Source organism: Amycolatopsis sp. NPDC031561 (genome assembly GCF_055580625.1).
In genome coordinates this window covers 165,313-222,247 of the sequence record NZ_JBVILA010000005.1, presented here as the reverse complement: position 1 = coordinate 222,247, position 56,935 = coordinate 165,313, and the positions used below count along the sequence as shown (strand labels likewise).

Sequence of the window (56,935 nt, the reverse complement as noted above, 5' to 3'; positions counted from 1 at the left end):
CGGCGAAGGTGGCGAACCCGGCCGCCATGTCCTCGGCCGTGGTGACCGTGCCACCACCGCCGAGGGCGATGTTGATGTCGGGGCTCAGCTTCGCCTTGCCGCCGTCGGCCTCCACCATCACGCCGGCTTCCTTCGCGGCCTTCGCCACCGGGTCGATCTTCGTCGCGTTGCGGACCATGTCGTAGAACACGGTGTTCGCGGACACCTTCATCGCCTCGGCGACCGTGCACTGCGTGCCGCAGTTGGAGCTCTCGCCCGCGTTCCGGATCGTGCGGCCGTCGAACTTCCGGTTGTTGGAACCGTCGAACGTCTCGCCGAGCCCCTTGCCCATCTTGAGGAACGCTGTCAGGTCGAAGGCCTTGAACGCCGATCCGGGGTTGTGCGGCACGTTCGCCCAGTCGATGGCCTGGACGTCCTGACCCTGCGCGTTCTTCGTCCAGTCGGGGCCACCCCAGTAGGCGACCACACCGCCGGTCTTGGGATCGATCGCGACCAGCGCGTTCAGGATGTTCTCGTCGGTCTGGCCCTTCATCCCCTCGGCGACGGACTCCTCGGCCATCTTCTGCGCCTTGGGGTCGATCGTCGTGGTGATCTTGAAACCGCCCTGGTGCAGCCGGTCCTGGTCGTAGCCGCGGGCCTCGAGCTCGTCGATCACGCGGTTGCGGATGTGCAGGCTCAGCGTCCCGGCGTCGTCGGCCTTCGCCTGAGCCTTCGGGATCGGCTTCGGATACTCGGCGGTGGCGCGCTGACCCGGGTCGAGCCACTTGTTCGCCACCATCTGGTCCATCACGAAGTTCCAGCGCCTCTGCGCGTACGCGTCGTTCTCGGACTTGCTCGGGCCCTGGATCAGGCCGGCGAGCAAGGCGGCCTCGGACGCGCCGAGCTCCTTGGCGGGCTTCTTGAAGTAGGCCTGCGCGGCCGCTTCGATGCCGTTCGCGCCGCGACCGAAGTAGATGGTGTTGAGGTACGCGGTGATGATCTCCTCTTTGGACATCTGGTTGTTCATCTTGAAGGATTTGGCCAGCTCGGTCCATTTACGGGTGAGCGTCGGAGCCTCGTTGGCCGTGGCCTTCTTGATGTACTGCTGGGAGATCGTCGAACCGCCGCCCTGGCCGCCGGTGACGTTGTTGTAGACCGCGCGCAGGATGCCGCCGACGTCGAACCCGGAGTTGGTTTCGAACGACGAGTCCTCGGCCGCGTAAACGGCCTTCTTGACCGCCTCCGGGACGTCGCCCGGCTGAAGCAGGTACCGGCTGCCGCCGCTGGCGGGCGCGATCTTGCCCATCGGGCTGCCGTCGGCGTACGTCAGCGTGATCGGCTGGCTCTGCAGGCTCGCGATGCTTTCCTGCGACGGGACGTCCACCAGGAAGTAGGTGATGACGAACGCGATCGCCGGTACCACGACGAACAGGCCGAACATCGCGTAGAGGACCCGGCGGATGATCCGCCAGCGGCGCTTCTTGCGCTGCTTCGGCGTCAGGACCTTCTTCTTGTCGCCGTCTTCGTCCTCGGCGGGCTCGTCTTCGTACTGATCGTCACCCTCGGCACCGAGGGCCGAGCTTTCGTGACGATCGTCATAGCGATCGTCGTACGGGTCGTAGCCGTACGGGTCTTCGGTGCCGTTGTGCGCGTGGTGCGTGATGAGGTCCGGCTCGCGCTCGTACGGGTCCGGCTCGACCGGGCGGACCATCGCGGTCGCCTGGTCGGCGGGAGCGGGCGGGCGGCGGTTGCCGGGCGGGGGCGGCGGCGGCCGGTGACCGACGGCGCCCTGCTGGGAACGCTGGGGGCGGCCACCGGGCGGCGGGGGTCCCTGCCTGCGCGGGGGCATGCCGTTGGGGCGGCGCGGGGCCGCGGGACGGCGTGGTTCGTCGTCGGACGGCCACTCGGGGCTGCCGCTGCCACCACTGCCACCACTGCCACCACTGTCCCCGCCGGGCCATTGGGGATCGACCGGGCGCGGGGCCGCGGAGCGTGGCGGGGCCGAGCGGGGGGTGCCGTTCGGGGGTGTCCGGCGCTGGGGGCGGCGCGGGGGTTCCTCGCCCGGCCAGCCGGGCTCGTCCTCTTCGCCCGGCCAGTGGGCACGGCGAGGTGCATCAGGCTCCTGGCCTGGCCAGGAGCGGTTGCGGTCGTCGTTCACGAATGGGCCTCCCAGACCGGCGCTTCGGGGGACGCCGCTCTGTGCTCAACTGCGATTTCGGTACCTGTCACTGACCCGCTGTCCTCTGCGACCGGGTCCGTGGCCGGGTGCTTCCCGGGTCTCCTGTTCCGAGGACGTAGGAGCGCACCAGGTGGTTCCAGTGACAGCTCCGGCATACCTCGACCTCGTAGACGGTGAACTCCGCGAAGAGCCCGTCCATCCGCACCAGTTCTTCCGGTGTCTTGGCTGATCCGGCGACGTGCTTGAGCTCCTCGCCGTACACCCAGGACACCAGGGTCAGTTCCTCCCGGTGACAGACCGGGCAGTCCTGCTCACCAGGTCGTCCGTGGAATTTCGCGGCCCGCAGGAGGTACGGGCCCGCGTCGCAGACGTCGTATGTGCCGACCCGTCCGGAGTGGACGCCCTTGAGCAGCGAGCGCCGCTGTAAGGCGTAGTCCACGACCTGCCGCTGGTTTCGCACGCCAACAGAGTACGGGCTCTTGCTGTGTGGTCCACGCCCCGTTCTCGGGGAGACGGACCGTGCACGACCGGACACGCCGACGATTCGATAACTCTCCGGTGAATTTCGTCTGGTTCCGCAGGCACTCGATCGGGGTTAGCTACACCACTCCGATGTATCGGCGCGATATAGTGGGCCGGTAGGTTGACCGAACCGGTCTCGGTGGCCAACGCGACCGGTCGCGGTTTGTTCCCGGAAGGGGGTGCGGTGTGCTGGAGCTCGCGATCTTGGGGCTGTTGCACGAGACCCCCATGCACGGTTACGTGCTGCGCAAACGTTTGCATGAGACGCTCGGGATGTTCCGGACGTTCTCGTACGGCTCGCTGTACCCGACCCTGCGTCGGCTGCTGCGCTCCGGTTACCTCGTCGAGGAGCTCGAAGAGGTGGAAGACCGGGCGTGGGCACGCCGGGGCAAGCGCGTGTACAAGCTCACCGCCGAGGGCAAGGAACGGTTCGCCGAACTGCTCGGTGACGCGGGCCCGCAGACGTGGGACGACGAAGGCTTCGGCGTCCACCTGGCGTTCTTCTCGAGGACACCGGCCGACGTCAGGATGCGAATCCTGGAAGGCCGTCGTCGTCGGGTCGAGGAACGCCGAGAAGGACTTCGGACGGCAATGGCGCGGGCCGAGGAGAAGATCGACCGCTACACCCGTGAGCTGCACCGGCTCGGGCTGGAGTCCAGTGAGCGGGAGGTGCGCTGGCTCAATGAGCTGATCGCGCACGAACAGGCCGAGCAGCGCGGACCGGAGACCTGAGGCGCTCTCCGTGCCCGCTGAGCACTACCTACAACTGTTGGACGAATGAAGGAGAAACCGGCATGGGCGAGAACCGCCGCGTTCGGGTGGCCATCGTGGGCGTCGGCAACTGTGCGGCCTCGCTGGTCCAGGGCGTTCAGTACTACCGCGACGCAGATCCCAGCACCCGCGTGCCCGGTTTGATGCACGTCGTGTTCGGCGAGTACCACGTCCGCGACATCGAGTTCGTGGCCGCGTTCGACGTGGACGCCAAGAAGGTCAGCCGCGATCTGTCCGAGGCGATCTTCGCCAGCGAGAACAACACCATCAAGATCGCCGACGTGCCGCCGCTGGGCGTCACCGTGCAGCGCGGTCACACCTACGACGGGCTCGGCCGGTTCTACCGCGAGACCATCGAGGAGTCCGACGAGACCCCGGTCGACGTCGTCGCCGCGCTGCGCGAGGCCGAGGTCGACGTGCTCGTCTCCTACTTGCCGGTGGGCTCCGAAGAGGCCGACAAGTTCTACGCGCAGGCGTGCATCGACGCCGGTGTGGCGTTCGTCAACGCGCTGCCGGTGTTCATCGCCTCCGACCCCGAGTGGGCGGAGAAGTTCCGCGCGGCCGGTGTCCCGATCGTCGGTGACGACATCAAGTCCCAGGTCGGCGCCACCATCACGCACCGCGTGCTGGCGAAGCTGTTCGAGGACCGCGGCGTCCAGCTCGACCGGACGATGCAGCTCAACGTGGGCGGGAACATGGACTTCCTGAACATGAAGGAGCTCGAGCGGCTCGAGTCGAAGAAGATCTCGAAGACCCAGTCGGTCACCTCGCAGGTCGACCGCGAGCTCGGCAAGGGCAACGTCCACATCGGACCGTCGGACTACGTGCAGTGGCTCGACGACCGCAAGTGGGCCTACGTCCGGCTCGAGGGCCGCGCCTTCGGTGACGTGCCGCTGAACCTGGAGTACAAGCTCGAGGTCTGGGACTCGCCGAACTCGGCGGGCATCATCATCGACGCCGTGCGTGCCGCGAAGATCGCGCTGGACCGCGGCGTCGGCGGCCCGATCCTCTCGGCTTCCTCGTACTTCATGAAGTCGCCGCCGGAGCAGTACGACGACTCCACCGCGCGCGACGAGGTCGAGAAGTTCATCGCCGGCGAGGCGTGACCCTCCCGTAGCGTGTCATGAAAGGGTCTTTCAGGACGAAAAACGTCCTGAAAGACCCTTTCATGACACTTAGGGGAAACCCAGCTCAAAGCCCCGCTTCAGTCCTTCGGCTCCCGAAGCGCTGAGGGCAGGTCCGTGATCGCCGAGATCACCGTCGTCTGCGCCAGCACCGAAGGATCCGGCGGGAAGTGCGGGTTCGGCACCGCGTACACCGTCATCCCCGCCGCCAGCGCCGCGCGCAGCCCGTTCGTCGTGTCCTCCACGGCCGCGCAGTTCTTCGGCTCCACGCCCAGCAGCTCCGCCGCCTTCAGATACACATCAGGCGCCGGCTTTCCCGCGCCGACCTGCTCCGAGGACACCGCCGTCGGCACCGGCAGCCGCGTGATGTCCAGGAACGCCTTGATCAGCAGCGGCGGCGACGAACTCGCGATCGCCACCGGCCAGTGCTTCGCGACCTCGCGCACGACGTCCGGTCCACCCGGGATGATCGGCGGTTTCTCCGCGTACCGCCGCGCCATCCGCTCGATCACCACCTGCGCGACGTCCGCGGGCCGGAGCCGGACGCCGAGGTCGTGCGCCAGGTAGGCGGCCCATTCCGGGGTACTCATCCCCTGCATCGCCCTGGTCGATTCGTCCCGCCAGGTGCCGTGGAACTCGTGGGCGACCGCCCGCCGGACCTCGTCCCACATCTTTTCCGAATCCACCAGGACACCGTCGAGATCGAAGATCACCGCTTCCACACCCCCAAGCCTAGGCGGTGAAGATTTGTGCGGCAGATTACTTAGCCATGCTCAGTAATTTTAGTTAGCATGGCTAAGTGACCACGAAAGCCGCCGATCTCGCTCACCGGCTGCGCCCGCTGGTCTTCCGGCTGTATTACCTCGTCCGCCGGGAGACCCCGCAGGTGCGGCTCACCCTCACCCAGGGTTCGGTGCTGTCGGAGCTGCTGAACGGCGGCCCGCGCCGGATGAGCGCGCTCGCCGAGCTGGAGCGGGTCCGGATGCCGACGATGACCGACGTCGTCCGCCGCCTGGAGCGGCTCGGCCTGGTCAGCCGCCGTCCCGATCCCGCCGACGGCCGCGCCGTGCTCGTCGAGGTCACCGAGGTGGGGCAGCGTTTCCATCGCCAATTGATCGTCGCCAGGGAGGAATTCCTCCGCGAGCGGCTCATCGGACTGGACGAGCCCGACCGCGCCGCGATCGAAGCAGCGCTCCCCGCTTTCACCAGGTTGCTGCACGAAGACAAGAAGGAGGAACTGATCCGCGATGAGCGCTGAGTCCCACTCGAGCCTGTTGGACGCTCTCAAAGGACAGCCCAAACAGGTATGGATCACCGCGTTCGCCGCGGTCATCGCGTTCATGGGCATCGGGCTGGTCGACCCGATCCTGCTGTCGATCGCCGAAGGCCTGCACGCGACGCCGTCCGAAGTGACGCTGCTGTTCTCCAGCTACCTCGGCGTCCAGGCGGTCGCCATGCTGGTGACCGGCGCGATGAGTGCCCGGTTCGGGGCCAAGCGGACCGTGGTCGTCGGGCTGACGCTGGTCGTCGTCGCCACCGCGCTGTGCGCCGCGTCCGGGTCGATCGAGCAGCTCATCGGGCTGCGCGCGATCTGGGGTCTCGGCAACGCCTTCTTCATCGCGACCGCGCTTTCGGTCATCGTCGGCGCCGCGACCGGCGGCCAGGCCGGCGCGATCCTGCTCTACGAAGCCGCGCTCGGCGTCGGCCTCGCGGTCGGACCGCTGCTGGGCGCGCTGCTCGGCAGCATCTCGTGGCGTGGCCCGTTCATCGGCACTTCGCTGCTGATGCTGTGCGGTCTCGTGCTGTGCTCGATCTTCCTGACCAGCGATGCCAAGGTGAAGCGGCCGAAGATCCGCCTGCTCGACCCGTTCCGCGCGCTGAAGCACAGCGGCCTCCTGCGCACCTCGATCGGTTCCGCGCTCTACACCGCCGCGTTCTTCGTGGTACTGGCCTGGTCGCCGTTCGTGCTGGAGTGGAGCGCCGTCGCGGTCGGCCTGATCTTCTGCGGCTGGGGCCTTTCGGTCGCCGTCGCGGGAGTGGTGCTGGCGCCGAAACTCGCCGCGAAGCTCGGTGAGCGGCACGCGACCGTGGTCGCCGTCTTCGGCTACGCCGTCCTGCTGCTGATCATGGCGATCCCGAGCAAGCCCGTGCTGGTCGTCGGCATCATCCTGTCGGGGCTGGTGTCCGGTCTGCTGAACACGCTCTTCACCGGGACGGCCATGTCGATCAGCGACGCCCCGCGTCCGGTCGCGAGTGCCGGGTACAACTTCTGCCGCTGGCTCGGTGGCGCGGTCGCCGCGACCGTCGTCGGTCACCTGGCCGAGTGGTTCGGCGCCAAGCAGGCGCCGTTCGTGATCGCCGCGATCCTGTGCGTCCTCGCCGGCGCCCTGCTGACGATCCGCGAGAAGACCGCGGACCCGCACACGATTCCGGCCGAAGCGGTCCTCGTCGGCGAAGAGATGTAGTTCGAACAAAAGGTGAACACCGGACCAACGAGGGGTTTCCCCCGTTGGTCCGGTGCCTTAGCGTCGACCTCCCGAACTGCAGATGCGGAGGTCCGCGTGAAGTTCCTTCCGTTACTGGCCGGCCACTCACCAAGCCGGGCGTCAGTGACCTGTACCTATCGCTGTGGGGACGCGTGCTTCCACGACGCGCCCAACACCTCGGACAACCCCACCTTCGCCGAAGTGCTCGGGGCGGTGAGCCGCCGCGGCGCACTGAAGGCGACCGCTGTCGTCGCACTGGCCGCCGGCACGCCGCTCGCGCTCGCCGGTCCCGCCTCCGCCGAGCCGTCGGGACACGGCCACGGCAGGCCGAAACCACCACCCGGCACCGACTACGAACGAGTGCAGCCGAACACGCTCGACGCCGTCGTGGTGCCCGAGGGCTATCGGCAGGGCATCGTGATCCGCTGGGGTGACGCGGTCCTGCCGGGCGCGCCGGAATTCGACTTCGACCACCAGACAGCCGCCGCGCAGGCGAAGCAGTTCGGCTACAACTGCGACTTCGCCGCGCTGCTGCCCCTCGATCGCTGGGGACTCTCCTCGCTCCTGGTCACGAACCACGAGTACACCTCGGAAGAGTTCATGTTCCGCGGCTACGACCGGAACAACCCGACCGAAGAACAGGTCAAGATCGCCTGGGCCGCGCACGGGCTGACGGTCGTCCAGGTGTCCCGCGGACGGGACACCGGGCACCTGCGGCCGAAGATGTCGCGCTACAACCGCCGCATCACCCTGCACACGCCGTTCAAGGTCACCGGCCCGGCGGCGGGCAGCGACCTGCTCAAGACCGCCGTCGACCCCACCGGCACGGTGGTGCTCGGCACGATGAACAACTGCGCCGGCGGCGTCACGCCGTGGGGCACGATCCTGTCCGGCGAAGAGAACATCAACCAGTACTTCGGGAACGCCGACACGGTGACCGATCCCGTGAAGCGCAAGCGGCTCGCGCGGTACGGCATCAACGGCACCGCGACCACCCGGAAATGGGAGCGGTTCGACGCGCGCTGGGACATCGCCAGGGAACCGAACGAGGCCAACCGTTTCGGCTGGGTGATCGAGCTGGACCCGAACGATCCGGACAGCACCCCGGTCAAGCACACGCATCTCGGCCGGTTCAAGCACGAGACGGCGAACATCCGCGTCGCGAAGGACGGCCGCGTGGTCGCCTACTCCGGTGACGACGAGCGCTTCGAGTACATCTACAAGTTCATCTCGAAGGGCCGCATGAAGCCGGGCGACAGCGCCCATGCCAAGCGGCACAACATGACCCTGCTCGACGACGGCACGCTGTACGTCGGCCGGTTCACCGGCGACAGCCCCGCCGCCGAGATCGACGGCACCGGAAAACTGCCGAGTGACGGCGAATTCGACGGCAGCGGCGAATGGATCCCGCTCGCCTCCGGCAAGAAGTCCTTTGTGGACGGAATGACCGCCGAAGAGGTGTACGTCTTCACCCGCGAGGCGGCCGACCGGGTGGGCGCCACCAAGATGGACCGCCCGGAGGACATCCAGGCGCATCCGCGCACCGGCCGGATCTACTGCGCGCTGAGCAACAACGTCGATCGTGGCAAGCCGGGCAAGGAGGGCGCCACCGAGCCCAACCCGCGGCTGAACAACAAACACGGTCAGGTGCTGGAGTTCGAGGAACGCCGTAGCGACGCGCTCGCGCTGACATTCAGCTGGCGGCTGTTCCTGGTGTGCGGTGACCCGGCTTCGCCCGACACCTACTTCGCCGGGTTCCCCAAGGATCAGGTTTCGCCGATCTCCAGCCCGGACAACGTGGCCTTCGACAAGCACGGCAACCTGTGGATCTCCACCGACTCGGCCGGCGCGCTGGGCATCAACGACGGCCTGTACTCCGTTCCCCTGGAAGGCCGCAACCGCGGGGAGCTGAAGCTGTTCCTCACCGTGCCCCGCGGCGCGGAAACCTGCGGACCGATCGTCGAAGAGAAGATCGTCACGGTCTGTGTCCAGCATCCGGGTGAAGTGGACGGTGCGAACGCCGACAAACCGGCCTCCCATTGGCCGGACGGCGGCGAAACCCAGCCCCGGCCGTCGGTGGTGGCGGTCTGGAAACCCGGGAGGCACGGCCTGTCCGACATCGGCTCATAGTCGGCAAGCAACGTTCTAGCAGTACTTTTCGTCGATGGCGCGCGGCCCCTCAGGCAGCGCGCCATCGCTCGTTCGCGCGCTGTTCACCTGCCGTCCAGGACTGGATCGTTTTGGTCGCTTACCGTCACGACGTTCCCCCGACTGGACTACGTGAACCCACCGCGAACATGGAGGCCTTGTGTCCTTCGAGCCTCAGCGGCTCCTGCCGTTGATCACCTCCCATCCCGGCGGCCGCTCCGCGGTCACCTGTGAGTACCGCTGCGGCAACGCGTGTGCCCACCCCGAGCCGAACACCTCCGACAACGAGTACTTCGGCGACGTCGTCAAGAGCATGCTGTCCCGTCGTGGCGCACTGAAGGCGAGTGCCGTGATGGCCGCAGCGGCCGGGGGTTTCGCCGCGCTGTCCGGCACCGCCGCCGCCGAAACCCCGGCCGACGTCGCGGCCGCGGGCCACGGCAAGCCGGGCCGCCCCGGCCGTCCGGTGCCCGGCACCGACTTCGAGGCCGTGCCGCCGAACAAGGTCGACGCGGTCACCATTCCCGAGGGCTACGACCAGCGCGTCGTCATCCGCTGGGGCGACGCCGTCGAATTCGGCGCCCCGAAGTTCGACTTCCGCAAGCAGACCGCGGCGGCGCAGGCGAAGCAGTTCGGCTACAACAACGACTTCGTCGGCCTGATCCCGCAGGATCCGCTGGGCATCCGCAACCTGCTGGTGGTGAACCACGAGTACACCACCGAGGTCCACATGTTCCCGGCCGACCAGTACGACCCGGCCAACCCGACCGAGGAACAGGTCAAGATCGCCTGGGCCGCGCACGGCCTCTCGGTCGTGCAGACCTTCCGCGACCCGATCGGCGGGGCGCTCCGCGCGGTGCCGAGCCCGTTCAACCGCCGCATCACGCTGAACACCGCCTTCGAGGTGCGCGGCCCGGCGGCCGGGTCGAAGTACCTCAAGACCTCCGCGGACCCGACCGGCCGCAAGGTCTTCGGCACGCAGAACAACTGCGCCGGCGGCGTGACCCCTTGGGGCACCGTGCTTTCCGGTGAGGAGAACGTCAACCAGTACTTCGCCAACGCCGCGTCGGTCACCGACCCGGTCGCGGCCGCGCGCCTCAAGCGCTACGGCTTCTCCGGCGCCGCGACCACCCGCAAGTGGGAGCGGTTCGACAAGCGCTGGGACCTCGCGCAGGAGCCGAACGAGGCCAACCGCTTCGGCTGGGTCGTCGAAATCGACCCGAACGACCCGAACTCGGCGCCGATCAAGCACACCGCGCTCGGCCGCTTCAAGCACGAGGCCGCGAACATCAAGATCACCAAGGACGGCCGCGTCGCCGTGTACTCCGGTGACGACGAGCGCTTCGAGTACATCTACAAGTTCGTCTCCAAGGGCAAGTACAAGCCGGGCAAGAGCGCGCACGCGCGGCGGCACAACTCCGCGCTGCTCGACGACGGCACCCTGTACGTCGCCCGGTTCACCGGCGACAGCCCCGGCGAGATCGACGGCACCGGAAAGCTCCCCGCGGACGGCGAATTCGACGGCGTCGGCGAGTGGATCCCGCTGGTCTCGGGCAACAAGTCCTTTGTGGACGGTTTCACTGCCGAGGAGGTCTACGTCTTCACGCGGCAGGCCGCGGACAAGGTCCAGCCGACGAAGATGGACCGCCCCGAGGACATCGAGCCGAACCCGGTCAACGGCCGGATCTACGCGGCGCTGACGAACAACAGCGACCGCGGCGCGGCGGGCAAGGCGGGCGTCGACGAGCCGAACCCGCGCGTCAACAACCGCAACGGGCACGTCCTGGAATGGGACGAGGACCGCGGCGACTCGGCCGCCACGAAGTTCAAGTGGCGTCTGCTGCTGGTCTGTGGCGACCCGAAGACGGCCGACACCTACTTCGGCGGCTTCCCGAAGGACCAGGTCAGCCCGATCTCCTGCCCGGACAACGTCGCGTTCGACCGGCACGGGAACCTGTGGATCTCCACCGACGGCAACGCGCTCGGCTCCAACGACGGCCTGTTCTCGGTGCCGGTCGACGGTCCGGAGCGCGGGCACGTCAAGCAGTTCCTGTCGGTCCCGGTCGGCGCGGAGACCTGCGGCCCGGTGGTGACCGACCACCTGGTGCTCGTCGCCGTGCAGCACCCGGGTGAGAACGCGGCCAGTTCCGCGAACCCGACGTCGCACTGGCCGGACGGTGGCACGGCGCAGCCGCGGCCGTCGATCGTGTCGGTGTGGAAGAAGGGCCGCTGGGGCCAGGTCGGCCGCATCGGCGTCAAGTAGGGGGCGGGGTGCCGCCGCCGTGGGAAGACGGCGGCGGCACCGGCGATCACTCTCGGTTCTGCCTGATCGGGGCGATCGTCGACACGGTTCAGCGATTACGGAACCGGGACCGGGTAACTAGCTTCAGCCCTGTGAAAAGGGCACTGGTGTTGATGACGACCGGGACACTCCTGCTGAGTGCGGGCGCTTTTCCCGCGCTGGCGCAGGCTCCGGCCGTCCCGTCCGGCTGCACCGGCGGCGCCGCGCCGAACCCGAGCGTGGAGCAGGGCAGCCCGCCCGCCGGGTACACGTTCAACCCGGCCGCCCCGGTGCCGACAGGGACACCGAAGAGCAAACAGCCCCGGCTGTCGACGATGGGCGGCTACCAGCAGGACGGCGGCAAGTACGCCCTGATCTCGACGCCGGACAAGATGGTCAGCACCGCCTACGCGGCGATGAAGTTCGTGCCCGGCGCCGTCTACACGCTGACCGACTGGACCGGCACGAACGACGACAACCTCCGCCGCGCGGACGCCGTCCGGGAAACGGGACTGCGGTTCTACAACGCGTCGAACAAGGTCGTCCTGGAGAACAAACTCAAGGTCACGCACGCCGTCGAGACCGACGGCAAACTGGCGAGGCAGGACTTCCCGCCGTCGACCGCCCCGCCGTCGGCCAGCTCGGTGAAGTTCTTCGCCGCCACCGACCACAACTGGGTCATGTGGGACTGCGTGCACCTGCAGGTCGCCTCGTTCGCGGCGAAGGCGGAGGTGCGTGATCCGGCGAGTGGCGCCTGGGGCGCCACGGCCACCCTCGAAGCGGGCACCACCGCGAACTACCGGTTCACGGTGACCAACGACGGCACCACGACGCTCACCGACATCAAGGTCGACGACCCGTCCTGCGACGTGAAGCCCGCCCCGATCGCGAGCCTCGACGGCGGCAAGTCCGCGACCGTCACCTGCGACCACAAGAACGTCACCGAAGCGGACAACGGCCGCGTCAACACCGTGACCGTCTCCAGCGGCAAGCTGCCGAAGAAGACCGCGACCACGACCATCAAGGTCACCCCGCCGCCCGCGATCGACGAGATCGGCGAGTTCGTCTGGAACGACGTCGACCGGAACGGCCTGCAGGATCCCGCGGAGCCGGGTGTCCCGGGCGTGAAGGTGACGTTGAAGGACGCGTCGGGCACCGCGCTCGGCACGCTCACCACGGACGCCGCCGGCAAGTACCGCTTCACCAAGCTGAAGGACGGCATTTACCAGGTCTGCTTCGACATCAGCGCGCTTCCGCCCGAGTTCGCGGGCTACACGTACACGGCGAAGGACGCGGGCGACGACGCGAAGGATTCGGACGCCGATCCGGCGAACGGCTGCACCGCGACCACCACGGTCGGCCCCCGCAAACGCCTGGACCTGACGCTCGCCGCCGGACTCACCGCGCCGATGAGCAAACTGGGCGACTTCGTCTGGCTGGACAAGGACAAGGACGGCCTGCAGACCCGCGACGAACTCGGCGTCCCGGACGTGAAGGTGACGCTGAAGGACGCTTCCGCGAAGGAGGTCGGCTCGACCGTGACCGGGCCGGACGGGCGGTACGTCTTCGAACGCTTGCTTCCGGGCTCGTACCAGGTCTGTTTCGACGCCGGGGCCCGGCAGCTGACCCGGTCCGGCGCGGCGCAGCTCAACGGCACCGACTCGGCGGCGGATCCCGCGACCGGGTGCACCCCGGTGACCAAGCTGGGGGCGCCGGAGGACCTGACCAGGGATGCCGGGCTGATCGAGCCCTGAACTGTCGGTGGGTGCCGCTAACGTCGCCCACCGTGACCACTCACCTCGATGCCACCCGCGAGTCCTACGACACCGTCGCCGAGGACTACGCGGTGCGGGTCGGACAGCTTTTCGACCAGGAGCCGATCGGCCGCGCCATGCTCGCCGCGTTCGCCGAGCAGGTGCGCCGCCCGGTCGCCGACGTCGGCTGCGGCCCTGGCCACGTCACCGCTCACCTGACGTCACTCGGCCTCGACGTCACCGGTGTCGACTTGTCGCCGAAAATGATCGAAATCGCCCGCCGTAAGTACCCTGACCTGCGGTTCTCCGTGGGCTCGATGACCGCTCTCGACATCCCGGACGGCGAACTGGGCGGCCTCGTCGCCTGGTGGTCGATCTTCCATCTGCCGCCCGAGGTGCTCCCGGCGGTGTTCGCGGAGTTCCGCCGCACGCTCGTGACCGGTGGTCGCCTGCTGGTCGGATTCCACGTCGGCGACGAGCGGCTGAGCCCGGAAACGGCGTACGGCCACCCGGTCACCTACGACGCGTACCTGCTGGAGCCGGGCAGGGTCGCCGAGCTGCTGGGCCAGGCCGGTTTCGAGGTCACCGCGCGGCTGACCATGGAAGGGAGGAAGCTGCCACAGTCCTGCTTGTCCGCCCGGGCGGTTTGACTCGCGGCCCGCGGACCTGATCTCCTGCGCACGAAACCGAGCCGGGCGGGGCCATGACGCAGACGAGCACGACCACGGGCGAGAACACGCCCGACTGGCCTTCGCGTACCTGGTTCCGGCGCCCGTCGACCTGGACCTGGTTCGGCTTCGGCCTGGTGCTGATGGTCTACGCCGACCTCGCCTGGCGTCGCCGCTGGATGAGCGACGACGGGCTGATCGTGCTGCGGACGGTCCGTCAGATCCTCGCGGGCAACGGGCCGGTGTTCAACATCGACGAGCGGGTCGAGACCAACACCAGTCCTTTGTGGACGGCGATCCTGAGTGTGCTCGGCCTGATCCCGGGAGTTCCGCTGGAGTGGATCTCCGTGGTCACCGGGCTGGTCTTCTCGGTCGCCGGGCTGTTCTTCGGCCTGGACGGCGCCCGGCGGCTCTACCAGCCGCTGGCGTTCCACGGACTCGCGCCCGCCGGGGCGCTGGTGGTCTGCGCGCTGCCGCCGTTCCGCGACTTCGCGACGTCCGGGCTGGAAACCGGCCTGATCACCCTGTGGCTGGGCGGCACCTGGTGGCTGCTCGTCCGCCGTCTGTCCACAATGGATGAACTACGCACCTGGCCGGTCGCGCTCGTCGCCGGGCTGGGGCCCTTGGTCCGGCCGGATCTCGCGATCTTCAGCGGTGTCGCCTTGGTGGCGCTCGTCGTGCTTCTGCGGCCGGGACTTCGCCCCGCGCTGGTCCTGTTGGCCGTGGCGGGCGCGCTTCCGTTGGCGTATCAGGTGTTCCGGATGGGCTACTACGGCTTGCTGACGCCGAACACCGCGTTGGTCAAGGAGGCGTCGGAGGCGAACTGGGGTCGAGGTTGGGCGTACCTCGCCGATCTCTTCCAGCCGTACTGGCTTTTACTCCCGGTCCTCCTGCTCGCCGCCGCGTTCCTCACCATGAAGTCCACTATGGACAGAACCTTCGCGGTGCTGACGGCGGTGCCGCTCGTCGGCGCGGTGCTGCTTTCGCTGTACGTGATCAGGGTCGGCGGCGATTTCATGCACGGGCGCATGCTGCTTCCGGCGCTGTTCTGCCTGCTGCTGCCGGTGCTGGCGCTGCCGATGACCAGGGTGACCACCGCGTTTCTACTGGCCGTCGGGATCTGGGCGTTCGTGGCCGCCGGGTCGCTTCGCCCGCCGTACTCGGCCGAGCCGCGTGCCGTCGGCGTCACCGACGAGCGGTCGTACTGGTCGCGGGCGACCGGGCACGAACATCCGATCCTGGCCGAGGACTACGCCGACCACCCGTCGATGCCGTCGGTACTGAGCGCCGTCCGCGGCGTGGAAGGCCCGGCGGTACTGATCCAGGACTACGCGACCAGGCGCTGGTACGCGTATCCGACGGACCGGCCGTACGTGACGGTCGCCGCGGACAGCATCGGCGCCCTCGGTCAGCTGATCCCGCTCGACACGCGGCTGCGCGACGGCTACGGCCTCGCCAACCCGTTCGCCGCGCACTCGACGTCGCTCCCCGACGGCCGGACCGGGCACCGGAAATGGCTGCCCCCGGTGTGGGAACTGGCGAATTCGGCGCGGCTCCCGATCGCCGAGGGCGGCCCGGTCCGCGCCAAGGACGTCGCCGCCGCGCGGGTGGCGCTCAGCTGCCCGGAGCTCGTGGCGATCGACGTGTCGGTGCGGGATCCGCTGACGGCGGGCCGGTTCGCGGACAACCTCATCGGCTCGTTCACGCGCGGCTCCGTGCGGTTCCCCCGGGTGGCGTCGCCGCCGGTCGCCTGCGGGTGACTAGCGTGACGGGCATGGCTGATCTTCCCCTCGCCCTCGTCACCGGTGCCACCCGCGGAATCGGCGCCGCCGTCGCCCGCGCGCTCGCCCCCACCCACCGGCTGCTGCTCGGCGGCCGCGACGCCGACGCGCTCGGGGAACTGGCGGGCACGCTGCCCGACGCGAGGCCGTGGCCGGTCGACCTGACCGACGCCGAGGCAGTGGAGACGGCGGCCGCCGAGTTCGGCGAACTGGACGTGCTGGTGCACTCGGCGGGCGTCGCGCGCCTCGGCACGGTCGAGACGGCCACCGACGCCGACTGGCGGGCGAACTTCGAGGTCAACGTGCTCGCGGTCGTCACGCTGACCAGGCAGCTCCTGCCCGCGCTGCGTGCCTCGAAGGGGCACGTCGTCGTGATCAACTCGGGCGCCGGGCAGAACGCGCGTCCGGGCTGGGGCCCGTACGCGGCGAGCAAGTTCGCCGTCCGTGCCTTCGCCGACGCGCTGCGGGACGAAGAAACCGCGCTGCGGGTGACGTCGATCTACCCCGGCCGCACGGACACCGAGATGCAGCAGGCGATCATCGCCGACGAAGGACGCTCGTACGAGCCGGAACGCTTCCTGCGCCCCGAATCCGTCGGGGCCGCCGTCCTCGCCGCGGTCTCCGCCACCGGCGACGCCCACCCGACCGACGTGATCCTCCGGCCCCGGGGCCTGGTCTAGCCGCTGCACTGCTTTCCGCGGCCCGCTGTTCCCAATGTCGCATTTGAGTCGCTGAGCGTCCCAAATCCGGCATTGGCTCACGCACGTCCTGAAGGCCACCTTTGAGACGCTCAACGTCCCAAAGGTGGCCTTCAAGACACCCGCGACCTCCCTGAAAGCACCCTCGCGACGCCAGTTGTCCACACCGCCTCACCGTTGTGGACAACCCAGCCTCACCAGGCACTTTCCCCCGGTCCCGCCTCCAGGGTCCCGATAGACTGGCCTCGGGGCCGCCCCCTGGGACGGGTGGGGGGCTGCGTAGGTGAGTTAAGAGCGCAGGCGTGCTGAGACTTCGGCTACTTCGGCTTGCACCTTGGCGCGGTCCACCCGCAGGGATTCGCCGTCGCCGACGACCTGCTCGCCCGCCACCCACACGTCGCGCACGCGGCGCGAGCCCGCGGCCCACACCAGGTTCGAGAGCAGTTGCTCGTCCGGGACGTCGAGGCCCGCCGCGAAGGCAGGGTCGTCGAGGTCGACGTGCACCATGTCCGCCCACCGGCCGCTTTCCAGCGCGCCGATGTCGTTCCGGCCCAGCGCGTCCGCGCTGCCGCGGGTGCCGAGCAGGAAAGCGTCGGCCGCGGTCAGCACGGTCGATTCACCGGTCGCGAGCCGCGCGAACATCGCCGAGAGCTGCAGCTCCTCCCACAGGTCGATGTCGTCGTTCGACGCCGGGCCGTCCGTGCCCAGCCCGACGGCGACACCGGCCTTCCGAAGCTCCGTGACCCGCGCGATGCCCGAAGCGAGCTTCGCGTTCGAACCGGGGCAGTGCGCCATCCCGACCCCGCGCGCGGCGAACAGCGCGATGTCCTCGTCCGACAGGTGGATGGCGTGCGCGGCCAGCGTCCGGCCCCGCAGCATCCCGATCTTCTCCAGCAGCGCGGGCACCGAGCCGTGCTCTTCACGCTGCTTGACGTCCTCGAGCGCCGCCTCGGCCACGTGGATCTGCACCAGCGCACCGCGTTCCGCCGCCGATTCCGCGGTCGCGCGCAGCGCTTCTTCGTTCAGCATGTACGCCGAGTGCGGCCCGTAGCCGACCTCGATCCGCTCGCCGGGGCCGAACCGCAGGCCGTCGGTGTCGATCCAGCGTTCGATGCCCTTCAGCATCGCGCGCCAGTCCATCCCCGGCAGCTCCATGATCGGCGGGCCCAGCACCAGCCGGCCACCGGTGGTGAGCACCGCGTCGGCGAGCTGCTCGCCTTCGAAGTACATCTCCGCGCTGGTCGTGACACCGTGCCGCAGCATCTCGACCGAGCCCAGCATCATGCCGGTGCGGATGTCGGCCGGCTTCAGCTTCGCCTCGGCGGGCCAGATGATTTCGGTCAGCCACCGCAGCAGCGGCAGGTCGCCGCCCATCCCGCGCAGCAGCGTCATCGGGCTGTGCGCGTGCGCGTTGACCAGACCGGGCAGGAGGAGACCGCTCAACCGGGTCACGGGAGCGGACGTTTCGGGAGCCCCGGATACCGGGCCGACATGGGTGATCCGCCCCGCCTCGTCCACGTCGACCACGGCGTCACGCAGCAACGAGCAGGCGGGGTCGGCGGGCAGAACGACAGGTGCGTGGAAACGGCGTTGCATGACCAGAGCCTACTTTCAGTCCACTACACCGCTCCTCCACGCCCAGGCAGCGATCTCCACCCGGTTCCGCGCACCCACCTTGCCCTGCACTGACGCCAGATGCGTCTTCACCGTCGAAAGCGACAGGAACAGCTCGGCCCCGATCTCGGTGTTCGTCAGCCCCTTCGCGGCCGCCTTGACCACATCCAGCTCCCGCGCGGTCAGTGGCTCCGAAGGCGGACTGACGTCGCGTTTCACCGTCCCGCCGTCGAAATGCTTCAGCAGCCGGACGGTGATCTGCGGCGACACCAGCGCGTCCCCGCGCGCGGCCGCGCGCACCGCCTCGATCAGCAACGCGGGCCCGGCGTCCTTCAGCAAGAACCCGCTCGCGCCGTTCCGCAGCGCGGTGTGCACGTACTCGTCGAGGTCGAAGGTCGTGACCACCACCACCTTCAGCGGATCGGCGACGTCCGGCCCGGCCAGCTGCTTGGTGACCTCGAGCCCGTCGATCCCAGGCATGCGGATGTCCAGCAGGCAGACGTCCGGGCGCAGTTCACGCGCCTTCGCCACCGCCGAGACACCGTCCGCCACGTCGGCGACCACCTCGATGTCGTCGTGGCTGTCCAGGATCATCCGGAAGCCGATCCGCACCATGTCCTGGTCGTCGGCGATCAATACCCGGATCACTCTTCTCCTTCAAGTGGTAGCCACGCTTCGACGCGCCATCCGCCGCCCGGCGCCCGTCCGGCGGAGAGCCGGCCGTGCAGCAGGGCGACACGTTCGCGCATCCCGATCAGACCGTAGCCGCCCGACCCGCCCGCCGGACGGCGCTCCGGCTCGCGTCCGTCATCGGTCACCTGGAGGTGCAGTTCGTTCCCGGTCACCTCGGCGATCACCAGCGTCTCCTTCGCACCGGACGCGTGCTTGCCGACGTTCGTCAGCGACTCCTGCACCAGCCGCAACGCCGACCGCCCGACCTCGTGCGGCACGTTCGGCGGCAGTTCGAGCTTCATCGACGTCTTCACGCCGTGATTCGCCCGTTCGATCAGCGTCCGCAGGTCGGCGGCGAGATCGGTGGTGGCCTGTTCGCTGAACTCGCTGCTCCCGGCCGGGGCGTCCCCGCGCATACTCCGGACGAGACGTCGCATCGCCGCGAGCGCCTCCACCCCGGCGTCCTCGATCCGGCCCATCGCCTCGACCGCGACCTGCGGGTTCTTCTCGCCCATCATCTTCGCCGCCTGTGCCTGTACGACGATCCCGGTGACGTGGTGCGCGACGACGTCGTGCAGTTCGCGCGCCAGCGCCATCCGCTCCGACGTCTGCGCGTCGCTGATCGCCGACTGGATGACCTGCGTGCGCTCCGAGTCCCGCGAACGCAGCGCCAGGCCGATGGCCACCGAGATGCCGAGCAGCAGTAGCGCGGCGACCCCGTACCCGGCGATGTCGTCCGGGTCCGTCATCAGCCTGGAAGTCGGCCGTTTGGTGTTCAGGATCGAGGAAAACGCGACGACCGTGGTCAACACCGCGAGCCGTGGCATGGCCTTGGCCAGCCCGACCGTGCGGACCAGCGTGACGACCACTCCCATCCCCGCGACGATCTGTGTCCCCGGCACCCCGCCGGGCAGCGGGTAGTGGTAGCCGAGCCGGAGGAACGGTGTGACCAGCGTGGAAAGCAGCATGAGGGCGGCGAGCGCGACTATCGCGTCGGCCGGTCGCCGTGGCGCGGCGACCGCGATGATCGCGGCGATGATCGAGCAGACCAGGATGGGCAGGCCGTGCGCCCCGCTGGTGTAGGTGAAGTTGAATTCCAGGATCAGCGCGATGCCCAGCATGCCGATGAGCGGCCACTGGCCCATCACCAGCTTGTTGAGTTTCTGCAGCTTCTCGTGGCTTTTCGGATTGGCCATGCGGTCGCGCCCGGGAATCGCGAAGACCAGCGTGCCGCCCAGCAGGATGCCGCCGAACAGCATCGCCTGCGCCATGGTGCCGCCCGAGCCGCTGTTGTAGTTGTAGCTGTACCGGCCGGACACCGCGGTCAAGGTGGCCAGCACCAGCCCGGAGATCACGGCGAACGCCACACCGGGCCGCGTCCGGCGAGCCGCGTAGAACAGGATCTCCACGCCCGCCACCACCTCGGTGATGGACAGGTGGGTGAGCACGCTCGAGTAGGTCGGGACGTTGAAATACCGGACGAACAGCGTGCAGGCCACCAGCACGACCGAAGCCGCGACGGCGGCCACCGCGGCTCGTTTCTGCGCCCAGAGCGCGCAGAGCACCATCCCGAAGATGCCGGGGAACAGCAGCAGGTCGATGCCGCTAGGGCCCGTGTCGTCGACCGCGGCGTCGGTGATGAAGAGCAGGTCGAACGCGAACGCGGCCAGCAGCACGACGGTCGGCATGCCGAGACGACGCACGAGTGAACTCACGCGTGCGTAGAACTTGTTCTGGGAAGGACCTGCTGTCACACCGTGACGGTAGAGGATCCGCCGCCGTCCGCACCTTGGCCGACCGGCCTGACCCGGGTCGGCCGATCGGCCGATGCGGGGGTGATCAGCACTGGCCGTCTGCCCGAAGTGGACAGACGACGGATTCGCGAAGCTGATCGCGGCTGAAGTGACCAAGGTCTTTTGATCTTTTGAAGTCGCGCCCCTTTTGACCGTCAGGTCCCGTGATCGTGATGGCAGGGCGCCTTTGCATGGGAGGTAACGTGAATTCCGAAGCAGCGCCCTGGCAGCACGATCACGGCAGGCGCGATAGTGGCGCAGTGCTTTCGGGCCGTGGGCTGGTGAAGCGGTACGGCACGCAGCACGCGCTGGCCGGGATCGACATCGACATCCAGGCGGGTGACGCGGTCGCCATCGTCGGGCCCTCCGGCTCAGGCAAGACCTCCCTGCTGCACGTACTCGCCGGGATCCTCCGCGCCGACTCCGGGCAGATCTTCCTCGCCGGGCAGCGGGTTGACCAGCTCAACGAGCGCAAGCGCAGCGAGCTGCGGCGCACCGAGTTCGGCTTCGTGTTCCAGTCCGGCATGCTCGTCGCCGAATTGAGCGCCGAGGAGAACGTCGCGCTGCCGTCGCTGCTGAGCGGCAAGGGCCGCAAGGAATCCATCGAGGCGGGCCGCGAATGGCTGGCGAAGCTCGGCCTCGAGGGCAAGGAGAAGCGCCGCCCCGGCGAGCTTTCCGGCGGTGAGGCGCAGCGCGTCGCCATCGCACGGGCGCTGACGCACCGGCCGAAGGTGATCTTCGCCGACGAGCCGACCGGCGCGCTCGACACCCGCACCGGCCGCGCCACCATGGACGCGCTGCTCTCGGCGGCCGCCGACAGCGGCGCCGCGGTGATCGTCGTGACGCACGACCGCGAACTCGCCGAAGCCATGCCGCGCACCGTCTCCATCCGCGACGGCCTGATCGCGACGAGGTTGGCCGCGTAATGAACAGCTTCCAGCTGGCCATGCGGGTGCTCCGGGTCGACCGCCGGACCCGCACTTCGGCCATCCTCACCGCGGTCGGGGTCGCCGTCGCGACCAGTCTGGTGCTCCTGCTGGCCTCCCTCCCGGGTGCCACGCAGGCCCGCTCACAGCGGGCGATCTGGCAGGACATCTACAGCTACAACGCGCCTTCGAGTTCGGGCGACACGGCCAAGCCGTCGGGCCCGCTGCTGATGGCGGCGAACAAGGACTACTCGGGCGGCCGCGAGATCATCCGCGTCGACATCGCCCAGACCGGCACCGCGCCGATGCTCAGCCTTCCGCCGGGCATCCCGAAGCTGCCGGCCCCCGGCGAGTCGATCGTTTCGCCCGAACTCGGGAAACTGATCCAGTCGACGCCGCAGGCCCAGCTCGGGGACCGGTTCGGCAAGCTCGTCGACTCGCTCGGCCCGGACTCGCTGATGTATCCGGAGCAGCTGGTCGCCGTCGTCGGCCACACCCCGGAGTCGATGCCGCAGTCGGCGCTCGCCGCGGACGGCTTCCCCAACAAGCAGGCGAAGCCCGACCCGATGCTCGAACTGCTCGCCTGGGTCGGAGTCATCGTCCTGCTCGTGCCGAGCCTGGTGCTCGTCGCGTCTTCGGCCCGGCTCACCGCCGCCCGGCGAGAGGTGCGGATGGCGGCCCTGCGGCTGGCCGGGGCGACCCCGGGGCAGGTGATGAAGATCGTCGCCGCCGAGACCGCGTTGTCCGCGGTCGTCGGCGCGCTGCTGGGCATCCTCGTGGCACCTGCGCTCCAAGGTCTCTCGACGTTCGTCCCTTGGGGCGGTGGAACCTGGCTCGCGTCGGACTTCAGCCTTCCTCTCGGCTCGACCATCGCGGTCGCCGTCGTGATCCCGCTGCTGGTCGTCTTCGCAGGCGTCCTCGGCATCCGCCGGGTCCTGAAGACGCCGCTGTTCGCGGCCTCGGCACACGCTCGCAAGCCGCTGCACTGGTGGCGGCTGCTCGCGGTCCCGGTGACCGGTGCCTTCTTCCTGTTCGCGGTCACCCAGGACGACGGCAACCTGGGGATGGTGATGCTCGGGCTCTTCCTGCTGGTCGCGTCGGCGGCGATCATCGGACCGTGGGTCACCTCCGCGGTGGGCGGAACGTTCGTCCGGGTCTGGCGCAAACCGGCCTCGCTGCTGGCCGGGCGCAGGCTCCGTGACGATCCGAAGAGCGCCTACCGCGCCACGGCGGGTGTCGTGCTCGCGGTGTTCACCGGCTCGATGGCGCTCACGCTGCTGCCCTCGTTCGAGTCGATGGCGGGCGGAGGCCGGACCTTCAAGGACAACGTCCTCTACGCCGAGAGCGACGCGACCCACGCGCAGCAGATCGCCGAGGGGACCAACGCCTCCCTCGCCCGCAACGGGATCACCGACAAGGCCCTCGCGGTCGGCCAGGTCTACCTGTCCACCGGCGAGCCGGGCACCCGCGGCCAGACGCTGCAAAGGGCCTTCGTCATGACCTGCGAGGACGCCACGAAGCTGCTGCGGGTGAACATCGGCGGCGCCTGCGGTCCGGAACCCGCGATCTACAGCAGTCAAAAGCTCGACCCGGCGTCGTACAGCGTGACGGCGGACTACGACAAGGCCGGCCCGCGGCTGAATCCGCAGGCTCCGATGCGCCTCTACCCGGAAGGTGACGAGGACACGTCGAGCACGATCGTGATCGACCCGGCCCTGGTCCCCGCGGGTGTCCAGCTGGAGCGTTTCGATGTGGTCGTGCCGACGACCCCGGCGAACGGCGAGGTCGTGCGGACCGCGCTGGTCGGGGCGGCACCGGGCCAGGAGGTCGTCAGCCGTGGCCTGCACCTGATCGGCCAGCAGCAGGAGCTCGGCGACCTGCGCCGGGTCACCGTGATCGGCCTGATCGCCGCCGGGGTGCTCGCCGGCTGCAGCGCGGCCGTCGCGACCGCCGGTTCGGTGATGGACCGCCGCCGCACCTTCGGAGCGCTCATCGCGGCCGGGACACCGGTCCGGGTGCTGGCGAGGGCGCTGCGGATGGAGGCGGCCCTGCCCGCGATGGTGGCCACCATCGGCGCGGGTGCGGTCGGGATCGGAGTCGGCGTGGGGCTCTACAGCATGGTCGAGAAGGACCCTGTCGTGCTGAGCCCGTGGCTGCTGGCGCCCGTGGTGCTGGGAATCGGGGTGGCGTTGCTCGGGGCATCCGTCTCGACCCCGGCGCTCAAGCGGGTGCAGTCGGAGCCGCTCGCCGAGGAGTAAAAGGTTCGCCCGAATGGCGTCATGGCGCCGGGGCGGGCAGGTCTCGTGGGTGGAGTCGGAGGTAACCACCCACGAGCCGGGTGCCCGGTCATCCCTCTGTCGGGGGATGGATGAACGGGCACCGGGGATGCGCAGGGGGCATTCCAAGGGCACGGGGGTGTCGAGAAAGGGCCGGTCAAGGACGTGGGGACGTCCCTGACCGGCCCTTTCAGGCGTTCTAGACCCGTTCGAAGATCAGGTCGTGCGAGATCCGGCCTTCGACGTCGGCGCGGTTCTCGAACTTCGTGACCGGACGCCACTCCGGGCGCGGAGCCCAGCCACCGGGCTCGTCGGCGTGGCGGTTCCGCAGGAGCGGCTCGGCCGAGCAGACCTCCATCATCTGCTCCGCGTAGTTCTCCCAGTCGGTCGCCATGTGGAAGGTCCCGCCCGGCGCGAGCCGCGAGGCCACCAGCGAGACGAACCCGGGCTGCACGATCCGCCGTTTGTGGTGCCGCTTCTTCGGCCACGGGTCCGGGAAGAACAGCCGGACCCCGGCCAGCGAGCCCGGTTCGACGTGCGACGTCAGCAGCACGACGGCGTCACCGTGCATCAGCCGCAGGTTCTTCACCCCGAGCTTCTCCGCGCGCAGCATCAGCTGGCCCAGTCCGGGGTCGTACACCTCGACCGCGACGTAGTTGAGTTCCGGCGCGGCGGCCGCGAGCTGGGACGTGGTCTCGCCCATGCCCGAGCCGATCTCCACCATGACCGGGGCCTGCCTGCCGAACCAGTCGCCGAAATCCACCGTGCCTTCGGGCAGCTCGCCGACGGTGCGGCCGAGTGACGGCCAGAGTTCGTCCCAGGCTCGTTGCTGCCCGACGGTCATCCGGCCGCCGCGTTTGACATAGCTGACCACGCTGCGCATCCGTGGCTGGTCCTCGTTTTCCACCCGCCCATTAAACGTGGGCTCAGCGAACCGCTTCGAACTCCCCCAGCCGTGAGCGCAGGCCCGCGAATCCGGCGACCGGGATCGGCGGCGGCGTCGTGCTGGAATGGGCGGGGAGAACGTCGATCCAGCCGTCGTGACGGCTGGTGTTCAGCACCGTGGTCGGGATCGAATGACCGGATGCACCGCGTTCGGAAGGCATGAACTCCCAGTAGCCGGATTCTCCGTCCGCGGCCCACGGGACGAATTCCCAACCGGGCCGCCTGCCGAGCAGGCCCGCGATGCGGTCTTCGATGCGGAAACCGAGTTCCCGCGATTCGAGCCTGCCTTCCACGACGGCGCGAAGCCACCATGGCGCGGGGATTTCCCCGTGCATTCCACTGGACGCGCGGTACAGCGCGACAACGAGATCTTCGGGTGCGCGGTGTACCCAGGCGCGGCGAATATCGGATGGCCGGGTCGCGGACGCCACCGTGCGGGGCAGTTCGATCGCCTGTGACCATTCGAGGTCGAGCATGGGCTCGAGCCGGGGCTGCATACTTTCCGTGCGGGCTTGCGGGATCGTGCGTTCCACTCCCTGACCGGAATCCACCGTCAAGGATCACCTCCGGGGCCGAGAGCCGAAAATCGGCTCATCCCGAGCATCGCCCGGTCAGGAACAGTATGTCCGCATCCTGTGAGAGAAGCCACAGGCTCTTAACGTGGACTTAACTCCTTTGGAGGCGGTAAAAGCTCACGCGTCCCTTCGATGGGTGATCATCAGCCCGGCCGTATAGACAATCACGCAGATAGCAGCGAAATAAGCCAAATAGCCCCAGGGACCCATCGGGGGTTCGAGTTTCATCATGGAAACCGACAGATCCGATCCGGAAAACTGATTCGCCGCGAAGAACGGCATCCACTGGTAGATGTCGTTGCCCACACGCGGAATCAGCAGGACGAGGCCTTCGATCAACTGCGTCCAGACCAACGCGAACCCGAGGGCGAACGCGGGGCTGCGGAACAGCAGGCCGAGTCCGACGCCGAGCAGCCCGGTCAGCGCGAAGGTCAGCCCCTGGCCCGCCACCGCGCGCCAGTCGGAACCGGAGTTCAACCCCAGGTCGGAGGCAGGTTTGATCAGATACGCGATCGCCCACGAGCCGAAACCCACCAGCAGCCCGATCAGTCCCGAGAACACGCCGACGACGGCGCCCTTCGCCAACAGGGCGGGCACGCGGGAGGGCACCGCCTGGAAGGTGAGCTTCAGCGTGCCCCAGTTGAACTCCGTCGCCGCCGCGAGAATGGCGAGGATCAGCACCACGGTGCGGGCGAGCGCGCCGGCGATCTGGGTCGAGTCGACGCCGGTCTGTCCCTCCAACGGAACGAAACCGAAGAACAACGCGGTGTAGGCGAGCGCGACCACGATCGCGATGCCCGCGCACCACCAGGGCGCGCGCGTGCTCAGCAGCTTGATCCGCTCCGCGCGGAGTATGTTCGCCGCGGTCATCGGACGCCCTCCGGGACTCCGCCGGTGCCGTATTCGACGGCTTCGGCGGTGAGTTGCATGTACGCCTGTTCGAGCGAGCCGGCGAGCGGCTTCAGTTCGTGGAGGGTCGCGCCCGCGGCGAACGCGAGCTCGCCGATGTGGTCGCTGTCCATTTCGGACACGATGAGCGCGCCGTCCTCTTCGCGGAATTCGGCGCCCTTGCCGGTCAGCGCCTCCCTCAGCTCGGGCAGCTGCGGGCTGCGGACCCGCACCCCGAGGCCCTTCGCGCGGCCGACGAAGTCTTCCATCGTGCCCTGGTAGATCAGCTTCCCCCGGCCGATCACGACGAGGTCCTGCGCGGTCTGCGCCATCTCCGGCAGCAGGTGGCTGGACACGAACACGGTGCGGCCCTCGGCGGCGAGTGCGTGCATCAGCTGCCGGATCCACACGATGCCCTCGGGGTCGAGCCCGTTGACCGGTTCGTCGAACAGCAGGACGCGCGGGTCGCCCAGCAGCGACGTCGCGATCCCGAGCCGTTGCGACATCCCGAGCGAGAACTGCCCGGCCCGTTTGCCCGCGACCGACCCCAGTCCGACCAGGTTGAGCACCTCGTCGACGCGCTTGTCGGGCAGGCCGTTGGTCGCGGCGATCCACCGGAGGTGCTCGCGGGCCGTCCGGCCGGGGTGGCGCCAGGTGGCGTCGAGCATGCCGCCGACCGTCCGAAGTGGATCACGCAGTTCGCGGTAGGCCTTGCCGTCGATGGTGACCGAGCCCGCCGTGGGGTTGTCGAGCCCGAGCATCATCCGCATCGTGGTGGACTTGCCCGCCCCGTTGGGGCCGAGGAAGCCGGTCACCCGTCCCGCTTCGGCGGTGAAGGAAAGGTCGTTCACGGCGATCTTGTCGCCGTAGCGTTTCGTGAGTGTGGTGGCCTTGATCATCGGCCCTCCCTCCGGTGGATTCCGACATTACCCAACGTGCCGCCGCGAGGCCCGACGGGAAAGGACCGGGCTGCCCCCCGATAAGGCGGCCCGGTCCTTGTTCCCCTTTTTCTCCCCGTCCGGTCGTCCGCTCCCCCGAGCCGTGCGACCGGCTTCTCCCCTGTGGAAGTCCTTACGCGTCGCGCTTGTTCGCGACGACCAGCGAGATGACCAGCAGCACCAGCGCGAAGCCTGCGAAGTAGGCCAGCGATCCGGCCTGGCTCAACGGTGCTTCCGCCCTGGTGGGGCCCGAACCGGTGAGGAACCTGTCGGCGACACGGAACGGCATCCACTCGTAGATGTCCTTGCCGATCTTCGGGATGAGCCGGATCAGGTTCTCCACCGCGAGGGCGTAGATCAGCACGAGTGAAATGGCCCCGGCGCTGTGCCGGATCAGGATGCCGACGGCGATCGCGATCACCGAGGCGAGTGCGAACACCACGCCGACCCCGGCGACACTGGTCCACTCCGCGGCGGTGTTCAGCGCGAGATCTTCCGGCCGCATGACCGAGGCGAGGCCCCAGGCGCCGAACGCGGCGACCTCGCCGATCACGAGCGAAAGGATCGCGACGACGCCGGTCTTGGCCAGCAGGGCCGAGGTGCGGTTCGGCACGGCCTGGAAGGTGGTCCGGATGGTGCCGAAGCGGTATTCGGTGGTCACCGCGAGCGCGGCGAGCACCATGACCACGGCCATACCGAAGCTATAGCCGAACTGGGTCAGGCTCACGTCGGTGAGTTCACCGGCGGGCGCGGCCGCGGCGACGATGGCGCCGAAACCGACCACGACGGCGAGGGCGGCCAGCGCACACCACCAGGGTGAGCGTGTGGTGAACAGCTTGATGCGTTCCACGGCGAGCAGAGTCATGGCTTTTCTTTCCTCGAAAGAGTGGGTGGCAGTTTTCGGCTACTGGGCGGCGGCGACCACTTCGGCGGCTTCGGTTTCGAGACCGGTGTGGTACTCGACCGAATCGCCGGTGATCTGCATGAAGGCCTGCTCCAGGGAGCCGGTCTGCGGGCTGAGCTCGTGCAGCACGATCTGGTTGGCCGCGGCGATCTCGCCGATCTTGTCACTGTCCATACCGGACACGACGAGCGATTTGTCGGCGTCGGTGACCTGGGCGCTCGCCTGTGCCAGCGCGGCGCGCAGCGCGGGCAGTTGCGGCGACCGGACCTTGACCGTGTTCTCGGCGGCCCGCGACACGAAGTCTTCGGTGGAGGACTGCGAAATCAGCTGCCCCTTGCCGATCACGATCAGGTGGCTCGCGGTGAGCGCCATCTCCGAAAGCAGGTGCGAGGAAACGAATACCGTGCGGCCTTCGTCGGCCAGCCGGTGCATGAACTTACGGATCCAGAGGATGCCCTCGGGGTCGAGGCCGTTGACCGGCTCGTCGAAGAGGAGGACCTCCGGGTCGCCCAGCAGGGCCGCCGCGATCCCCAGTCTCTGCGACATGCCGAGGGAGAAACCGCCGGCTCGCTTTCCGGCGACGCTGGTGAGCCCGACGATTTCGAGCACCTCTTCGACCCTGGCCGCCGGGATCTTGTTGGACTTCGCCATCCACTGCAGATGCGCCCGCGCCGACCGGTTGGGGTGCACCCACTTGGCGTCCAGCAGTGCGCCGACCGTCCGCAGCGGGTCCTTCAGCTCGCGATAGAGCTTGCCCCCGATGCGCACCTCGCCCGAGGTCGGGTTGTCGAGGCCGAGGATCATCCGCATGGTCGTCGACTTGCCCGCCCCGTTCGGGCCGAGGAATCCGGTGACCTTCCCTCCCGCGACGGAGAAGGACAGGTTGTTCACCGCCAGTGTCTTGCCGTACCGCTTGGTGAGGCCCACTGCCTCGATCATGTCTGCTCCCCTCGGCGACTGCGAAAGCAATCGTCGTCCATGTGGGTGGCCGAGCGCGTCATCCTGAGGTGCCAACCTGGTACCCGACCTGAGAAGTAGCTTGCCGTCTCCAGACGGCGTACGCGATCGGTGACACCCCTGAGTGTGACCCTGAATTGCCGGGGTTAATGAACCGTGGTTCAATAATTCTATGGCGAGGCCGCGCACCATCACCGACGAACGACTGCTGAAGGCGGCGGAGACCGTGATCGGCATGGTCGGCCCGGGTTTCACGCTGGCCCAGGTGGCGGCGGAGGCCGGGGTCGCGGTCGGCACGGTCGCCCAGCGATTCGGTTCGAAAAACGGTCTTTTGCAGGCGTTGAGCCGGGCGAACACGGAGTCCGTCGTAGGGCGGATGCGGGAATGCGGCGAGCTGGCCGATCCCGTGGAAGGCCTGCGGGCCGCGGTCGTCGTGATCTACGAGGGCGTGGGTTCGGCGGAGACCGCGGCGAACCACCTCGGGCAGCTGGGAGTGGACATCGGGGATCCGGAACTCCGTGCCCTGCTGGGTGAACATTTCACCGCCGTGGAAGCGGAAATACGACGGCTGACGCGCGTCGCGGCGCGTGACCTGCCGGGTGCGCCGGGTGTCGTCCGTGCGGCGAGGGTGCTGCTCGGGGTGGCGAACGGGGCTTCGCTGGACTGGTCGATCCGGCCGAAGGGCCGGTTCGTCGACCGCGTGGGGCAAGACGTGGACGCGGTGCTGACCGCGTGGAAAGGGGTGTCCTGAATGGAACAGAAGGTAGCCGTGGTCGCGGGGGCGACGCGGGGATGCGGCCGGGCGATCGCGGTGGAGCTGGGCAGGCTCGGCTGGACGGTGTTCGTCACCGGCCGCACGACGCGGGAGCACCAGTCACCGATGAAGCGGTCGGAGACGATCGAGGACACCGCGGAACTCGTCGACGCGGCGGGAGGCCGGGGCATCCCGGTCCGGACCGACTTCACCGAGGTGTCCGATGTGGACGCTTTGAAGCGGCGGATCGAGTCCGAAGTGGACGGCCGGATCGACGTCCTGGTCGACGACGTCTGGGGTGGCGACCCGTTCGCGGACTTCGAGCGGGCGTACTGGGATTCCAGTCTCGACGACGCGCTCACGCTGGTGCACAACGCGATCGACACGCATTTGATCGCGTTGCACCGGCTTCTCCCGCTGGTCGTGAACCGGGAGGGCGGTCTCGTCATCGAGGTCACCGACGGTGATCACGACGAGTACGTCGGCGCGGGGATCCCGTACTTCCTCGCGAAGTCCGGCATCCGCGCGATCGGCAGGGCGCTGGGCGCCGAACTGAAGAAGTACGGCTGCGTCGGCATGACCGTCACGCCGGGCTTCCTGCGGTCGGAGTCGATGCTCGACCACTTCGGGATCACCGAGGAGACCTGGCGGGACGCGGTGGGCAAGGCGGCCCCGGTCGACTTCGCCATTTCGGAGACCCCGACGCTGCTCGGGCGCGGTGTCGCGAAACTGGCGACCGACCCGGAGGTCTCGCGGTTCGCGGGCAAGACGCTGGCGTCGTGGACGCTGATGAACGAGTACGGCCTGACCGACGTCGACGGCTCGCGCCCCGACTTCGGCAAGTGGATGGCCGAAGTCAGGGACACGGGCAAGGATCCGGAGACGGCCGACCACACCCTGTACCGCTGAGATCGGGCTGGCCGGGGAGCTACTTCTTCCCGGCCAGCACGTCCAGGTAGTGCTGGTTGAACATGACGCCGAGGACGTTGCCGAAGGGGTCGATGACCGCCCCGGTCACGAAGCCGGGCCCGCGCTCGATGATCGGCTCGTACTCCTTCGCGCCCTTCTCGAGCAGCGTCGCGAAGGCTTCCTCGACGTTGTCGACGGCCCAGTTCGCGATCGCCCCGCCGGGACCGGGCTGGGCCAGCGGCGGCCGGTAATCGCCGCGGACCAGGCCGAACTCGTGCTGGTAGTCGCCGATCCGGAACTCGACGTACGCCGGCTTGTCGTCGGGCCCGTTGCGGACGAAGTACGGCTCGATCCCGAAGAGGTCCGAGTACCACTCGATCGCGGCGGTCATGTCGTCGGCGTAGAACGTGGTGGTGGTGAGACCTCGCAGCATTTCCTTCTCCTCCGGTAGTGGCTCTGGAGACAAGGATCCACCGCAAAGTGCTCACCGAATGACCACTTTTCCGCGGGATTCTCAGGTGACCCCGGGACGCGCCAGACCGGTCTCGTAGGCGAGCACCACGGCCTGCACCCGGTCGCGCAGATCCAGTTTGGACAGGATCCGCCCGACGTGCGTCTTCACCGTCGCCTCGGACAGGAACAGCGTCTCGGCGATCTCCAGGTTCGAGAGGCCCTTCGCGATCAGCACGAGCACCTCCCGTTCCCGTTCGGTGAGGACGTCGAGCTCGGCCGCGTCCCGCATCGGCTTCCCGCCGCCGCCGACGAACCGGTCGAGCAGCCGCCGCGTCACCGACGGCGAGACCACGGCGTCGCCCGAAGCGACCGCCCGCAGCGCCGAGACCAGGTGATCCGGCTGCGTGTCCTTCAACAGGAACCCGCTCGCCCCGCCCTGCAGCGCCGAATAGACGTACTCGTCCAGGTCGAACGTCGTCATCACGAGCACCCGCGCCGTCCCGGCCTCGACGATCCGCTTCGTCGCCTCGACCCCGTCCAGCACCGGCATCCGGACGTCCATCAGCACGACGTCCGGCCGCAGTTCCTCCGCCATGCGGATGGCCTGCGCCCCGTCACCCGCCTCACCGACGACATCGATGTCCGCCTGCGCGCCCAGGACCATCCGGAACCCGACGCGCATCAATTCCTGGTCGTCGACGACCACCACTCGGATCACGTCGCCAACCTAACCGGGAGCCTCGCGTGCACTTGCCACCCTCCACCAGGAGCGGGTCCGACCTCCAGCGTGCCGCCGAAGACGTTCGCCCGTTCCCTCATTCCGATCAATCCGTTCCCACCGGGGACCGAGAGTCTCCGCGGTCCTCCCGGTGCGGCATGTGACGCCGCCTTGGTGGCGGCGGGCACCAGCTGTTTCGCGCGGCCGGCGCCGTCGTCGGTGACCCGGACGTCGATCACGTCCGACTCCCGGCGCACCAGCACCTCCGCCTGCGCGCCCTGGCCGGCGTGTTTCAGCGTGTTCGTCAGCGACTCCTGGACGATCCGGTACACGCCGAGCGAGACCCCGGCGGGCAGCCCGGCCAGCGCGTCGCTGCCGATCGCCAGCGTCACCGGCACCCCCGCCTGGCGGATGCGGTCCGCGAGGTCGGTCAGCGCGCTGGCGTCCGGCTGCGGCACGCGCGGCTCGTCGTCACCGTCGCTGCGGAGCACGTCCAGCAGCCGCCGCAGTTCGGCGAGCGCGCCGCGGCCGGTCTCCGAAATCGTCTGCAGGGCCCGTTTCGCCATCTCGGGATTCCCGTCGACCGCGTAGGACGCGCCGTCGGCCTGCACGACCATGACGCTCACCGCGTGCGCGACGACGTCGTGCAGCTCACGGGCGATCCGTCCGCGTTCTTCACCGACGGCGATCCTGGTCGCCTGGTCCCGTTCCGTCTCAAGTAGATGCAACCTGGCTTCCACCTCCTCGTGATAGGCGCGCCTCGCGCCCGCGAATTCGCCGAGCGTCCAGCACAGTGCGGTGGCGAAGACGCCGATGATCGCCAGCACCCAGATGTCCTCCGGGGGATCGACCCACAGCTGGATCACCGAGGTCACGATCGTCGCCAGCAGGAACAGCAGCCCCTGCTTGCGGCCGACGTAGACCAGCACCGAGTAGACGCTGATCATCACCCCGAACGCGCTGGCCACGCCCAGCTCCAGCGCACCGTGCGGGATGCTGATCGCCAGCACCAGGTACGCCGACCACAACGTCGCCTTCCGCCGGAAGACCAGCGGCAGGACCATCGCGATGTCCAGCGGAAGCACCACGTACCAGGGCGGCATCGGCACTTCCGGCGTCTCGACCGCCGCCACGAAGAACAGCAGGTCGGTCAGCAACAGGACGACGGCGATGAAACTGTCCCCGGCCATGGGGTGAGCACGCATCCAGAGGCTTAACCGTCGCACCTGGTAACACTATGTCGGCCATGGCCGCTCGCGCGTCGGTCGCCGGTACCACCTTCGGTGCGACCCGAGGATGAGCGGCATGGCACGATTCGACCCGGCAGGCTTTGACGACTTGGGAGGGGCGGGCGCCGTGACATCAGCGACGGAACAGGGCCGTCTCGCCGGCCCGCTGTCGATGTCGGTGGCGAACCTCTGTCATCGCCTCCAGTCGCAGGTGTCCGCGCGGACCGCGGCCGGTTTCGGCGAGGTGCTGCGCAGACTCGGCGGTCCGCTCCAGGTCGCCGTCGCCGGCCGGATCAAGTCCGGGAAGTCCACGCTGGTCAACGCCCTGATCGGGCGCCGCGTCGCGCCGACCGACGTCGGCGAGTGCACCCGGCTGGTGACCAGGTTCCAGTACGGCACCGTCGATCGCGTCGAGATCGTCTTCAACGACGGCCGCAAGCAGGTGCTGCCCTTCGCCGCCGACGGGATGATCCCGGCCGAGCTGGGCATCGACATCGACAAGGTCTCGCATATCGAGGCGTACCTCACCAACGCGGTCCTGCAGGGCATGACCGTCATCGACACCCCCGGCCTCGGCTCGCTCGACGCCGCGTCGGTGTCGCGGACCGAGCAGTTGCTGGGTGCGGCGAAGCACCGCAAGCCTGAAGGCGAAGACGAGGAAGAAGACGAAGAGGGTTCCGACGAGCTCGACGACACCTCGCGCAACGCCGTAGCGGGCGCCGAGGCCGTCCTCTATGTGGTCACGCAGGGTGTGCGCGCCGACGACCAGCAGGCGCTCGCCGCGTTCACCGCCGCGACCGCGAGCCGCGAAGCGGGCCCGGTCAACGCGATCGCGGTGCTCAACAAGGCGGACACCATCGCACCGGAGTCGGTCGAAGGCTCGGGCGGCGACGTGTGGAAGGCCGCGACGCTGCTGTCGGAGAAGCAGGCCTCGACGCTGAAGCCCCGCATCGCGGACGTACTGCCGGTGATCGGGCTGATCGCGGAATCGGCGGAGTCCGGCGGGTTCACCTCCGGTGACGCCGAGGCGCTGCGCCAGCTGTCCGAGATGGACGACGACATCCTCGAGACCATGCTGATCTCGGCCGACATCTTCACCAGCTGGGACTGCGACGTCGCGGCGGGCGTCCGGCTGCGGCTGCTGGAGAAGCTGGACCTGTTCGGCGTCCGGTACGCCGTCGAAGCGATCCGCAAGGAACCCGAGATCACCGCGGGCTCGCTGCGGCGGAAGCTGCTCGATGCCTCCGGCCTCGAAGCCGTCCGCCAGCGGTTGAGCATCGTCTTCGCCGCCCGCGCCGACGGCATCAAGGCGGCCGCCGCGCTGGCCTCGGTCACCGCGCTGGCCCACGCCTCGGGCGACCCGGCCGAACGGCAGCGCGTCCACGACGCGATCGAGGTCCTGCTCGCCAAGCCCGAAGCACATCAGCTGCGGCTGCTCGAAGCGCTCACGCTGGTCGCGTCCGGCGCCGTCGACATGCCCGAGGACCTGTCCGAAGAGGTCCTGCGAGTCGGCAGCAACGCCGACATCGGCGCCCAGCTCGGCAAGCCGGGCGCTCCCCGGGCCGAACTCGCCGCCCACGCCCTCGAACGTGCCGGCTGGTGGCGCTCCTTCGCGTCCTTCGGCGCGACGCCCGCCCAGAGCCGCGTCGCGCACGTCGTCCACCGGGCGTACTTCCTCATCTGGCAGCAGATCCGCGACCCCCAAGCCTGACCCCCCTTCTTCCCGCGTTTCGTCCTCTAGTTGCGGTACTTGCACGCGCAAGTACCGCAACTAGAGGACGAAACGCGGCCTGGTCCCGGACCCGGGATTGATAGACCGAGCGCTCGGTCTAATAATGGGTCTCATGGAAACGATCGTCGACGAACCCCAGTGGCTGCGCACGGCCTCCTGGCTCGGCTGCCCGCTGGTGGGTGCCGCGCTCGGCTGGTTCCTCCAGTCGATCGCGGACTGGGTGGTCTCCCTGAGCTGGGTCCCGTTCAAGGGCCCGTTCCAGCTCGTCTCGGACATCCCCGACCCGTGGGGCCCGCTCGCCGGGGCGGGCGCCGGCCTGGTCCTCGGTCTGCTGTTCGCCGCGGTCTGGGCGCACGAGCGGCTGATCGTCAAGGTGACGCCGACCCGCATCACCCTCACCGTCAAGGGGCGCACCCGCGCCTACGAGGCCAAACTGCAGGCCGTCTTCCTCGACGGAAAGGAGCTCGTCCTGCTCGCCGCCGACGGCCGGGAACTGGCGCGGGAGAAGGGTGACGTCGACCGCGCGGCCGTCGCCAAGGCCTTCACCGAGCACGGCTACCCCTGGCACACCGAGCCACCGGCGGTGAAATGAGGACGGTCGACCCGGCCAAGCACGAGGCGAAACGCCGCGCCATCCTCGACGCCGCCACGGTGTGCTTCGCCGAGAAGGGGTTCGAGAAGACGACGACGGCGGAGATCTGTCGCGCGGCGGGGATCAGCACCGGCAGCCTGTTCCACTACTTCCCGAACAAGCGCGCGGTGTTCGTCGGCATCTTCGAGCAGGACGGCGACGAGACCGCGGCCCTGCTCGCGGCCGCCGGGGAGATCGAGGACCCGTGGGAGGCCATCCTCCTCATCCTCACGTACATGTCCGAACAGCTCCTGCAACCTCTCGCGGCCAAGCTCGTCCTCGAGGTCGCCGCGCAGTGCGCCCGCGACGCCGAACTGGCCGAACTGGTCCAGGGCAACGACCGTGTCCTGCGCGACGGTCTCGTCGGTTTCGTGACCAGGGCGGTGGAGACGGGCCGGATCGACCCCGGCATCGAACCGGAGGTGACGGCCAGCTGGCTCGTCGCGCTGATCGACGCGCCGTTGTCCCGCGTGATTCTGGAGCCGGACCTCGATCCGGCCGCGGAACTCGCGGTGATGAAGGTGCTGATCACCAGATTCCTTCGCCCCGTTCTGCCGATTTCGCCCCCGGCAGGCGGGGAAGTATCCGACACTGGTGAAATCTCTCCGGGCTGATCGGTAAGCCCGGGACACCAGTTACGGGGGTCGATTCGGTGGGTGCCTGGCTGCGCAAGAAGGCGGTCGACGAAGAGGTGAATCCGGACGACGTGCCGACCGGCCAGATCGCGGCGGCGATCATCGCCGAGGCGGACGGCGGGACTTCGCCGTCCGAGGGAACCGAGGCCGTCGAAGCCGCGTCGAAGACCGATGTGGAGTCCACGACCACGGGTCCGGCCGACCTCGAACAGGCTCTCGCCGACAGGCAGGCGCTGATCCAACTCTGCCTGTACGCCCTTGACCGCGCCCGCAGCGGCGGCGTCGTCGAGCGGCTCGAACACGGTCTCGCCGGGATCGGCGTCCGTGCCCTGCGCCCGGACGGCGAGCGGTTCGACCCCGCCGTGCACGAGGCCGGCGGAGCTGCCGCGACCGAGGATCCGGCACTCGAAGGGCTCGTCGCGGAGACCGAGGTCGTCGGTTTCGCCGATCACGACCGGGTCCTGCGCGCGCCGATCGTCATCGTCTACGCGAAGAAGGCCCAGTGACCGCTCCGAGTGCGGCCGCCAACCTGCCGGCGGTCGTGAAGAGCACGCGCGAGCAGCTGCTCACCGTCGTCCGCGAAGCCGATCCTCAGGCCGCGAAATGGGTCGAGGAAATCCGGAAGGCGCGCCCGAAGAAGCCGTCGGTCGTGGTGGTCGGCGAGACCAACCGCGGCAAGAGCTCGCTCGTGAACGCGCTCCTCTCCATGCCGGGACTGTCCCCTGTGGACGCCGACGTCGCCACGGCGACGTACCTCGTCTTCGAACACGCCGAGCACTGGTCCGCGCAGGCCTGCTATCCGGGCCAGCTGGCGTCGGTGCCGATCAACCTCAACGACCTGATCCACTGGGTCTCGGCCGCGCACGAACTGCCCGAAGGCCAGATTCCGCCGCGTTACGTCGAGGTCTCCGGCCCGGTCCCGCTGCTCGAACGCGTGTCCATTGTGGACACGCCGGGTGTCGGCGGGCTCGACTCGATGCACGGCGAACTGGCGAAGGAGGCGGCCGCGGGCGCCACCGCCCTGCTGTTCGTCGTCGACGCTTCCTCCCCGTTCACCGCGCAGGAGCTGCACTTCCTGCAGGACATGGGCGAGCGCGTCGAGACCGTGCTGTTCGCGCTGACCAAGACCGACCAGTTCCGCGGCTGGCGCGAGGTCCTCGAAGCCGACCGGCGGCTGCTCGCCGAGCACGCTCCCCGGTTCGCCGACGCGGTGTTCCACCCGGTGTCCGCGCGCATGTTCGAGACGGCGGCCAAGGCGCCGAACGAGCAGATGGCCATGATGCTGCGCGAGAAGGCCGGTATCGCCGCGCTCCAGGGCGCGTTGCAGGAGATGCTGGTCGGCCGCTCGGCGATGCTGGGCGAGGCCAACACCCTGCGCGCGCTGTCGAGCGCCCTCGCCGAACTCAAGGCGAAACTGCAGGCGGAAAGCCGCGCGCTGTCCGCCGGTGAGGCCGAGGCGGAACAGCTGCGCCAGCGCCGCGACGACCTGAGCACCGAACGCCGCTCTTCGACCCGGGGCTGGCAGCTGAAACTGCGCGCGGAGATCCAGCGGACCCGCGTCGAGGTCGGCCACGAGACCAGCAGGCAGATGCGCGACGCGTCGACCCATTTCCGGCAGCGGATCGACGGCGCCAAGCGGGACGACCTCGCCGCGCTGCCCCAGCAGGTCGACATCGCGTTGCAGACGACGTCGCAGCGGATCTCGATGCTGCTCTCCCAGCGGCTCAACCAGGTCACCAACGTCGCGCTCTCGGAGCTGTTCTCGGCCGAAGAGCTCGACATCATCCGCGGCCAGTTCGCCAGGGCGGGCGGCCCGCCGGTCGTGCTGCGCCCGCCGGACAAGAAGCCGCCGACGGCCGAGGACAAACTGCTCATCTTCATGGGGGTTTCCGGCGGTCTCGGCGCCGGGAAGGTCGCCGCGCTGCCGCTGGCGGGCGTCGCGATCCTGAACCCGGTGATCCTGCCGGCCACGATCATCATCGGCCTCGGCGCAGGCTGGTGGATGGCGCGGACCCGCAAGCACGCGTCGGACAAGCAGCATATGAAGCAGTGGCTGGTCGAGGCGATCGCCGACGCGCGGTCCACGTTGGACCAGCTCGTCGCGGAGCAGCTGATCGAGGCCGAACAGCAGCTCTCGATGGCGCTCGACGAAGCCCTCGGCCGCCGCATCGACGCGATCGAAGCGGAGCTGAAGGAAGTCGACAAGACGATCAAGATGGGCGCTCAGGAGAGGGCCAAGAAGATCTCGGTGGTCGCGAAGCGGCTGAAGGACGTTTCCGACGGCCGTGACCGCGCCGAGGCGCTTCTGGGCCGCATCCGGTCACTGCGCGACGCCTGACCAGGGTGGTCCTGTTGTGGACCGGAACCGAACGGGCCTACGGTGAGTCATAAGCTTCGACACACCAGCAGGTCAACGAGGGGAACATCCCATGTGGGTCGACGAGAGCGGCGGCACGGACACCGAGGCGGGCTCCACGGAGGCGGTCACGGTCCACGTTGACGGCGAGGAGTACCAGGCCGAGCTCAACTACGACCTCGACAAGGACGGCGTGAACGACGCCGCGGTCATCCAGCACGAGGACGGCACCGGCCAGGCCTTCGTCGACACCGACGGAGACGGCGACGCCGACCAGTACGCGGTGCTCGACGACAACGGCAAGGTCGTCCAGGAAGCCGTCTACGACGAAGCTTCCGGCGCCTGGGTCGAGGCCGGTGGCGGCAGCGACGACAGCGGCAGCGACGCGGGTACGAGCGGCACCATGCACGCCGACATGCCCAGCGGTGACGTCGAGGTCGGCCCGCCGACGATCGACACCAACGGGGACGGAACCCCCGACACCGCCGTCATCCAGACCGAGGACGGCCGCACGATCGCCTTCACCGACAAGGACGGTGACGGCAAAGCCGACATCGCGGTGGAGACCGACGCTTCCGGCAACTCCAAGACCTACGAGCACACCGGACCCGGCCAGTGGACCGAGACCGGCAGCGGCGTGGTCAACGAGGACATCGGCTCGGCCTTCGTGAGCACTTCGAACGACACCGCGGGCGACCCGGCGGGCGACGCCGCGTGGGGCGGATCGGGCACGCAAACACTCGAAGGAGTGGCGAAGATCGATTCCGCCACCGGCCAGTGGATCAGCCCGAACTAATCCTGAAATGGACTAAACCAATACGGATACCCATTCGTGAGTGGTCCAGTCCATTCTTCGGCCAAATCGATGTAATTCTGGTCACAGAACAGCCCGGTACGAGACCTCGTACCGGGTTTTCTCATGTCCGGTTCGCCCGGTCGTTGTGCTGTCGATCACCGGAAGAATTTCTGCGTATGGCCCATTCCGGTGATACTGAATCGATTCCCTTATCGTTCTTGTGAGAGAACCGACAGGTCAGCTCTCGGTTACCTGCCGGTCATCCGGCTACTCTCGGGGAATCCCAAAACCTGCACACCGGTCTTCCCGCCGGTGTGCGAAGCCATTCGGTCGCCGGCACTGAAGCCCGCATCGGAACAGCGTCGTTCCCGATGTGGGCTTCTGCCGTCGGAAGTCAGGAGTAGAGATGACCGCAGTCGCCATCCCCGGACTGGAAAAAGCGCCGACGACGCACAGCGGCGTGCTGTCCTGGGTCCGGGAGGTCGCCGAACTGACCACTCCGGACCGCGTGGTGTGGGTCGACGGGTCCGACGAAGAGGCCGCGCGTATCAACGCCGAACTGGTCTCCGCCGGCACGTTCGTGCAGCTCGACGCGAAGCCCAACTCGTACTGGGCCGCTTCCGACCCGAATGACGTCGCCCGCGTCGAAGAGCGCACCTTCATCTGTTCGGACAACGAAGAGGACGCCGGTCCCACCAACAACTGGATGGACCCGGCCGAGATGAAGGCCACGATGACCGAGCTGTACCGCGGGTGCATGCGCGGTCGCACGATGTACGTGATCCCCTTCTGCATGGGCCCCCTCGGAGCCGAGGACCCCAAGCTCGGCATCGAGATCACCGACTTCGCCTACGTCGTCGCCTCCATGCGCGTGATGACCCGCGCCGGCAAGGCCGCGCTGGACAAGTTCGTCACCGAGGACGGCACCGAGCGCTCGTTCGTCCCGGCGCTGCACTCCGTCGGCGCCCCGCTGGAGCCGGGCCAGAAGGACGTCTCCTGGCCGTGCAACACCACCAAGTACATCTCGCACTTCCCCGAGAGCCGTGAGATCTGGAGCTACGGCTCCGGCTACGGCGGCAACTCGCTGCTGGGCAAGAAGTGCTACTCGCTGCGCATCGGCTCGGTCATCGCCCGTGACGAGGGCTGGCTGGCCGAGCACATGCTGATCCTCAAGCTGATCTCGCCGGAGAACAAGGTCCACTACGTCGCGGCGGCCTTCCCGAGCGCCTGCGGCAAGACCAACCTCGCCATGCTGCAGCCGACCATCCCCGGCTGGCGCGCCGAGACCCTCGGCGACGACATCGCGTGGATGCGGTTCGGCGAGGACGGCCGCCTGTACGCGGTGAACCCCGAGTTCGGCTTCTTCGGCGTCGCGCCGGGCACCGACTGGCACACCAACCCCAACGCGATGCGCACCATCGAAAAGGGCAACACGGTCTACACGAACGTCGCGCTCACCGACGACGGCGACGTCTGGTGGGAGGGCATGGGCGAGAAGCCCGCGCACGCCACCTCCTGGAAGAAGCAGGAGTGGACGCCGGAGTCGGAAGAGAAGGCCGCGCACCCGAACTCGCGCTACTGCACGCCGATGTCGCAGTGCCCGATCCTCGCGCCCGAGTGGGACGACCCGAAGGGAGTGCCGATCTCGGCGATCCTCTTCGGCGGCCGCCGCAAGACCACGGTCCCGCTGGTCAACGAGGCCCGCGACTGGCAGCACGGCGTGTTCATGGGCGCCACCATGTCGTCGGAGACCACCGCGGCCGCCGCCGGCGCGGTCGGCAACGTGCGCCGCGACCCGATGGCCATGCTGCCGTTCCTCGGCTACCACGCCGGTGACTACTTCAAGCACTGGCTCGACCTCGGCAAGAACGCCGACGCCGACAAGCTGCCGAAGATCTTCTACGTCAACTGGTTCCGTCGTGGCGACGACGGCCGCTTCCTGTGGCCGGGATTCGGCGAGAACTCGCGCATCCTGAAGTGGGTCATCGACCGCGTCGAAGGCAAGGGCAACGCGAACGAGACCCCGGTCGGCTTCGTGCCGAACGCCGAGGACCTCGACACCGACGGCCTCAAGGAGCCGCTGGCCGACATCCAGGCCGCGCTGGACGTCTCCGCCGACGAATGGCGCAAGGAACTGCCCCTGATCGAGGAGTGGTTCGAGAAGATCGGCGACAAGGTCCCGTCGTCGCTGCGTGACGAGCTGGACGCGCTCAAGCAGCGTCTGGGCTGATCACCTGAACGAGTCGAAGGCCTCATCCTCACGGTCATTCCTGAGGATGAGGCCTTCGTATTTCGCTCTTGGGTAGCGTGGCCGCATGCTCAGATTCGGCGTGAACATGGTCGTCCCGGACAGCCGGGCGGCCTGGGTCGAGAAATGCCGCAAGGCGGAAGCGCTAGGTTTCGACGTCGTCGGTGCCGCGGACCATCTCGGGATGGCGCCGCCCTTTCCCGCCCTCGTGCTCGCCGCCGAGGTGACCGACCGCGTCCGGCTCAACACCTTCGTCATCAACACCGCGTTCTACAACCCGGTGCTGCTCGCCCGCGACGTCACGGGCACGGATCAGTTCACCGAAGGCAGGCTGGAACTGGGGCTCGGCGCCGGGTACCGGAAGTCCGAGTTCGAAGCGGCGGGGATGGAGTTCCCCCGCGCAGGCCTCCGCGTCGACCATCTCGAACACACGATCAAAGAGCTCGAACGGCTCTACTCCGACGAAGACCACAAACCGGGAACCGTGCAGAAACCGGGCCCGCCGTTGCTGATCGCCGGCCGCGGGGACCGGGTGCTCGGCCTCGCCGCCGAACACGCCGACATCATCGGCTTCTCCGGTACGGCCGCCATTCCCGACGGTGGTGCGCTGGTGCTCGACGACGCGACCGGAATCGACGAACGCGTCCGGTTCGTCCGGGAGAAACTGAACGGGCGCGACGCCGAATTCAACGTCATTTCGCAAGTGGTCACGGTGACCGGCAATCGGCGGGCGGGGTTGGAAAGCGCGCGCGAATTCGTGAAGGGCGCACTCACCGTCGAGCAGCTCGCCGAAGTGCCGACGGTGCTCGTCGGTACCCACGAGCAGATCGCCGAACAGATCCTCGCTCACCGCGAACGGTTCGGCTTGACCTATTTCACCGTGTTGGAGCGCAATATGGAGCCGCTCGCTCCGGTGATCGAGTTGTTGTGCGGCACATGATCGACGTACGCGGGCTCGGCGTCCAGGCCGGGGAGCACTGGTTGTTCGAAGACCTCGACTTCGAGGTCGAAGCGGGCGAATGCGCGGTGATCGCAGGCCCGAACGGGGTCGGGAAATCGACGCTTCTGAGGTGCCTTTACGGAACGCAGGCGCCGCAGCGTGGCCGGGTCGTCGTCGCGGGCGGAAAGCCCGACGAGCGCGACCTTTCCTTTCGCCGCAAGGTTTCCGTTTTGTTCGACGATTCCGATTTCTTCGCCGAGCTGACCCCGCTCCAGCATCTCGAGTTACTGGAGGGCTCGTTCGGCGCCGATCTCGGCGATCACGAAGCCTTGATTTCGGACGCGGGTCTCTCCGAACGCGCGAAGGTCACCGCGGGCAAGTTCTCCGCCGGACAGCGCCGCCGCCTGCTGCTCCTCGGCGCGACGGCGCGACCGCACGACGTCCTGTTGCTCGACGAGCCCGAGCGGGCGCTCGACGTCGCCGGGAAGGAATGGCTGACGTCGTTGATCGCGCGTTCGACCGCCGCCGGGGCCGCGGTCGTCGTGGCGACGCACCATCCCCCGCTGCTGGAAGCGGCCGACTCGACCCTAGAGCTGTGGTGACCACGAAGGCCCCCACGCACGTCCCGGGACGACAGCGATTCGGCGGACTGCTCAACGGGGACTACCAGACCTTCTTGGCACTGTTCGGTTTCGGCGCGCTCTTCACCGCGTTCCAGAACCTTCCGAAGCTGCGCCATTTCCTTTTTGGACAGTCCCTTGTGGATTTTCCGGCGGTGTTCGGACTGCTGATCGTGCTGTGCGCGATCTTCTGGCGCAGCCTGCTGCGCCGCGGTTTCGTCTGGGCCGAACCGGCGGCGTTGACGTGGATGGACTTCGCAGGCGTCGACAGGCGCCGTGTCGTCGTGAAGCGGATGTGGACGCTCTGGCTCGGGCTGGTCATGGTGGTCGGCTACACCGGGGCGCTGGTCACCGCGATCGGCGGCGGGTCGAAGGACGTGTGGATCGCGATGTCGGCGCTGACCGCCGCCGGGGCGATCCTGGCCGCCGTCACCGCGCGGCGGACCGCGATCCGCGGGGAAACGCTCGCGCCGGTCGTACTCGCGATGGCCGGTCTGGTGGTGTCCGCCGCAGGGCTGGGCCCGATCGCGGTCGAGGTGCTGGCCGGTGCGATGTTCGTCGTCGCGGTGGCGGTGGCCTTCGGCGGCGAACCGGTGTCCGGGGTCGGGCGCCAGGACCTCGTCGACGGCTGGAACGCGCGGCTCCTGCGGGCGATGGCCGCGGTCTTCATGGACCCCATGCTGCTGATCCCGGAGTCGAAGCCGGTGCCGTGGCTGTCCTTGCGGCGTCCGACGGTGCTGCGGCTGGCGTGGGCCGGGGTGCTCGGCCGCCTGCGCTTCGCGGCGGCCAGTGTGGTGATCGCGTGCCTGGTCGGTGCCGCGCATCTGGCGTTCCCGGCCGTCCCGGCGGGACCGCTGTTCGCGCTCGGCGCGTACGCGGCGCTCGTGCCGTTCGTCGGCGGGCTCGGCGAACTGTGGCGTAACCCCGGCCGCAGGCGGTGGCTCGGGGCGTCCGACTGGGAGTTAAGGCTGGTCAACGGCCTGGTGATCGCCCTGCTCGGCCTCGGCTGGGGAGCGCTGCTCGGCCTGGTGACGCTGACGCTCGGGGTGACCCCGGCCTGGCCGGTGTGGCTCGCGATCCCGCTCGCGGTCGTCGCCGCGCTCCGGACGGCGACCCGGCCGCCGATGAACTACGACGTCAGCGGCGGGGCCGCTGGGCTCCAGGCGTTGCGGGGTGTCGACGTGCTGGTCGTCGGCTCGGTCTTGCTGTCCGTGATCGGCTGAGCTCACCCATACCCGCGTTCGGATCATTCGAATACTCCGAACGCGGGTTACCCTCGATGCGACGAAAGGAGCACGAGTGGGCGGCGGGCACGCACCGGGCAAGGGGCGGCGGGCGACCAGCGAGTTCCCCGCGGGCTGGACCGACGAGCAGATCATCGCGGTGATCAAGGACGTCGCGAACGATCCGAGCGAACCTCGCCGCAGACAGCACAACGGCCGCTGGCGCTGCGCCGGCGAACGGTACGGCGTGCATCTGATCGTGCTGGTGGAAGACAACGGCAGCGTCAAGACGGGCTATCCGGTGGCGGGTCCCGGCGTGGTCCGCAATCCCGACGCCGCGGCCGACCCGGCGAATCCGACCGTGGCCGACCTCGCCGCCGGCCGGATCAGCTTCTTCGGCGAGAGCCTGCTCGACCAGATCGCCGACCGCGTCGCGCCGGACGTCCTCGCGTTCTATCGCACCCTGCACTGGTCGGGTGAGTGGGAGGAACTGGCCGACGTCCTCGTCGCGCACGCGGTGAACGAGGACCTGCGGCTCGGCGTGGACGAGTTCGCCACCCTGGAGAGCCTGCTGAACAGCTTCGACCTGCCGATCGACGGCTTCCTCTACCTGAACGACCGGGCGCACACGCTGGCCACCCTGCGCCCCTAACTCGCTTCGGCGACTTCTGCGGCGTCTGTGTTCTCCACGGCCGCCCGCAGCGCGTCCAGCGGCAGGCCGATGGCGTCCGCGATCGCCGCCACCGTGAAGAAGGCGGGCGTCGGGATCCGGCCGGTCTCGATCTTCCGGAGCGTCTCCACCGAGATCCCGGCCTCCGCCGCGACCTCGACCATGCTCCGCGACGCCGACGCGCGCGCGTCCCGGAGCGCCAGCCCCAGCCGCTCGCCTCGTTCGCGTTCCTCGTCCGTCAACGGCACTCGCACCATGAGGCCAATACTAATACCGGTCGCGCGCCTGTTGGTCGCGAGTGGCGCCCAGGTATCTGCGGTGGGGCAGGACCGCATAGTCCGTGAAGGACTCCTTGAGGGACCCAGAATCCCTCAAAGTTCCCCTCATCCGACCCGGAACAGCACCTCCGGCCTCAGCGGCATCACGAACCACGTCGGCGTACTGCGGGGCAACCACAGTGCCGGGCAGCGGTGGGTCGCGCGGGTCGTGAGTGGTTTTTCGGGTTAGAGCGGACCGGTATTTGCCTACTTACGTGTGACCAGGGCGAAGGTGAGGTGCGGGAGTCGAGGGGTCGCTCCGGTCTCAGAGCTCGATGACACCGGAATCTCACCGCGGCAGGTTCGAGTGTGGAGGATTCGGGACGTTCAACGTCCCAAATCTTCCCACTCGCCCACATCAGCATCCAGAACAAGCTCTACAACCTCACCGAGCTGACATCAGGATCCAGTGGGTAGGCGAATACGGGTCCACCAGAACCCGAAACGCCACTCACAAGACCCGACCCACTGCCCCACCGCCGCCCGCCGAGTTGTCCCCACCGAGTTACCCCCAGCCTGTGGATAACTCTGTGCACAGGTCTGTGGACCGTCCATAGGAAAGGCCCCGCCGAGCCGAAACTCGACGGGGCCACAATCCCTAGGGGCTTCAGCCGCCCGCGGGCACCGGAAGTGGGAGTCCGGGGAGGCTCTGGTCGTTCGGCACCTTGCCGTCGACGAGGAAGTCCTCCACGACCTTGTCCACACCCACGTTGCCGCCGGCGTAGATGCCGTGGTCACCCTCACCGGTCACCGTGATCATCCGCGAGTTGGCGAACGCGCGGTGCGCACGGGTCGCGCCCTCGATCGGGGTCGCCGGGTCGTGCACCGACTGGACGATCAGCACCGGCGGGACGCCGCGGCCGTCGAGCTTCGGCAGGTCGACCGGCTTGTTCTTCCAGAAGATGCACGGCTGGATGAGCCAGCCGGCGCCGAGCAGCGGCAGATCGCGGTCGATCAGCTTCTGCGACTGACGGATGACGCTCTGCCGGTTACCGGTCCACGGGCCCTCGTTGCAGGGGATGGTCCAGAAGCTGGCGTTGTAGGAGTCACCGTCGGTGGGGACGAACAGCGGCTGCGGGCCGATGACGCCGTCACCGTCCACCGTCTCCGCCTTGACCTTCTGCGCGGCCGCGGTCTTCTGCTGCTGGGTCGAGGTGCCCTCGGTCAGCGTCTTCAGGTTGACCAGGTAGTCGGCCAGCGCCGGGAAGTTGCGCTTCGAGTAGAGGTACGACGCGATGGTCGAGTCGAGGGCGTTGGCCGAAACCGGGACGCCGTCCACCTCGACGGGGTTCTGCGTCAGCGCGAAGCGGACCTTCTCGTAGGTCTGGCGAGCGGCCTCGCCGTTCTTGCCGAAGTTGTAGACCTTGTTGTACTTGCCGATCCACGGCAGGAAGTCCTGACGCCAGCGGCGCTCGAAGCCGAGCGGCTGCCCGTCGAACGAGTTCTGCCAGGTCGTCGTGAACTCGGTCGACGAGTCGAGCAGGAACTTGCCGGTCCGGGTGGGGAACTGCTGCGCGTAGTGCGCGCCCATCCAGGTGCCCGCCGAGTAGCCGACCCAGTTGATCTTGTCGCGGCCGAGGAGGACGCGCAGCAGGTCGATGTCGCGGATGGTCTGAGCGGTGTTGATGAGCGGGCCCAGCTCGCCGGACTTCACCTGGCAGGAGTCCGCCGCGTACTTGGTGGCGTCCAGGATCAGGTTGAGGTTCGCCCGGCTGCGATCGCGCGGGTCCAGGTCGGACCCGGTGCCGATCGCGTTGCCGCAGGTGATGTTGGTGCTCTTGCCGGTGCCGCGCGGGTCGAGACCGATGATCTCCTGGGTCGCGCGCAGCTTCGTCTGGTTACGCAGACGTGCCGGGAAGTTACGGCCCGGTGCGCCGGGGCCACCCGGGTTCGTGATGACGCTGGCCGTCGCGGGGCCGCCGGTGGCGGCGAGGCGGCTGACGGCGATCGTCAGGTCGATGTTCTCGTTCGACTTGTACCAGTTGCGCGGTGCGCGGTAGGTCGCGCATTCGATGTTTTCGGCCCCCGGCGGCGGCGCGGTCGGCAGCTCGTTCGCCGTGCACTTGTGCCAGTCCAGCTTCTGGCTCGCGTACTTCGCCGGAATGTTGGTGGAGTTCAAAGGCTGCTGTTTGGCAGCCTCCGGTCCTGCGAACGCAGGAGTGAACCCGGCCAGCATGGTGCCGGCGACAGCCGGGATCACCACCGCATAGCGGAGTTTCTTCATCCGATGCCCCTTTGATCTTGCGTGCGAAGGTTCCTGTTCGCGACTTGCGGCTATTGATATCCGGCGGGGAGCGGGACGGCAACCGCCCTTCGTCGGATCGGGCGCCGCTGATCAAATCGATATCGGGCGCGCGTGACCCGGGTGGGGGAGAGGTTCTAGGGTCATCGGGTCCATCCGGGGTACGGGAATGTTAGGTGAGGTCCGATGGCGTCAGGTAAGGCAGACGGGAAGGTGAGGGGCTTTCAGTTCAGCCCGTGGAACCTCCTGCTGGTCATCCCGTTGCTGGTGCTGATCACGTCCTTGTTCAATTCGGACGGCCCTCGGCTGTTCGGGATGCCGTTCTTCTACTGGTTCCAGTTCGTGTTCGTGGCCGTCGGCGTCCTGTGCACCTGGATCGTCTTCGTGATGACCAAGGACAAGCCGACCAGTGAGCGTCCCGACCGGTTGTCCGTGGACGAGCTCGACGAGGGGGACGTCAAGTGAGCAACATCCAGTGGCCCGAGCTGATCATCTTCACGATCCTCTTCGCGGTGGTCACCGTCCTCGGCTTCGTCGCGTCGCGCTGGAAGGCGGGCAACACCCTCGACCATCTGGACGAATGGGGCCTCGGCGGTCGCAAGTTCGGGTCGTGGATCACCTGGTTCCTGCTCGGCGGTGACCTCTACACGGCGTATACCTTCGTGGCCGTTCCCGCGCTGATGTTCAGCGCCGGCGCGATGGGCATGTTCGCCCTGCCGTACACGATCATCGTCTACCCGATCGTGCTGATGCCCGCGCTGCGCATGTGGTCGGTCTCCCGGGTCCGCGGCTACGTCACGCCCGCCGACTTCGTCCGCGGCCGGTTCGGTTCGCCGACGCTGGCGCTGCTGATCGCGATCACCGGGATCATCGCGACGATGCCGTACATCGCGCTGCAGCTCGTCGGCCTCGAAGCGGTGCTGCGGACCATGGGCATCAACGGCTCCGGCGTCGTCGGTCACCTGCCGTTGCTGGTCGCCTTCGTCATCCTGGCGGTCTACACCTACCAGTCCGGCCTGCGCGCGCCCGCGCTGATCGCGTTCGTCAAGGACATCCTGATCTACCTCGTGATCATCGTGGCGATCATCTACCTGCCCTCGAAGCTCGGCGGCTGGTCGGCGATCTTCGACGCGGCGGACGCGAAGTTCGACAAGACGCCGAACCCCTCGGACGGCATCCTGCTCAACGCGAACAACCAGTTGCAGTACGCCACGCTGGCACTCGGTTCGGCGCTCGCGCTGTTCCTGTACCCGCATTCGCTCACCAGCGTGCTCGCTTCGCGCGGCCGCAGCGTGATCAAGCGGAACATGGTCGCGCTCCCGGCGTACTCGCTGGTCCTGGGCCTGCTGGCGCTGCTCGGCTACGTGGCGATCAGCGCGTCGGTCTCACCGATCACCAACAACGCCACCGGCAAACCCGACACGAACACCGTCGTCCCGGTGCTGTTCGACTCGCAGTTCTCGTCGTGGTTCGCCGGGATCGCGTTCGCCGCGATCGGCATCGGCGCGCTGGTGCCCGCGGCGATCATGTCGATCGCGGCGGCCAACCTGTGGACCCGCAACATCTACAAGGAGTACATCAAGAAGGACGCGACGCCGGGCCAAGAAGCGAAGCAGGCCAAGCTCGCTTCGCTGATCGTGAAGTTCGGCGCGGTGGCGTTCATCCTGTTCATCGACCCGCAGTTCTCGATCGACCTGCAGCTCATCGGCGGGGTGCTGATCCTGCAGACGCTGCCCACGGTGGCGATCTCGCTCTACACGCGGTGGTTCCACCGCTGGGGCCTGATCGCCGGCTGGATCGTGGGCATCGGCTGGGGCCTGGTCATGCTCTACAACATCCCGAACGCGGCGACCGGCAAGGCGCACTTCGGCGGCTCTGCCTTGAAACTCGGCGACCTGTCGATCTTCGGCTGGCACCCGTTCAGCGGCTCGCCGCTGCAGATCTACGTCGGTTTCGTGGCGCTGGCGGCGAACCTGCTGATCGCGGTGATCTTCACGGTGATCGCGCGGCAGATGAAGGTCTTCAACGGCACGGACGACACCGAGCCCGAGGACTACCACGCCGACGAGCACGACAAGGATCTCCGCGAGATCGGCGTTCACTAGCTTCAGGTCTGAGAAGGGGCCGCGTCCGGTTCGGACGCGGCCCTTTCTCTTGAAAGTTTCCGCGTCGCCGCCGTCGCGGCCAGGTAGAGGACGAGGCCGTTCAGCAGGTGCCAGACGAAGTGGGTCCCGGCGGGGAAGTCGCCGCAGACGGTGTGATCGGCCGTGCGGAACGAAAGGGACACCCCGAAGACGCCCGCGGCGACGGCGAACCTGCGGCGATCGGCACCCTTGAGCACGATCGCGAAGACCACGAGCCCGATCAGCGCGGAAAGGTACAGGCCGCCGCCGAGTGAGGCGACGATCGCGGTGAACGCGAGGAACACCGGGATGCCGAGCCAGGAGACCTTGCGGCTCGCGCCGAAGAACACGCGCGGGAACACCGCCGCGTAGTACAGGACGAACACCAGGATGAAGGCGCTGTCGGCGGCCGCGGACCAGCGGGTGGCGAGCAGGTGGAAGGCCGTGCTGCCGAGGAACACGAGGCCGATGAGGGTCGCGAGGACGCGGCCCTTCGGTTGCCGCCAGACGGCGATCGCGGCGACCAGGAACGCGAGATTGCTGAGACTGTTGAGCGGCTCGCCCCACAGCCCCGGGGCGAGACGTTCGCAATAGCCGTCGACATACGCGATCCAGTTCACTCCCCCAGATAACCCTGCCCGCGTGAACCACGGGTATCGGGCCCTTGCTTCGCCTTGCCTTCGGACTTCGCCGCTTGTCTCCCGAGCCGCATGTCTTGAAAGGGGCTTTCAGGACGTTTTACGTCCTGAAAGCCCCTTTCAAGACACCCGCCCCCAGTTGTCCACAGCCCACCACCGTTGTGGACAACTCCACCCCCAAACCTCCACGACCCCGTCCCCCGACACCCCCTCCCGATACGCTGGTGCGGGGCGCGCCCCCCTGGGACGGGTGGGGGGTGGGGATCGTGCGGCCAGGGGTAAAAGTGCTGGTCAGGGGGTTGGGTCGCAGGTTGTGAGGCGTCGGGCGAGGAAGCGGCGCTGCGGGTCCGAGCAAGGTAGCGCTAGCGCCCGCCGGTAGTGGGCTGCGGCGCGGGCCGGGTCACCGGCGCGCTGCCAGAGCGCGCCGAGAACGGCGGGCAGCAGCGTGTAGTCCGGCAGGTCGGCCTCGACGGCTTCGAGTTCCGCGATCCCGGCGACGGCACCGTCCACCATGGACAGTGCGATCGCCCGGTTCAGCCTGGCCACCGGCGAAGGTCGCAGCGCCAGCAGGTCGTCGTAGAGTCCGACGATCCGGCGCCAGTCGGGAGGCGAGGTCGTGCCGTGGCACAGCGCGATCGCCGCTTCGACGTGGTACGCCGACATCTCCGGCCCGGTGCACGCCCGCTCGAACAGTCGCGTTCCCTCGGCGATCATCGCGTGGTCCCAACGGCCACGATCCTGCTCCTGGAGCAGCAGCAGATCACCGTCCCGGTCGACCCGCGCGGGCAATCTGCTCGCCTGCAGCAGCATCAGCGCGACCAACGCCCGCACCCGCGGCAGGTCCGTTTTCGGCTCGGTCAGCAGCAGCCGTCCCAGCCGGATCGCCTCACCGCACAGTTCGCCGCGCACCGCGACCTCGCCGGTCGTCGCGTCGTAACCCTCGTTGAACAACAGGTAGAGCACGGCGAGCACACTGTCCACTCTGGACTCCAGGGTGTCCGGGCCGGGAAGGGTGAGCGGTTTCCCGGACTCCCTCAACCACTTCTTCGCCCGCACCAGCCGTTGCGCGACCGTCGCCGGTTTCGTCAGCAACGCCGCCGCGATCTCGTTCACTCCGAGCCCGCCGACGGTCTTCAGCGTCAGCGCCACCTGCGAGACCGTCGGCAGCGCGGGATGACAGCACAGCAGCATCAGCACGAGTTCGTCGTCCGTGTGCGGGTCGGCTTCGTAGCCGTCGAGCTCCGCGAGCTTCGGCAACAGCGTTCGCAACGTCCGTTCCCGCCGGACGACGTCCATCGCCCGGTTCCGCGCGGCCCGGAACAGCCAGCCCTGCGGATTGTCCGGCACCCCGCTTTGGGGCCAGCTGCGCAACGCTTGTTCCAGCGCGTCGGCGACGGCCTCTTCGGCGAGGTCCAGTCGTTCGGGACCGAGCGCCCTGGCCAGCGTGGCGACGATCCGCCCGGCGCTGTGCCGGAACAGATGCTCCACCACGCCGGCCGGGCGGTTCACGACAACCCGAAGCGGCTCAGATGCTCTTCGCGGGGTGTGTCGAGATCGAGCGCGATCTCGCTGACGACGAACATCCCGACGCCGTCCACCGCGATCGGATGCGTCTCGAACAGCTTCGCCGCTTCGTCGAGATCAGCGGCTTCGACCACGAGATACCCGGCGACGATCTCGCTCGCCTCGGTGAACGGGCCGTCGGTGATCGTCCCGGCGCGCACCACGCGCGATTCCGGATCCAGTCCGGCGGCCGCGAGCAGCTTGCCCGACGCCCGCAGTTCCTCCTGCCAGGCGAAATACCGCTCGATGCCATCACTGCCACCGGGCTCCGCCGACGAGGTGTCCTGGGGAAAGGTCATCAGACCCACGAACTTCGGCATCAGTCCTCGCAACCGCGTTCGCCGACCTTGCGCACCTCGATCGGCCCGAATTCCAGATGCGGATGCGTCGAGAAGATCTTCTCCGCCTGGTCGAGGTCTCCGGCCTCGATCACCTGGTAGCCGCCGACGATCTCAGTGGCCTCGGTGTGCGGTCCGTCGGTCGCGCCGACCTCACCGCCGGAACCACGCAGCACCCGGCCGCTCTTCGACAGCCCGCCGCCGCCGACGAACAGGCCCTCCTTCGTGCGCTCGTCCGCCCAAGCCAGGTAGTTCTCGAGCACGCGTTGCGCTTCGCCGGGGCCGAGGTGATCGTGCGAGTCCTTCGTGGCGCGGATGAATCCGATGTACTGGGGCATGGTGTCCTCCCTGGGGATCGATGGTCCCTAGACGAACAAGCACGCCGCAAGTCGACACCGAAGCGGCCCGATTTCACGCACGCGGTGTCACAACTCCAGCCGCCAGGTCTGCCCCGTCAGCTCGTAACCGAAGCCCGGGATCGTCTCCTCGCTCGCCAGCCGGAAGCCGGCCTTCTCGTAGACCGCCCTGGCCGCGTCCAGCAACGAGACCGTCCAGAGTTCCATCGCCGCGTAGCCGGACGCCCTCGCGAACTCGACGCATTCGGTGACCAGGCGTTTCCCGACCCCGCGTCCCCGCGCGGCCGGTTCGAGGAGCAACATCCGCAGCTTCGCGGTCTTGCCGTCTTCGGCGGGCATGCAGAAGATGCTGCCGACGCGCTCCCCGTCGAGCTCGGCGATCCAGCCCGCTTGACGGGGCTCGCCGCGATTGTCGACGTAGTCCGCGACGACGCGGGCGACGAGGGCTTCGAAGCGTTCGTCCCAGCCGTACTCACGGGAGTAGAGCGCGCCGTGGCGGTGGACCACCCAACCGAAGTCACCCGGCCGTGGCGGGCGCAGGACCAGCGTGGGATCCGGCGCGCGTTCGCCGACCAGCGAGGTGATCGTGCCCATCGCGCCGAGCAGGCGCTCCTGCTCGTCTTCGCCGAACCGGCCGAGCAGCGAGCCGATCCGGCCCACGGATCGTTCGTCGAGGACGGCGAAGGCCTTCTGGCCGTTCTCGGTCAGCCTGATGACCTGGCGGCGGGCGTCCTCGTCGCTGCGTTCGCGCGTGAGGAGGCCGCGTCCTTCGAGCCTGGCGAGGAGCCTGCTCGCGTATCCGGCATCGAGGTCGAGACGTTTGCGCAGGTCGGTGACCTGGGTCGGATCCTGCTGCGCGAGTTCGAAGATGACCCTGGCTTCGCTCAGGGAGTACTCGGCGTCGGCCGGTCCTTCGTCGAGGACGCCGATCACGCCGGTGTACAGGCGGTTGAAGGCCCGGACGGTCGCCACCCGGTCTGCGGATCGATTCATTTGACCACCTCAACAGATTCGTTGACGAAGTCAAACATTACTCCGCAAGGCGGCGAAGGCAAGGAATTTCCAGGGAGTATCCGGACATATGGAAACCCCGTGATGCTGCCAGGTCGGGGGTCCGCCAGCATCACGGGGTCGTAGTGGGTATCGACGCTGCGTTCCGCGGCGTTACACCCCACACGCTATGTGTCGTAGGTCACTCGAATGGGCGACACCTACAACGGTTGTTGTCGGATCAGCGCATGTGCGTGTGGTGCGCCTGGGAAATAGCGATGAGCTCCTGACGAACGGTCGCGGTGGCCGCGGTGTCGATCGCCCGGTTCAGGGCCCGGCGAGTGCGAGCCTCGGCGCGACGGGCTCGGAGCTTGGCGGCGATGTTGTTCATCGGTTTAAGTCATCCCCTTGAGGGTCTTGAGTCTTGGTGGCTGTGTCTCTAGTATGCACTCTTTTTCACAAGGAAGCCAACGATTATCCGGTGACTTGGCACACCTGCCGATGAATCATCGGCAACTAGAGAGGAAATCCGGAGAGATTTGGTGTCACCGGTCACTTCTTGATAACGCCAGGTGTCTCTAGCGTCCTCGCTATACGGCCTCGGAAACCCTTATGGAGCAGGCGGCGCGCGAGCTTCGACGGCCCCCGTCCGAGAACGCCCAGGATGCCGCGCCGCGGGATGATCGTCGACGTCATCGCTTCTCGCAGCGTGACACCTTCCGGATCGGCCGCTTCGGTGTGACTGAGTAGCGCTCTCTACGGCTTTCTAGTTCTCAAGCTAGAGAAGAAGAGAAAGGTCTAGTCCCGGCCGAGCAGGTAGTGGCCGAAGTGCGGGACGGTGAAGGCGATGTGCCCGCGCTCGGCGGAGTACACCAGGCCCTTCTTCATCAGGCTGTCCCGCGCCGGCGACAGTGACGACGGCTTCCGCCCCAGGTAGACGGCCACATCGGCGGTGCCGGCGGGTTCGTCCCGGCCCTGCGTCAGCTCGGCCATCGCGAGCAGGTACTCGCGTTCGGCGGGCGTCGCGCGCTCGTAGCGGGAGCCGAAGAAGCCGACAGCGAGTTCCGATTCGGCCTCCGGCGCGGCGACCTGGACGTCCTTCACGGTGATCGGATCGGCGGGCGCCGCGTCCCAGGCGGCCTTGCCGTACGCCTGGATGAAGTACGGGTAACCGCCGGACGCGTCGAACAGCGCGTCCAGCGCCTCCGGTTCGATGCCCGCGTCCTCGCGTTCGATGGGCGCCATCACCGCGAGGTCGGCGTCTTCGCGCTCGAGCCTGTCGATGCGCGCGTAGCGGAAGAGACGTTCCGAGTACGACTTCGACGCCGAAAGGACTGCGGGCACGTGCGGCAGTCCCGCGCCGACCACGACCAGCGGCGCCCCGGACTGCGAAAGCTCGTGGCAGGCGGCGCAGAGCGCGGAAACGTCCTCGGGCAGCAGGTCCTGGATCTCGTCGATCAGCAGCGCGACCCCGGTGCCGACGTCCGCGGCCAGTTCCGCGACCTCGGTGAACAGCTCGACCAGGTCGATCTCGATGTCGCCCGAATCGGCCCGGCCCACTGCGGCGGGGACGTCGATGCCGGGCTGCCAGCGGTCACGGAGCTTCGCGTCCGGTTTGTTGGCGCGCAGCGCGAACGCCTTGAGCACGCCGAGTACCTGCTCGACCCGGTCCGGCGCGCGATGGCGGACGGCGAGATCGCGGATCGCGCGGTGCAGCGCGGCCGAGAGCGGTCGCCGGAGTTCGGTGTCGGGGCGGGCTTCGATCTTGCCCGCGCCCCAGCCGTGCTTGATCGCCTTCGAGCGCAGTTCGCCCAGCAGCACGGTCTTGCCCACGCCGCGCAGGCCGGTCAGCATCAGGCTGCGCTCGGGTCTGCCGCGCGCGACCCGTTCGAGCACGACCTCGAAGGCCTGGAGCTCGCGCAGGCGACCTGCCAGTTCGGGCGGCCGTTGACCGGCTCCCGGGGCGAAGGGGTTGCGGATGGGATCCACTCTCGCACGCTATCGGCGTTTCTAGCCTCGACCCGATATTCCGCCATAGAGGGATAGGCGTGTCGCGGCGGGTTACTCCGAGTGGACGGGTCTGCAGCCCCGTCCCTCGTTCTTACTCACTCAGGTTGCGCTCGGCATAGACCGCCATCGCGTCGCGGATGAACTCCGCGGTGCCCGGGCCGTGCTTCTCGTCGTACTGCCCGTAGCGCGGGTCGTCGACGTACAGCTGCCCGAGACCGGCGAAGTAGCCCTTCGACACGGCACGCACGGCCGGCCGGAGCCACTCGTACAGCCGACGCGTGATCGCCTGGACTTCGTCGCCGTCGGCGGGCAGGCCCTTGCCGCGGGCCTCGCCGAACGCGGCCGCGATGTCCTTCTGTTCCTGCTGGTGCGCCTTCTTGTCCTCGGTGCTCAGCGACTTCCACCACCGATCACCCTGCTTGTAGGCGTCGGCGCCCCAGCGTTCGGTGACCTCCTTCTCGTACTTCGTGTGGTCGAAGCCGTCGAACACTTCCGCTGCCATCAGTCGTTCACCTCTCTCTGTCTTCTTCAAGGTCGTCCTGACCGATTCGATCTGCCGTCCGAGCCGCTGTCGCTCCTGCTCCAGCCACTTCAGGTGCGTGCGTAGCGCCGCTGTCGTGTCCTGTTCCCCTTCGAGCACTTCGCCGATCGCGGGCAGGCTCAGCCCGAGTTCGCGAAGCAGCAGGATCCGTTGCAGCCGCACCAGCGCGTCCTGGTCGTAGTAGCGGTATCCGTTGCTCCCCACCCGGCTCGGTTCGAGCAGCCCGATGTCGCCGTAGTGGCGCAGCGTGCGGCTCGTGGTCCCGGCCGAGCGGGCGATGTCCTGGATCGACCACTCCGTCTCGTTCGGCATGTCCACGAAGGTAGAGGTTGACGTTGCGTCAAAGTCAATCGAAGTTCATCCGACGGTGGCATGGTTCACCCATGAAGACATTCGCGCTGGTCATCGCCGCCGCGCTGACCCTGACCACGGCGGGGGTCGCCGACGCGCATCCGCGTCGCGCCTTCGACGTCCAGGCTCACCGCGGCGGACTCGGTCTCACGGTCGAGAGCACGCTCGCGTCGTTCGGCAAGGCGATGGAGCTGGGGGTGACCACGCTCGAACTCGACATCCAGATCACCAAGGACGGTCGCGAGGTGATCACCCACGACCGCAAGACGACCCCCGCGAAGTGCCGCGACACCGCGCCCGCGACGCCTGGCGATCCGGCGTACCCGTACGTCGGCAAGTACGTGAAGGACCTGACGTTCGCGCAGGTCCGCACGCTGGACTGCGGCTCGATCCGGCAGCCCGCGCACCCCGGCCAGACGCTCTCCCCCGGCGCCAAGATGCCGACCCTCGCCGAGTTGTTCCGGCTCGCGCGCGACCACCGCGCCTGGGGCGTCAAGTTCAACATCGAGACCAAGGTCGAGGCCGCCGCGCCGCACGAGACGGCGCCGCGCGAGCAGTTCGTCCAGCGGGTGGTGCGCGAGATCCTGCGCGGCGGGTTCGCGCACAACGTCACCGTCCAGAGCTTCGACTGGGGCGCGCTGATGCTGCTGCGCAAGGTCGCGCCGTGGATCCCGAC

The 56,935-nt window shown here is 68.3% G+C and carries 53 protein-coding genes (2 of these 53 running past the window's edge); 28 read left to right on the top strand and 25 right to left on the bottom strand.

Annotation, left to right across the window (positions count from 1 at the left end; translation table 11 throughout):
- Positions 1 to 1,690 carry the 5' portion of a transglycosylase domain-containing protein gene (locus tag ACZ5IK_RS15080; protein WP_465488328.1) on the bottom strand. 698 nt of this gene lie to the left of the window's left edge, so only the first 1,690 of its 2,388 coding nucleotides appear in the window; it begins with the start codon at positions 1,688 to 1,690; its stop codon lies off the left edge, out of view.
- A 514-nt stretch (positions 1,691 to 2,204) separates the two neighbouring features.
- Positions 2,205 to 2,618 (bottom strand): DUF5318 domain-containing protein, encoded by a 414-nt coding sequence (locus ACZ5IK_RS15075; protein ID WP_101611505.1) that lies wholly within the window; start codon positions 2,616 to 2,618, stop codon positions 2,205 to 2,207.
- 248 nt (positions 2,619 to 2,866) lie between these two features.
- Between ACZ5IK_RS15075 and ACZ5IK_RS15070 the strand changes: the two genes are divergently transcribed.
- Positions 2,867 to 3,412: a PadR family transcriptional regulator gene (locus tag ACZ5IK_RS15070; protein ID WP_101611504.1), complete on the top strand. Its 546-nt coding sequence runs from the start codon at positions 2,867 to 2,869 to the stop codon at positions 3,410 to 3,412.
- A gap of 62 nt (positions 3,413 to 3,474) precedes the next feature.
- Positions 3,475 to 4,557 (top strand): inositol-3-phosphate synthase, encoded by a 1,083-nt coding sequence (locus ACZ5IK_RS15065; RefSeq protein ID WP_101611503.1) that lies wholly within the window; start codon positions 3,475 to 3,477, stop codon positions 4,555 to 4,557.
- A gap of 98 nt (positions 4,558 to 4,655) precedes the next feature.
- Here the strand turns inward: ACZ5IK_RS15065 and ACZ5IK_RS15060 are convergent, their stop codons facing one another.
- On the bottom strand, positions 4,656 to 5,297 hold the full coding sequence (locus ACZ5IK_RS15060) for an HAD family hydrolase (RefSeq protein ID WP_465488195.1): 642 nt from the start codon (positions 5,295 to 5,297) through the stop codon (positions 4,656 to 4,658).
- A gap of 77 nt (positions 5,298 to 5,374) precedes the next feature.
- On the opposite strand from ACZ5IK_RS15060, the gene ACZ5IK_RS15055 reads away from it, so the two are divergent.
- The 8 genes from ACZ5IK_RS15055 to ACZ5IK_RS15020 all read left to right on the top strand — a co-directional run bounded on the left by ACZ5IK_RS15055 (position 5,375) and on the right by ACZ5IK_RS15020 (position 16,370).
- Positions 5,375 to 5,833 carry a MarR family winged helix-turn-helix transcriptional regulator gene (locus tag ACZ5IK_RS15055; protein ID WP_465488194.1) on the top strand — a complete coding sequence of 153 codons (459 nt, stop codon included), beginning with the start codon at positions 5,375 to 5,377 and terminating at the stop codon, positions 5,831 to 5,833.
- Positions 5,823 to 7,040: an MFS transporter gene (locus tag ACZ5IK_RS15050; RefSeq protein ID WP_465488193.1), complete on the top strand. Its 1,218-nt coding sequence runs from the start codon at positions 5,823 to 5,825 to the stop codon at positions 7,038 to 7,040. The genes ACZ5IK_RS15055 and ACZ5IK_RS15050 overlap by 11 nt, the downstream gene beginning before the upstream one ends.
- Before the next feature lie 96 nt (positions 7,041 to 7,136).
- On the top strand, positions 7,137 to 9,191 hold the full coding sequence (locus ACZ5IK_RS15045) for a PhoX family protein (protein WP_465488192.1): 2,055 nt from the start codon (positions 7,137 to 7,139) through the stop codon (positions 9,189 to 9,191).
- Between the two features lie 178 nt (positions 9,192 to 9,369).
- The gene (locus tag ACZ5IK_RS15040) at positions 9,370 to 11,469 is read left to right on the top strand and encodes a PhoX family protein (protein WP_465488191.1); all 2,100 of its coding nucleotides are present in this window, start codon (positions 9,370 to 9,372) and stop codon (positions 11,467 to 11,469) included.
- 131 nt (positions 11,470 to 11,600) lie between these two features.
- Positions 11,601 to 13,241 (top strand): DUF7850 domain-containing protein, encoded by a 1,641-nt coding sequence (locus ACZ5IK_RS15035; RefSeq protein WP_465488190.1) that lies wholly within the window; start codon positions 11,601 to 11,603, stop codon positions 13,239 to 13,241.
- A 32-nt stretch (positions 13,242 to 13,273) separates the two neighbouring features.
- Positions 13,274 to 13,891, top strand: a complete 618-nt coding sequence (locus tag ACZ5IK_RS15030) for a class I SAM-dependent DNA methyltransferase (protein ID WP_465488189.1) — start codon at positions 13,274 to 13,276, stop codon at positions 13,889 to 13,891.
- A gap of 53 nt (positions 13,892 to 13,944) precedes the next feature.
- Positions 13,945 to 15,669, top strand: a complete 1,725-nt coding sequence (locus tag ACZ5IK_RS15025; RefSeq protein ID WP_465488188.1) for an arabinofuranosyltransferase AftB family protein — start codon at positions 13,945 to 13,947, stop codon at positions 15,667 to 15,669.
- 14 nt (positions 15,670 to 15,683) lie between these two features.
- A complete protein-coding gene (locus ACZ5IK_RS15020) occupies positions 15,684 to 16,370 on the top strand; it encodes an SDR family oxidoreductase (protein ID WP_465488187.1) in 687 nt (228 codons plus the stop codon).
- A gap of 306 nt (positions 16,371 to 16,676) precedes the next feature.
- Here the strand turns inward: ACZ5IK_RS15020 and ACZ5IK_RS15015 are convergent, their stop codons facing one another.
- From ACZ5IK_RS15015 to ACZ5IK_RS15005, 3 genes are read right to left on the bottom strand one after another with little or no spacing between them, the layout of a single operon-like run.
- Positions 16,677 to 17,984: an amidohydrolase family protein gene (locus ACZ5IK_RS15015; protein ID WP_465488186.1), complete on the bottom strand. Its 1,308-nt coding sequence runs from the start codon at positions 17,982 to 17,984 to the stop codon at positions 16,677 to 16,679.
- 15 nt (positions 17,985 to 17,999) lie between these two features.
- On the bottom strand, positions 18,000 to 18,650 hold the full coding sequence (locus ACZ5IK_RS15010; RefSeq protein ID WP_465488185.1) for a response regulator: 651 nt from the start codon (positions 18,648 to 18,650) through the stop codon (positions 18,000 to 18,002).
- Positions 18,647 to 20,428: a sensor histidine kinase gene (locus ACZ5IK_RS15005; RefSeq protein WP_465488184.1), complete on the bottom strand. Its 1,782-nt coding sequence runs from the start codon at positions 20,426 to 20,428 to the stop codon at positions 18,647 to 18,649. Before ACZ5IK_RS15005 ends, ACZ5IK_RS15010 begins: the two co-directional genes overlap by 4 nt.
- Before the next feature lie 230 nt (positions 20,429 to 20,658).
- On the opposite strand from ACZ5IK_RS15005, the gene ACZ5IK_RS15000 reads away from it, so the two are divergent.
- Positions 20,659 to 21,393, top strand: a complete 735-nt coding sequence (locus tag ACZ5IK_RS15000) for an ABC transporter ATP-binding protein (RefSeq protein ID WP_465488183.1) — start codon at positions 20,659 to 20,661, stop codon at positions 21,391 to 21,393.
- Positions 21,393 to 23,651 (top strand): FtsX-like permease family protein, encoded by a 2,259-nt coding sequence (locus ACZ5IK_RS14995; RefSeq protein ID WP_465488182.1) that lies wholly within the window; start codon positions 21,393 to 21,395, stop codon positions 23,649 to 23,651. The genes ACZ5IK_RS15000 and ACZ5IK_RS14995 overlap by 1 nt, the downstream gene beginning before the upstream one ends.
- Before the next feature lie 217 nt (positions 23,652 to 23,868).
- Here ACZ5IK_RS14995 and trmB read toward each other — a convergent pair whose 3' ends face one another.
- The 6 genes from trmB to ACZ5IK_RS14965 form a co-directional block, all read right to left on the bottom strand.
- On the bottom strand, positions 23,869 to 24,552 hold the full coding sequence (trmB, locus tag ACZ5IK_RS14990; RefSeq protein WP_465488327.1) for a tRNA (guanosine(46)-N7)-methyltransferase TrmB: 684 nt from the start codon (positions 24,550 to 24,552) through the stop codon (positions 23,869 to 23,871).
- A gap of 43 nt (positions 24,553 to 24,595) precedes the next feature.
- The gene (locus ACZ5IK_RS14985; RefSeq protein ID WP_101611489.1) at positions 24,596 to 25,147 is read right to left on the bottom strand and encodes a hypothetical protein; all 552 of its coding nucleotides are present in this window, start codon (positions 25,145 to 25,147) and stop codon (positions 24,596 to 24,598) included.
- 159 nt (positions 25,148 to 25,306) lie between these two features.
- Complete coding sequence (locus tag ACZ5IK_RS14980) at positions 25,307 to 26,059, bottom strand: hypothetical protein (RefSeq protein ID WP_465488181.1); 753 nt, start codon at positions 26,057 to 26,059, stop codon at positions 25,307 to 25,309.
- The gene (locus tag ACZ5IK_RS14975) at positions 26,056 to 26,976 is read right to left on the bottom strand and encodes an ATP-binding cassette domain-containing protein (RefSeq protein ID WP_465488180.1); all 921 of its coding nucleotides are present in this window, start codon (positions 26,974 to 26,976) and stop codon (positions 26,056 to 26,058) included. The genes ACZ5IK_RS14980 and ACZ5IK_RS14975 overlap by 4 nt, the downstream gene beginning before the upstream one ends.
- Before the next feature lie 172 nt (positions 26,977 to 27,148).
- Entirely contained in the window at positions 27,149 to 27,880 is a 732-nt protein-coding gene (locus ACZ5IK_RS14970) for an ABC transporter permease (protein WP_465488179.1), read from the bottom strand.
- A gap of 39 nt (positions 27,881 to 27,919) precedes the next feature.
- Positions 27,920 to 28,858 carry an ABC transporter ATP-binding protein gene (locus tag ACZ5IK_RS14965; RefSeq protein ID WP_465488178.1) on the bottom strand — a complete coding sequence of 313 codons (939 nt, stop codon included), beginning with the start codon at positions 28,856 to 28,858 and terminating at the stop codon, positions 27,920 to 27,922.
- Positions 28,859 to 29,048: 190 nt separating this feature from the next.
- Here ACZ5IK_RS14965 and ACZ5IK_RS14960 point away from each other — a divergent pair, with 190 nt between their 5' ends.
- Complete coding sequence (locus tag ACZ5IK_RS14960; protein WP_465488177.1) at positions 29,049 to 29,627, top strand: TetR/AcrR family transcriptional regulator; 579 nt, start codon at positions 29,049 to 29,051, stop codon at positions 29,625 to 29,627.
- Complete coding sequence (locus tag ACZ5IK_RS14955) at positions 29,628 to 30,539, top strand: SDR family NAD(P)-dependent oxidoreductase (protein ID WP_465488176.1); 912 nt, start codon at positions 29,628 to 29,630, stop codon at positions 30,537 to 30,539.
- Positions 30,540 to 30,558: 19 nt separating this feature from the next.
- Here the strand turns inward: ACZ5IK_RS14955 and ACZ5IK_RS14950 are convergent, their stop codons facing one another.
- The 3 genes from ACZ5IK_RS14950 to ACZ5IK_RS14940 form a co-directional block, all read right to left on the bottom strand.
- On the bottom strand, positions 30,559 to 30,972 hold the full coding sequence (locus ACZ5IK_RS14950) for a VOC family protein (RefSeq protein WP_465488175.1): 414 nt from the start codon (positions 30,970 to 30,972) through the stop codon (positions 30,559 to 30,561).
- An 81-nt stretch (positions 30,973 to 31,053) separates the two neighbouring features.
- The gene (locus ACZ5IK_RS14945; protein WP_039923149.1) at positions 31,054 to 31,710 is read right to left on the bottom strand and encodes a response regulator; all 657 of its coding nucleotides are present in this window, start codon (positions 31,708 to 31,710) and stop codon (positions 31,054 to 31,056) included.
- Positions 31,707 to 32,915, bottom strand: coding sequence for a sensor histidine kinase (locus tag ACZ5IK_RS14940; RefSeq protein ID WP_465488174.1), 1,209 nt, complete (start codon positions 32,913 to 32,915; stop codon positions 31,707 to 31,709). The genes ACZ5IK_RS14945 and ACZ5IK_RS14940 overlap by 4 nt, the downstream gene beginning before the upstream one ends.
- 100 nt (positions 32,916 to 33,015) lie before the next feature.
- On the opposite strand from ACZ5IK_RS14940, the gene ACZ5IK_RS14935 reads away from it, so the two are divergent.
- From ACZ5IK_RS14935 to ACZ5IK_RS14885, 11 genes are all read left to right on the top strand, one after another.
- Positions 33,016 to 34,650, top strand: a complete 1,635-nt coding sequence (locus ACZ5IK_RS14935) for a dynamin family protein (RefSeq protein ID WP_465488173.1) — start codon at positions 33,016 to 33,018, stop codon at positions 34,648 to 34,650.
- A 133-nt stretch (positions 34,651 to 34,783) separates the two neighbouring features.
- Entirely contained in the window at positions 34,784 to 35,263 is a 480-nt protein-coding gene (locus ACZ5IK_RS14930) for a YqeB family protein (RefSeq protein ID WP_101611480.1), read from the top strand.
- Complete coding sequence (locus ACZ5IK_RS14925; protein ID WP_465488172.1) at positions 35,260 to 35,916, top strand: TetR/AcrR family transcriptional regulator; 657 nt, start codon at positions 35,260 to 35,262, stop codon at positions 35,914 to 35,916. The genes ACZ5IK_RS14930 and ACZ5IK_RS14925 overlap by 4 nt, the downstream gene beginning before the upstream one ends.
- A gap of 38 nt (positions 35,917 to 35,954) precedes the next feature.
- Positions 35,955 to 36,443 (top strand): nucleotide exchange factor GrpE, encoded by a 489-nt coding sequence (grpE, locus tag ACZ5IK_RS14920; protein ID WP_465488171.1) that lies wholly within the window; start codon positions 35,955 to 35,957, stop codon positions 36,441 to 36,443.
- A complete protein-coding gene (locus ACZ5IK_RS14915; protein WP_465488170.1) occupies positions 36,440 to 38,275 on the top strand; it encodes a dynamin family protein in 1,836 nt (611 codons plus the stop codon). Before grpE ends, ACZ5IK_RS14915 begins: the two co-directional genes overlap by 4 nt.
- Before the next feature lie 91 nt (positions 38,276 to 38,366).
- A complete protein-coding gene (locus tag ACZ5IK_RS14910) occupies positions 38,367 to 39,089 on the top strand; it encodes a DUF6802 family protein (RefSeq protein WP_465488169.1) in 723 nt (240 codons plus the stop codon).
- 406 nt (positions 39,090 to 39,495) lie between these two features.
- Entirely contained in the window at positions 39,496 to 41,319 is a 1,824-nt protein-coding gene (locus tag ACZ5IK_RS14905) for a phosphoenolpyruvate carboxykinase (GTP) (RefSeq protein ID WP_410601465.1), read from the top strand.
- 85 nt (positions 41,320 to 41,404) lie between these two features.
- Entirely contained in the window at positions 41,405 to 42,277 is an 873-nt protein-coding gene (locus ACZ5IK_RS14900; protein WP_465488168.1) for an LLM class F420-dependent oxidoreductase, read from the top strand.
- Positions 42,274 to 42,879, top strand: coding sequence for an ABC transporter ATP-binding protein (locus tag ACZ5IK_RS14895; RefSeq protein WP_465488167.1), 606 nt, complete (start codon positions 42,274 to 42,276; stop codon positions 42,877 to 42,879). Before ACZ5IK_RS14900 ends, ACZ5IK_RS14895 begins: the two co-directional genes overlap by 4 nt.
- On the top strand, positions 42,873 to 44,120 hold the full coding sequence (locus tag ACZ5IK_RS14890; protein ID WP_465488166.1) for a DUF6297 family protein: 1,248 nt from the start codon (positions 42,873 to 42,875) through the stop codon (positions 44,118 to 44,120). Before ACZ5IK_RS14895 ends, ACZ5IK_RS14890 begins: the two co-directional genes overlap by 7 nt.
- Positions 44,121 to 44,196: 76 nt before the next feature.
- Entirely contained in the window at positions 44,197 to 44,772 is a 576-nt protein-coding gene (locus ACZ5IK_RS14885; protein ID WP_465488165.1) for an EndoU domain-containing protein, read from the top strand.
- Here ACZ5IK_RS14885 and ACZ5IK_RS14880 read toward each other — a convergent pair.
- Entirely contained in the window at positions 44,769 to 45,047 is a 279-nt protein-coding gene (locus tag ACZ5IK_RS14880; protein WP_101611471.1) for a helix-turn-helix domain-containing protein, read from the bottom strand. The two genes, ACZ5IK_RS14885 and ACZ5IK_RS14880, sit on opposite strands and share 4 nt — an antisense overlap.
- Before the next feature lie 667 nt (positions 45,048 to 45,714).
- The gene (locus ACZ5IK_RS14875) at positions 45,715 to 47,331 is read right to left on the bottom strand and encodes an alpha/beta hydrolase (protein WP_465488164.1); all 1,617 of its coding nucleotides are present in this window, start codon (positions 47,329 to 47,331) and stop codon (positions 45,715 to 45,717) included.
- A 204-nt stretch (positions 47,332 to 47,535) separates the two neighbouring features.
- Here ACZ5IK_RS14875 and ACZ5IK_RS14870 point away from each other — a divergent pair, with 204 nt between their 5' ends.
- Both ACZ5IK_RS14870 and mctP read left to right on the top strand, forming a co-directional pair.
- The gene (locus tag ACZ5IK_RS14870) at positions 47,536 to 47,814 is read left to right on the top strand and encodes a DUF3311 domain-containing protein (RefSeq protein ID WP_168214450.1); all 279 of its coding nucleotides are present in this window, start codon (positions 47,536 to 47,538) and stop codon (positions 47,812 to 47,814) included.
- Entirely contained in the window at positions 47,811 to 49,454 is a 1,644-nt protein-coding gene (gene mctP, locus ACZ5IK_RS14865) for a monocarboxylate uptake permease MctP (protein WP_101611468.1), read from the top strand. Before ACZ5IK_RS14870 ends, mctP begins: the two co-directional genes overlap by 4 nt.
- Positions 49,455 to 49,456: 2 nt before the next feature.
- Here mctP and ACZ5IK_RS14860 read toward each other — a convergent pair whose 3' ends face one another.
- The 8 genes from ACZ5IK_RS14860 to ACZ5IK_RS14825 form a co-directional block, all read right to left on the bottom strand.
- Positions 49,457 to 50,092, bottom strand: a complete 636-nt coding sequence (locus ACZ5IK_RS14860; protein ID WP_465488163.1) for a hypothetical protein — start codon at positions 50,090 to 50,092, stop codon at positions 49,457 to 49,459.
- Positions 50,093 to 50,401: 309 nt separating this feature from the next.
- Positions 50,402 to 51,619, bottom strand: a complete 1,218-nt coding sequence (locus ACZ5IK_RS14855; RefSeq protein WP_465488162.1) for an RNA polymerase sigma factor — start codon at positions 51,617 to 51,619, stop codon at positions 50,402 to 50,404.
- Positions 51,616 to 51,993 carry a YciI family protein gene (locus tag ACZ5IK_RS14850; protein WP_465488161.1) on the bottom strand — a complete coding sequence of 126 codons (378 nt, stop codon included), beginning with the start codon at positions 51,991 to 51,993 and terminating at the stop codon, positions 51,616 to 51,618. The genes ACZ5IK_RS14855 and ACZ5IK_RS14850 overlap by 4 nt, the downstream gene beginning before the upstream one ends.
- On the bottom strand, positions 51,993 to 52,349 hold the full coding sequence (locus tag ACZ5IK_RS14845; protein WP_465488160.1) for a YciI family protein: 357 nt from the start codon (positions 52,347 to 52,349) through the stop codon (positions 51,993 to 51,995). Before ACZ5IK_RS14845 ends, ACZ5IK_RS14850 begins: the two co-directional genes overlap by 1 nt.
- A gap of 87 nt (positions 52,350 to 52,436) precedes the next feature.
- Positions 52,437 to 53,360, bottom strand: coding sequence for a bifunctional helix-turn-helix transcriptional regulator/GNAT family N-acetyltransferase (locus ACZ5IK_RS14840; RefSeq protein ID WP_465488159.1), 924 nt, complete (start codon positions 53,358 to 53,360; stop codon positions 52,437 to 52,439).
- 238 nt (positions 53,361 to 53,598) lie between these two features.
- Positions 53,599 to 53,748, bottom strand: a complete 150-nt coding sequence (locus ACZ5IK_RS14835) for a hypothetical protein (protein WP_005155873.1) — start codon at positions 53,746 to 53,748, stop codon at positions 53,599 to 53,601.
- Positions 53,749 to 54,155: 407 nt separating this feature from the next.
- Positions 54,156 to 55,346: an AAA family ATPase gene (locus tag ACZ5IK_RS14830; protein WP_465488158.1), complete on the bottom strand. Its 1,191-nt coding sequence runs from the start codon at positions 55,344 to 55,346 to the stop codon at positions 54,156 to 54,158.
- A 112-nt stretch (positions 55,347 to 55,458) separates the two neighbouring features.
- Positions 55,459 to 56,220, bottom strand: a complete 762-nt coding sequence (locus ACZ5IK_RS14825) for a MerR family transcriptional regulator (RefSeq protein ID WP_465488157.1) — start codon at positions 56,218 to 56,220, stop codon at positions 55,459 to 55,461.
- A 71-nt stretch (positions 56,221 to 56,291) separates the two neighbouring features.
- On the opposite strand from ACZ5IK_RS14825, the gene ACZ5IK_RS14820 reads away from it, so the two are divergent.
- Positions 56,292 to 56,935, top strand: partial view of a glycerophosphodiester phosphodiesterase family protein gene (locus tag ACZ5IK_RS14820; protein WP_465488156.1) — the 5' portion only. It continues 388 nt past the right edge of the window; only the first 644 of its 1,032 coding nucleotides appear in the window; it begins with the start codon at positions 56,292 to 56,294; its stop codon lies off the right edge, out of view.

Bases quoted from the DNA above. Each gene is read 5' to 3' on its own strand.
- ACZ5IK_RS14850 (WP_465488161.1), bottom strand. From the start codon at position 51,993: ATGCCGAAGTTCGTGGGTCTGATGACCTTTCCCCAGGACACCTCGTCG.
- ACZ5IK_RS14910 (WP_465488169.1), top strand. From the start codon at position 38,367: ATGTGGGTCGACGAGAGCGGCGGCACGGACACCGAGGCGGGCTCCACG.
- ACZ5IK_RS14970 (WP_465488179.1), bottom strand. From the start codon at position 27,880: ATGACTCTGCTCGCCGTGGAACGCATCAAGCTGTTCACCACACGCTCA.
- ACZ5IK_RS14880 (WP_101611471.1), bottom strand. From the start codon at position 45,047: ATGGTGCGAGTGCCGTTGACGGACGAGGAACGCGAACGAGGCGAGCGG.
- ACZ5IK_RS14870 (WP_168214450.1), top strand. From the start codon at position 47,536: ATGGCGTCAGGTAAGGCAGACGGGAAGGTGAGGGGCTTTCAGTTCAGC.
- ACZ5IK_RS14980 (WP_465488181.1), bottom strand. From the start codon at position 26,059: ATGACCGCGGCGAACATACTCCGCGCGGAGCGGATCAAGCTGCTGAGC.
- ACZ5IK_RS14840 (WP_465488159.1), bottom strand. From the start codon at position 53,360: ATGAATCGATCCGCAGACCGGGTGGCGACCGTCCGGGCCTTCAACCGC.
- ACZ5IK_RS14955 (WP_465488176.1), top strand. From the start codon at position 29,628: ATGGAACAGAAGGTAGCCGTGGTCGCGGGGGCGACGCGGGGATGCGGC.
- ACZ5IK_RS15065 (WP_101611503.1), top strand. From the start codon at position 3,475: ATGGGCGAGAACCGCCGCGTTCGGGTGGCCATCGTGGGCGTCGGCAAC.
- ACZ5IK_RS14940 (WP_465488174.1), bottom strand. From the start codon at position 32,915: ATGCGTGCTCACCCCATGGCCGGGGACAGTTTCATCGCCGTCGTCCTG.
- ACZ5IK_RS14895 (WP_465488167.1), top strand. From the start codon at position 42,274: ATGATCGACGTACGCGGGCTCGGCGTCCAGGCCGGGGAGCACTGGTTG.
- ACZ5IK_RS15050 (WP_465488193.1), top strand. From the start codon at position 5,823: ATGAGCGCTGAGTCCCACTCGAGCCTGTTGGACGCTCTCAAAGGACAG.
- ACZ5IK_RS14960 (WP_465488177.1), top strand. From the start codon at position 29,049: ATGGCGAGGCCGCGCACCATCACCGACGAACGACTGCTGAAGGCGGCG.
- ACZ5IK_RS14995 (WP_465488182.1), top strand. From the start codon at position 21,393: ATGAACAGCTTCCAGCTGGCCATGCGGGTGCTCCGGGTCGACCGCCGG.
- ACZ5IK_RS14905 (WP_410601465.1), top strand. From the start codon at position 39,496: ATGACCGCAGTCGCCATCCCCGGACTGGAAAAAGCGCCGACGACGCAC.
- ACZ5IK_RS14935 (WP_465488173.1), top strand. From the start codon at position 33,016: ATGGCACGATTCGACCCGGCAGGCTTTGACGACTTGGGAGGGGCGGGC.
- ACZ5IK_RS15025 (WP_465488188.1), top strand. From the start codon at position 13,945: ATGACGCAGACGAGCACGACCACGGGCGAGAACACGCCCGACTGGCCT.
- ACZ5IK_RS14900 (WP_465488168.1), top strand. From the start codon at position 41,405: ATGCTCAGATTCGGCGTGAACATGGTCGTCCCGGACAGCCGGGCGGCC.
- ACZ5IK_RS15015 (WP_465488186.1), bottom strand. From the start codon at position 17,984: ATGCAACGCCGTTTCCACGCACCTGTCGTTCTGCCCGCCGACCCCGCC.
- ACZ5IK_RS14825 (WP_465488157.1), bottom strand. From the start codon at position 56,220: ATGCCGAACGAGACGGAGTGGTCGATCCAGGACATCGCCCGCTCGGCC.
- ACZ5IK_RS14975 (WP_465488180.1), bottom strand. From the start codon at position 26,976: ATGATCAAGGCCACCACACTCACGAAACGCTACGGCGACAAGATCGCC.
- ACZ5IK_RS14835 (WP_005155873.1), bottom strand. From the start codon at position 53,748: ATGAACAACATCGCCGCCAAGCTCCGAGCCCGTCGCGCCGAGGCTCGC.
- ACZ5IK_RS14965 (WP_465488178.1), bottom strand. From the start codon at position 28,858: ATGATCGAGGCAGTGGGCCTCACCAAGCGGTACGGCAAGACACTGGCG.
- ACZ5IK_RS15020 (WP_465488187.1), top strand. From the start codon at position 15,684: ATGGCTGATCTTCCCCTCGCCCTCGTCACCGGTGCCACCCGCGGAATC.
- trmB (WP_465488327.1), bottom strand. From the start codon at position 24,552: ATGCGCAGCGTGGTCAGCTATGTCAAACGCGGCGGCCGGATGACCGTC.
- ACZ5IK_RS14925 (WP_465488172.1), top strand. From the start codon at position 35,260: ATGAGGACGGTCGACCCGGCCAAGCACGAGGCGAAACGCCGCGCCATC.
- ACZ5IK_RS14930 (WP_101611480.1), top strand. From the start codon at position 34,784: ATGGAAACGATCGTCGACGAACCCCAGTGGCTGCGCACGGCCTCCTGG.
- ACZ5IK_RS14950 (WP_465488175.1), bottom strand. From the start codon at position 30,972: ATGCTGCGAGGTCTCACCACCACCACGTTCTACGCCGACGACATGACC.
- ACZ5IK_RS15000 (WP_465488183.1), top strand. From the start codon at position 20,659: ATGGGAGGTAACGTGAATTCCGAAGCAGCGCCCTGGCAGCACGATCAC.
- ACZ5IK_RS14845 (WP_465488160.1), bottom strand. From the start codon at position 52,349: ATGCCCCAGTACATCGGATTCATCCGCGCCACGAAGGACTCGCACGAT.
- ACZ5IK_RS14875 (WP_465488164.1), bottom strand. From the start codon at position 47,331: ATGAAGAAACTCCGCTATGCGGTGGTGATCCCGGCTGTCGCCGGCACC.